A 57,671-nucleotide genomic window follows, 5' to 3' on the forward strand; every position below is an offset into this window, starting at 1 on the left:
AAAGACAATCGCCATACATCAACCTAATTTCCTTCCATGGCTTGGCTACTTCCATAAGATGAACAATTGCGACATATTCGTCTTTCATGATGATGTAGAACTCAATTGGAATGGCCATACCAGAAGGATACAAGTGAGGTCAAGCCCAACTTCAAATGAGCTGGACTGGATCAATATTCCAATCCCCAATGCCGACAAATATGCTTACATCAATGAAATAGAAATCCCCTCAGACCCTAAGGCATTCGATGGAATTATGGACAAAATCAAAGGTTGTTATACCGGAACGCCACATTACAAACAAGTTTTTCCCGTGATAAAGCGTTGTATTATACAGAAGGAAACGAATCTTGCTGTGTACAATCAAAAAGCTATCACTATACTCGCAAAATTACTTGATATTAAACCCACTTTGGTGGTGAGCAGTAAACTTGAGACCGAGGGGCGTGGCCAGGAAAAAGTCATAAATATTGTCAAGGCCATTGGTGCCAACAATTACTTAAGTGGTATGGGGGCTATCTCTTATCAACTTGCTGATGTCTTTGAGAAAAATAAGATTGATCTCACCTACCTTGAAAGTGCGAAAGACCTCAATTTGGTTGGGAAGAAGGTGCCACATTTATTATTAAACGCTTCTATTGTCGATTGTTTATTTTATATGGGAGTGGATTGGGTTAAAGAAACGCTGGATTCCCTAAAACCTAAAATTGAAATATGATCTTTTTTCAGAGATATTTTTTTACCATTTTATTTATTACAATAGTTCAAAATCTTGTTTTTAGTCAGGGTTACGTCGGTGTGAAGGAAGTTGATGCCAAGACTAAGAAGTTCTATGATGAAGGGCAAAAGAGTGCGATGGCTCAAGCTTTCGGTAAAGCAAAATCCAGTTACAGAAAAGCACTGGAGATCACTCCCAATTTTCAAGATGCAATGATAGAATTGGCAGGAATTTATTTCTCCCAAAAAAACGAAGATTCTTGTGTGTATTTCCTTAACGCTATTAAGGATATAAATCCTAAACCCAGCGCCAGAGTCTATTATACGCTTGCTACACTATATTATAATAGGGGAGATTATGAATTAGCACAGGTAGAACTCCAAAAATACCTTGGCACCGATATCAAAAGTGCAAAATCAGCTGAAGATGCTAAGTTAAAGCTCGCCAATTGTGTGTTCGCCATAGAAGCAAAGAAGAAGCCACGATTATTCTCGCCGATAAGATTATCAGACAGCATCAATACCTACCGTCCCGAATACTTACCTTCCATTAGTGCTGACGAAGAATTGCTGGTTTTTTCCAGAATGATTGATCGACAGGAAGATTTGTATTATTCTCAATGGAACAAGGATCACTGGAGTCGTGCCCAACCCTTGGAAGGAGTAAATACAGAAAAATATAATGAAGCTGGGCATTGTGTATCTGCGGATGGAAAGACGATCGTTTTCACCGGTTGCAACATGCCGGGAGGTTTAGGTAGTTGCGACCTATATATATCCTACTTTAAGAATGGCAGGTGGACACAACCTGCTAATCTTGATAGCCCAATCAACACCCCTGGATGGGAAAGCCAACCCAGCTTGAGCGCCGATGGCAATGTTCTTTATTTTTCCTCAGAAAGGCCGGGTGGATATGGATTAAGAGATATTTGGCACACTGAAAAAAGCGCTTCAGGTAGATGGTCCACACCAAAGAATATTGGTGCACCTATTAACACGACGCGCAATGATAGTTCACCTTTTATTCATGCCGACAACCAGACCTTATATTTCATGTCTGATGGATTGCCGGGCATGGGAGGTACAGATCTTTTTTTCTCAAAAAGAATAGATACTGAACATTGGGATGTCCCAATAAATCTTGGATACCCTATCAATACCATCGGCAATGAAGGGGCCTTGGTCGTGAATATTGACGGTGATAAAGCATATTATACTTCTACCGGGGCCAAATCGCTTCAGGACAAAGATGGTTTGGAAAATACAGACATTTATAGTTTTGAATTGGACAAGGAGATCCGCCCGCAATCAGTTTCATTTTTTAAAGCATTAGTTTTAGATGCAACATCTTCTAAACCCATAGTCAGTGGTGTTAAGATCACTGATATTCAGAAAAATTTATCTTTTTATAATGGTAATACCTCTGACGATGGAACAGCATTGGTCATCATGCCCAAAGGTGATCAATATGGAATACAGATTTCTGCCCAAGGGTACATCTTTATTTCTGAATCCGTGAAGATCCCTGATTCTGCAAATGTCAAAATGCCTTACATAAGCACCTACAAAATGGAAAAGATAGGTAATTCTATTGGCAAGACATTTCCAATGAGGAATATTTTCTTTGAAAGTGGCTCAGATCAGCTATCTTCTGCATCGAATGCTGAATTGGGATCCATCTTTCATATGATGAAGGAGAATCCTGATATTGTGGTGCAGATAGATGGTCATACAGATAATATTGGTGGGGAAAAAGATAATTTGCTTTTGTCTCAAAACCGTGCGAAGTCGGTCATGAATGAATTAATAAAAAGGGGTATTCCAGCCAAAAAGATTCAATATAAGGGCTTCGGAGAGTCCAAACCTTTGACTAATAATGCAACAGAAAATGGAAGACAAGTAAATCGGCGAACGGAGTTCACAATTATTAGTTTGTAAGAAAATCACCACTTTTATTCAAGTACTGCTTTAAAAAGTTATTACTTCTGAACTATTCAATCTCACTATTTGGAGGAACCTCAGTACCCTCATCCGATCCTTCATCATAGTATGATCTCACAAGATTGGCAGCACGTTTGCCCGCTATACTTGCTACCTCTTCGTTACTTGCTGCTACAATTCTCTTGACACTTTTAAAATGTTTTAAAAGTTTTTCAGCTGTGGCCTTGCCAATGCCGTCGATCTTAGTCAACTCAGAAACGGTAAAATTCATTGAACGCTTATGCCTATGGAAAGTAATTGCAAATCGATGCGCTTCATTCCGCAGTTGTTGGATGAGTTTTAAAGATTCTGATTTTTTATTGATGTAAAGCGGAATGGAATCTTCAGGAAAGAAAATCTCCTCTAATCTTTTAGCGATTCCTATCAGTGTAACTTTGTCCAGAATCCCCAATTTTCTAAGGACTTCGGTTGCCATTCCAAGTTGACCCTTACCACCATCGATGATGATGAGGTCGGGTAGGGGTTTTTCTTCTTCGATCAATCGGGTATAACGGCGGGTCACGACTTCTACCATTGTCGCAAAGTCATCGGGACCTACCACCGTTTTTACATTGAATTTACGGTATTCATTTTTGGCTGGTTTAGCATTTTTGAATACCACACAACTCGAGACCGGATTGGTGCCTTGTATATTACTATTGTCAAAACATTCAATATGAACAGGCAATTTTTCCATGCCAAGATCTTTCTGTAATGTCTCCATTATGCGCTGTGCCGGAGCGATACGAGGCGCATTGACAGATTCTTTTCTTTTTTGAATAAGATAGAAATTGATATTTTTCTCAGCCATTTCCATGAGTTTTCTCTTATCACCAATGGAAGGAATATTAACTTTCACTTCTTTCTCCTCAAGTATGACGCCTGGTATATTGACCAGAACTTCAGGCGCAATACTGTTGAATTTTTCACGTATCTGTTGTATCGTATAGGACATGATAAAGGCATCCTCATCAAGGTTGCGCGTCGCCTCCTGCAGAAAGGTATTGATCATAGCACCATTAACCACTTTAATATAATTGATATAAACTTCGTCACCCTCTGAAAATAATGCAAATACATCAACATCTTGAACAGTAGTGCTTACCACAGTAGATTTTGAGTGGTAGTCTTCGAAAAGTGTAAGTTTTTCTTTCATTTCTGAGGCTCTTTCAAACTCCAGATTTTCAGCATACATGGCCATTTTTTCGCGTAAATGTGTTTTGACCGATGCGAAATTTCCCCGCATGATGTTTTTTATTTGATTGATCTTTTCATCATAAGCTTCCTTTGATTCAAGACCTTCACAAGGGCCGAGACAGTTCTTGATATGGTATTCCAGGCAAACTTTGAACTTACCTTTTTGGATATTTTCAGGACTTAAATTGAGGTTGCATGTGCGCAATTGAAAGAGTTTTCTGATCAATTCAAGTATTTGTTCAACTCTGAATTTTGAAGTAAATGGGCCAAAGTAAGTAGAGCCATCCTTAAATACCCTTCTGGTGAAAAATACTCTTGGAAAAGCCTCCTTCTTAATACATATGTACGCATAAGTCTTGCCGTCCTTAAGCATTACATTGTATCTGGGTTGAAATTTTTTAATAAAAGTGGCTTCCAAAAGAAGGGCATCATGTTCAGTTTCTACCACAGTATATTCAAACCTTACAGCATGATCTACCATTACTTTGGTCTTTCCTGACATGCCCTTACTGTTGTTAAAATAGGAGGAAAGTCTGTTTTTAAGGGACTTTGCTTTACCTACATAAAGTATGATATCGTCTTTATCAATAAACCTATATATACCCGGCTCTTTAGGAATAGAAGCCGATAATTCCCTGAATGTTTCCTTCTTCATCTTTTTAAATCAGTGGAAAAATAGTTGATTTTCCATTGATCGATAACAAATTATTGAGCAAATGGATCTGATTTCTTGAACGGTGATAATTATGTCCTGAATATTTAGCGCCGTAATAGACATCATTCAAGAGGTGATCTGTCATGAATCTAAGCGCCTGCATATAGATGATGATCAAGCCGCTGTCAATCAGAGAGGTGGATTCAGCCTGGGAAAGATTATCTTTCCTAGCATGCAGATATCCTTCGTGTATTGCATCAATAAATGCTGGTCTTACGATGATTTGCTCGAGATCCAACACTTCTTCGCTGGCAGGAGAAATATAAGTACGCATCATATCTCCCCAATCGCTGAAAATATGACCAGGCATCACAGTATCCAGGTCGATCACATGAAGCCCGATATCATTTGGACCGAATAGAACATTGCTGATTTTTGCATCATGGTGCATTATTCTGATTTTAAAGTCATCAGATTTGATCATTGAATTGTACAAATTAACTATGAATTTATAATTCAATAGTATATTAATTTCTTTTTCAGATTGATTAATTCTATTTGAATCACCTGTAAGTATTGAATTTTTAAATTGATCAAATCGTAATGATAAATTGTGAAAATCTGGAATTGAAGGCACCATGCCATTCAAATCAAAATCTTTAAATTGTGCAGTGAAAGAGCCAAACTGATTTGCTGCTTCATATGCCTGTTCAGGGGTTTCAACGACACTAATGGTTTTTGAATCTTCAATGAATTCAAAGATTCGATAGCAATTTCCATTTGAGTCGATTGTTAGTTTTTCACCTAATTTATTAGGCAATGGAGTAATTAATTTATAATTTGAATTGTGATTATTTAAATAAGAATCAAGCAGATCTAAATTGTTTTGTATCAATTCAGGATTGGCAAAAACATCTATATTTAATCTTTGTAGAATATAGTTTTTAATACCAACTTTGACGCGATATGTTGCATTTATTAGCCCTGATTTTATTTCTTCACATTCAGTAACAGCCTCTTTGTCGAAGAAAGAGGACATGATATGTTTTATTCTTTCTATCATGCCGGAAAGTTAGTATTATTCGCTCAACTAAAAAAGCGACATCTTCTTTCGAAGATGCCGCTTTGCGGTGAGATGGAGATTCATGGGTGAGATGAATGTTCCATAATTACTTGGGTAAAAGTCTGTTCTCAAAATCTTTTGAGCATTGAGGTGGTTTTGAGTTTTCTATAATTTCAACACACTTTCTTAATATTGGGCGAAATGTGTATTCTCATAAAGATTATTGAAGTTCACAATATTGATTTTTATGCTTGGATATTTTTTGATACAGTCTAACATTGAAAATGGACTTGTAATTTCTCTGATAAATTAATTTAGTTTTACTTTTCATGTTTGATCTATTTAATAAGTTCTAAAATAAATGATAAAATTTGGTGGATCGAAGTGGACTTCATTAGGCCCTACTTTTTGTTATTATTTTTTACAATTTTCTTTTCTCTGTATTTATAATTCAAATGTCCAACTATTTACTTGCGCCGCCAAATTGGTCATTCTACGAAACTTTACAGAATTGCAGTTTTTATCGATTTTTGCCATTTTCTTCTACATATGTTAACTTTTGTAATCTATGATTCTTTACAAATTAGTTGAATTCTTTTTGAATATATGTATAAATAAATGATTATCAACAAAATATGAATTTTGAGAATTTTTTATTATTTTGGGTTTATTTTATTTACTTTTAGGCTACTAACTCTTATAACCTCACTAAAATCTATTGGATTTTAACGGACATCATATAATACATTGACCCATGGCTTCAAAAACGCAATCTGAAATCGTAGAATTATTGAATACCAATTTCACAAAGCAAGAGCTTGTGCAGACTCTTCAGGATATTTTAAAAATTTCTAAACCTACAGCCTACAAATATCTTTCCCAAGATGTTCCGATTTCATACGATCAGATGAGTAAGATTCTTGATTGTGAAAAGTTTCAGACAGTTTTATTGAGATCTGGAAGTACAAGTCAATCGAATATAACATGGAATTACCCTGTATTTGACCGGCCTGTGACTGATGCATTATCCTATGTTCAATCAATTAATAACTTCATAAAATTATTCAGCGGGAATGATGTGGAGATCAAATACACGAGTTATGAAGTGCCGCTCTTTTATTACATGTATTATCCAAGATTATTTGCTTTTAAATTGTTCTGCTGGTCCAAGACCATTTGGAAGACACCAGGTTTTGAAAATGCTCACTTTGATGAAAATAAGGTACTGACGCCTGAAGTACTTGAAATAATGGAGGATACATTGAACAGGTTTTCCCAGTTAAAATCTACAGAATATTGGACAGATCAATTATTTGACAATACCATTCGACAAATCCATTATTTCCGTCAAATGGAATATTTTGACAATATTAAAGTATGCAAACAGCTCGCCCAGGACATTCTCAATCTCATCCGTCTAATGAGAGTTATGGCGACCACTGGAAAGAAAATGTCAAAAGATAAGTCTACTCATGCATCCGATATTACAATTTATAGAAATGATATTTACTTTACAAATAATATTGTATCAGTTCATTCGCCCGAACAGATCATTACATTCTGTGCCTTCGACAATCCGAATTATATCATTACAATGGATCCAAAACTTGGGGAACGAACTTCAGAATGGTTGGAAAATATGCAATCAGGCTGTACCAGATTAACACAAAATTCAGAGTTGGTAAGATTAGGATTTTTTAGAACAATGGAAGAAGCCTTAGACCTTCTTGGCTTCGATTTGAGTACTTAAATTGTTGGAAATCTATTATTTAACAGCAAAAAAATCTATTCGAAAAACCAAAACAAGGTAGTACCGTATTTTTTTAATTGCTTAAATCGAGCATGATTTTCAAATTTATAATCCGCATTCGTCTCCAAGACAAACAATCCATCAGTGGCCAATAGTTGCTTTTCAAAGATCAGATCAGGTATTTCGGGTATATTGGGCAAAGGGTATGGAGGTCCTGCAAAAATATAATCGTATTTTTCCTTAGTGCTTGCTATGAATCTAAAGACATCTGACCGAACAATGCGTAATTCATTTTCAATGTTCAATTTTTCACTAACCTCCTGAACAAATTTTATACAACCCATGAATTGATCTACGTAGGTAGCATCAATGCACCCTCTGGAAATAAACTCATAACAATGGTTGCCTGTGCCACCAAATAAATCGAGCATCTTTACCTCTTCCCAATCAAGTCTGTTGTTCAATACATTAAACAACCCTTCTTTAGAAATATCAGTCGTAGGTCGTGTCGGCCATTTATCTGCTGGAGGATAGAATTTTCGGCCACCAAATTTTCCTGATATTATTCTCATGATCTTAATGAAAATAAGTCGAAATACAAATGAGCGGGAATACCTGGTATGTTGAGATTATCGGTTGATAAGGTATTTATGAATTCAAGTTGACGTATATATCTCATTAACAGGTCGTGTATAATAGAATCCTTATCTAATTTTCCAGATATATAAGTCGGTGTAGTGTCCTGATCTAATTGAAATTCTTTGAAAATCAGCATCACATAATATAAAAAATCCTCAGCAGTGGAAAATTCATACACATTGGCGAATATCAATTCTTCATTCCTGTACAAGACTACATACATGGTGTCATAAAGCGCATTGATGAACAGGTGATGTTCAGATGTAGTTTTATTCAGCAATTTATTCAATCCCTTGATATATTGAGTCAATGCATTCTGCGCATGTGCATTGGCAAAGTGATGTTTATATCGTGACAATATAGAATGTCGAAAAGCATATACAACCTTTATTTCTGATTGTTCTATCGTATCCACCATGATTTGATCAGAAGACCAGATTGGAGCAGAATTCTCAAGATAATGCTGGGAATCACCTTCATTGAATATCTTTCCAGGCACCAAGGCCAATCTCTTATTAGAAATACCGATCTCTACTCTTCTGAAATTTTTCTTGAGATTGGGATCAATTTCCAAAACTTTTTCATGGAATTCAGCAAAATTTTCTTCATCACTCTGTTTGTATTCCCTTAGAAGTTCAAACTGATCATGCTCAGAAATAATTGCAAAAGTAAAGTATCTATTTTCACTTAATAATAGTAATTCACAATCTTCAGATTGAAAATCGCGTGACTTATCATTTTTATATTCAGTAATTAATTGTGGCAAAATTTCAGAAATTGAGTTGAAACATATGTCCACAATATTAATACATTTTACAATTATTCAGCAAAAACTATTGCATTCTATGTAATTTTGCAGCACAAATTTTTCTATGACAGTCAAACTACTTGCTATTGAAAGTTCTTGTGATGATACATCTGCTTCGGTAATTATTGATGGAAAGGTATGTTCCAATATTGTTTCAAGTCAGGATGAACATGCGCTGTGGGGAGGGGTAGTGCCCGAGGTAGCTTCCAGAGCACATATTCGTTTGATCGTACCTGTGGTCAATAAAGCATTGGACAAGGCGGGTATAAATATTCAAGATATTGATGCTATAGCTATCACAAGAGCTCCCGGACTGCTGGGGTCACTTCATGTAGGTGTTTCATATGCCAAAGCTCTTGCCCTGGCTAGAAATATCCCACTTATCGAGGTCAATCACATGGATGCGCACATCATGGCCAATTTCATAGATGAGCCGCAACCAAATTTTCCATTTTTATGTCTTACGGTGAGTGGTGGTCATACTCAGATCAGTATTGTAAGGTCGCATCTCGATGTAGAAGTATTGGGAAGGACGATCGATGATGCTGCTGGTGAGGCTTTTGACAAAACTGGAAAAGTACTTGGTTTGGATTACCCGGCTGGTCCTCTCATTGACAAAAAAGCACAGTTGGGTCAGGCTATTTATAAATTTACAGAGCCAAATATTCCCGGTCTGGACTTCAGTTTCAGCGGATTAAAAACATCAATACTCTATTTTCTTCAAAAACAAGTCAAGCTGGATCCTGATTTTATTTCAAATAACTTAAATGATCTATGTGCTTCAGTGCAAAGTAGAATAGTCAGCATTTTGATGAATAAATTGGTAAGGGCAGCTGAAATGACAGGTATTAAGGAAATAGCCTTAACAGGAGGTGTCGCAGCCAATAGTGCATTAAGAGATGCAATGAAGGCTCGTCAGGAAAACCTTGGTTGGAACATTTATATTCCTTCTATCTCCTATTGCACGGACAATGCCGCTATGATTGGAAAGTATGGATATTACAAATATCTGGCCGGGCAATTTGCAGATCAAAGTATGGAAGCTTCGGCGAGGGTAGATGAATGAAATTAGAAGTCAGAAGTCAGAAATTAGAAGTCAGAAGTCAGTTCACCTGTAATGCTTTACTTCCAAAATCAAAAATATAACTTGAGAAAAAGGCAACAGTACCGCTGATATTTATGATAAAAAAAGTCGTTTAGTACAATATCCCCTTCTGCAAGAGGGTGAACGACGAAGAAAAGGTGCAAAAGCGACCTTTTAAGAAGGAAGTTATAGGCAGCCAAGGGGAGTTATTGATATGTATAATTTTTATTATTTGCATGTTGTTGATTAACAATATTTTGCAATGAGTTATATAGGCGAAGTCAGAAATTAGAAGTGTGTTTAAATGTAATGCGTTGCTTCTAGGAGAAATAAAAAGTTTACCTAATAAGGTGAAATGTAAAAGATGAAATGTAAAATGCTTTTGAGAAGATTTCCACCTTTTTGGGCTAGGGTTTAATCACAAGTATTTTTCGAAAAATGGTTTTAACTTCGTCATGGTGTCCCCAAAGTTTCACTTTGAATTTTACAAAAAAGATCTGTATAAACTTTAGCTCTGCCAGAGGGGATGTCCTAACCTTATTTGCTCTTCAAGTATATGTATTGTTTATTAAATATATACATATATAAATTAAATATAACTTAATAGCACAGGGTGCAGCCCTGGAAAAAAGAAAAGTTCCTCAATCAATCCTGAATTGGGTTGGACCATCCACACCGTCGCAGTTTAAACTACGACAAACCTCACCATCACTGAACAAATTTTTCACTACAAAAATCATACAATCTAGGATACTGACCACTGACTACTGACAACTGACAACTGACCACTTCATACTGACCACTGACTTCTGACATCTTTTCACCGACACAAAATTTCATTTAACCATCTCGATTCATCTTGATTTAACCGATATTTGCGTTATCATTCTGTTACGGTCCTGATATACTAGATTTGTTGAGTCGATATTCATTCATTTGTTGTTGTGTTTTCTTGCTGCTTAGTGCCGTCGGAATCGCTGATCTATCTGCTCAAGTAATGGCACCTTTTAATAATTTGAAAAGGTCCTCTTTTACTAAATTGAATCTGCCTATGAAGATTGAGGTGGATGCAGTTCCCAGCACGCTCACTGTTAAGTCAATGGAAGTGGAGGATCAGGATTTTACTTCCTATTTTAGGATATTTGATAACGCTTTGGTTGGTTCTGACATACTTTCAACTCTTCCGGATTCTGTGTTGAATGGTGAATTTATATTTACTTACCGTGTATTTCAAGGCAATTGGAAAGATAATTACAGGCTTTTAGATACCTCTATTATTTTAGCAAAATGGGATCCAACCCTAGCCGATTTTACTTCCAACTATAATGCAAACCCTATTATTGTTGAAAGGAATAATATGACCTATCGGGGAGCATTTACCAGAGGTATTTCCCTGGGTAATAATCAGGATCTAACGTTAAACTCTGCATTCAACCTTCAACTATCTGGTGAACTTGGAGATGGAATTAAGATAACAGGAGCATTATCAGACAATTCTATTCCAATCCAACCGGAAGGTAATTCTCAACAACTGCAGGAATTCGACAAGATATTTATCGTGCTTTCCAATAAGAACTCTTCTTTGACTATTGGGGATTTTGAGATAAATAAACCTCCTGGTTATTTTTTAAATTATTTCAAGAAACTGCAAGGAGTTCAGGTCGCAAATACTACAGTCCTTAAAAAGAATAATATTCTATCTACTTCGGGAGGTGTTGCTATAACGAAAGGGAAATTTAATAGATTTACAGTACAGGTCATCGAAGGAAATCAAGGCCCATACAGACTTCCAGGAGCAGAGGGTGAGTTGTTTGTGATAGTTCTGGCAGGAACAGAAAGAGTCTATCTAGATGGAGTTATACTTAGCAGAGGCTATGACAGGGACTACATCATTGACTATAATAGTGGTGAAGTGACCTTTATGCCATCGAGAATTATTACTAAAGATTCACGGATTGTAGTCGAATATGAATATTCCAATCAGCAATATCTCAGGTCTTTCTATAATCTCAATGTCAACTATAATACAAAAAAATGGAATTTTAATTTCAATTCTTACAGTGAGCAAGATGGAAAAAATTCTGCCAGAGGACGAGACCTGACCGCAGAAGACAAGTTGGCACTTGGTGCTTCTGGCGATAGTATTAATAACACTCTGGTTAATTCAATCAGAGAGATAGAACCATCCAATAATAGTATTGTGGTCTCTTATTCGTTGATAGATACGACTGTAAATGGTAAATTATTTTCAATACTCAAATTTCCATGGCAAGAGGGTAGTACAAGATATATTGCTGACTTTACGGATGTAGGAGCAGGAAATGGTTATTATAATCGGGTAAATGAAGGGGTCAATGGCAGAGTTTACCGATTTGTAGGTGAAGATGCTGCAGGAAGACCCTTAGGACAGTATAATCCACTTTCAAAACTAACAGCTCCCAATCGCAAACAAATGTTCACCTTCGGAACTACCTGGAAAGTGGATAGCAATACTATTGTTACCGCTGAAGGAGCCCTTTCGGGCTTGGATAACAATAGATTTTCTGCAAAAGATGATGCTGATAATCAAGGGATAGGTCTAAATATCAACATTGTAAAAAACAATATGATCTTCAGAAAGAAAGGAAATTGGAAGGGAGATGTAGGAATAATGTATGAAAGAGTTGACAAGGATTTTAACATAATAAATCCTTATAGAAATCAGGAATTTACGCGTGATTGGAATATCACCAACATTGTAAAAGAAACACAACATTTAGGACGTGCTTTTTTGAACCAACGATTTGGGAAAAAACTTTACCTCAATTATGGAGTATCGGGACTTTTTCAGGATATTTACTTCCAAGGAATAAAGCAAGAAGCTTCAATAGGATTGACATTGAAAAAGACCACAATAACCACAAATATCAGCTATCTCAATTCACAATCTCCAACGGAAAGATCTCAGTTTTCTAGACCATCTGCTACAATCACACAGCAGCTTCCAAAGCTTGGTAATATGATTATTTCACTTAGTTATCAAAGTGAATTTAATAAAAGAGCGTCTGTCGTAGTTGATACTTTACTTGCTTCCTCTTTTGCATTCCAGATTCTAAGATTGTCTATTGTAAATAATTTTACAAAAAACATTGTCACAGAAGTATATACGCAGCGCAGAAACGATTACCAGCCTTTTACCACGGAACTCGATCTCGCCAATCACGCCCAAGAGTATGGACTAAAGACAAGTATTAAGCAGGGTCAAGGTTCGGTGCTTAATTTATCCGGAACTGTCAGGACATTTGAGATCGACAGATATAAAAGCACTTTGAATTTGACCTCAAAAAATACTTATCTCGGGCAACTGGATTATTTATTTTCTACTTTTAAGAACAGGCTTTCAGGAAACACTTTATTCGAAGTAAGCTCAGGCCAGGAGCAAAAAACTGAATTTAATTATATTGCTGTTCAACCAGGAACAGGCCAATATATCTGGAATGATTACAATAATGATTCTATTCAGCAAATAAATGAATTTACAACTGAAGGTTTTGCTGAAATGCGCAATTTTACAAGAGTAAATATACTTTCTAATCAATTTATTCCGACATTAAATACTTCCTTCAATCAGAGTTTAAGATGGAATGGAAAGTCGGCATCAGGGCGGGGTAAGGTAAAGTTTATCAATAAATTTTCAACTCAATCCAGTTTTAGATTTGACAGAAAGATCCGGGACAATGCGAGGGTAGGATTCTGGAATCCGTTTTATACCAATATTCCTGATTCTTCTTTGGTCACTTTTATCCGAAATTTTAGGCATACTTTTTTCTTTAACAGAGGAGATTCAAAGTATGAATTGCAGGCTTCTATGAATAATAACAATTCCAAGAATGTTTTGACTACAGGCTTTGAAAAGCGTAGAAATGACCAGTTCAACTTTACTTCCAGATTTAACATTGGAGTGCCAGTGAGTCTATTCTTCTTTTATACGCGCCAATATAAATTCAGTGAATCGGAAGCTACTGCATTTCAGATCAATAATTATTCTATCAAAAGTGATGAATTCAGACCCGAAGTCAACTGGCTTATTGGAGAAAAATTCAGATTTTCTTCTACATATAGACTACTCCTTCAAAAAAACAGGCTTGCACCTCTCTTTGAAAAAGCTACCAGTAATGATATTTCTCTAAAATTGGACTTCAATGAAAGTGCGAAATCGAGTTTTAAATTCAGCACTACGATGGCCATTATTAAATACAACGGTTTGCGCAATTCAGCTGTAGAGTTTGCCATGTTGGAAGGGCTCAAGAATGGACGCAACTACCTTTGGTCTATCTCTTATGATCATAATTTAAAGAATAATGTCCAGCTCAATTTCGGTTATGATGGCCGTAAATCGGAGGGTATTAATGCCGTACATACGGGTAGGGCGAGTGTGAAAGCATATTTTTAATCCACCTCAGATTATAAATTATACGAAAACGCAAAAATAAATGAGACCGAGTTTTTCTCGTATAATACCGAGCTAAAATTCGTTTAGATCATTAAAAATGGTTTAAACGAATTTTCATTATATTTTATCTACAAGATATTTATTAACATTGTCTTCCATTAAATATTGTAAATAATATGAGCACATCCTTACGTAAAAGAGTTTTCTGCCTCTACCCAAATGCGCAGGTACAAAAACCAATAGAACATGACGAAGAGACATGGTATATCAATGTGAAATCCCTACATGATATAAGAGATAAAGATGCTTTTTACATTACAAACTTACTCTCTGGATGGAAGCTGACGGATCAGGATTTTGATGAAGCCATTATGTATAAAGGTAATATCACTGAAATATTTTGGAATATCAAGGCCGAAATCACTGAAAATATCATCAGTCCTACGGTCCATATTGAAATTGGTGATTATTTGAGAAGCCATAGTTATGCTATGCCAGCCTATGGATTTAGTGTTGAACAATTGATAGAAAGAGGTATAATTGTTTTGGATATAGTTGAAGTTATTTAAAATAATCTTATTTAAAATTTTGAAATTTCTTGACACCATTTGAAAAATTATATTGATCCCTGAAATTGCCTACCATTTCTAAAACTCTTTTTTCTTTAGCCACTAATTCCACTAATTTACACCAATAAATTAGTGATAGATGCAAAGCATCACCAGTGGAATTTTCTTCGATGCTGATTACAAGGTATTGGCCAACAATATTTAATATTGTGCGCATGAACAAAAGAATGTCTTAAATTTAGCATTAAAGCAGAGCTAACATCAAACATCAAACAACTAGTTTTTATTCTACGTAATCCAAATCTTTACTAAATGTTTCTTTCAGCGTCAATAAAGAAACAAAAGCGATTAAAATACATATAATTCCTACAAATAAACCAGAGGATAATAATCCCCATTTTTCAGATAAATAGCCGAACGATAACGTGATTGGAACCACGCTGAATCTTACGAAATTAGGAACGGTATTGGCAACGGTGGATCTGATGTTTGTTCCAAACTGCTCCGCCGCATTGATAGCAAAAAGTGCCCAATACCCGCTACCCATCCCAATTGCGAAACTCATCCAGGTATAATACACCGGATTGGTACTTTTATTCAAATGGTAGAAAATTGTTACTGCCAATAATACAATTAGATAAATACCAATCACTTTTTTTCTACTCTTAAGCAACTGACTAAGATAACCACTCAGGAGATCACCTACGCTCAGGCCTATGTAACAAAACATGACACTTTTGCCCACATTGATCTTATCCGTCATGCCGAAGGATGCTCCATACCTATTGCTGAGATTAATCATGACACCAATAGAATACCATATTGGTAGGCCGATAAGTATACAAGCTATGTATTTCCACGATGATTTTAATGACCGGAAAATCATAAAAAAGTTACCACGCGAAATATTTTCCTTTTGGTTTATTTTCTTAAACATTATAGATTCCATAGTGCCGAAACGAAGTAAAAGCAACGCCAGTCCCATTATTCCACCCAATATATATGCACCTTTCCAGGTTAGATATGTTCCCGCCAGACTGGCACCAACTGCTCCAAGAGCGCCCACTGAAACAATTATAAGTGTACCAATCCCTCTTTCCTCTCTCTTCATAGATTCTGAAACAAGCGTTATTCCTGCCCCCAATTCACCCGCCAATCCAAACCCTGCCACAAATCTCCAAATGCTGTACCACTCTGTAGAATGGACAAAAGCATTGGCAATATTGGCAACGGAATACAAAAGTATAGATCCGAATAGTGCAGAAACGCGCCCTACTTTATCACCCAGAATACCCCACAGCAATCCTCCTAACAGCATCCCCGTCATCTGATAATTAAATATGTCGATCTCAGCTACTTTGATCTGAAGCTCAGTCAGCCCAATATCTTTGAAACTTTCTAACTTAACAACATTGAAAAGCACAAGGTCGAATATGTCCACAAAGTATCCTAAGGAGGCGACTAGAATTAGTAATTTGATTTTTTTGTCTTGACTCATAAAAAGTTGAAATTTGCGAATTGATAAATTCAAAATCTGCCTTTATTGCTTATGAAGATAATTTCTTATTTTATTTACAATAAAGAAAATATTTTAATCAACTTTAATGAAGACTTATCGTTAATAGCTAGGATTTTAAAGTATATAATAAGAAGGAAATATTATTAAAAAAAATATACTTTTGCAGACTCAACTATCTTTTATATTTATTTGATTATCAAAACCCTGTCTTTTTTCATTTTCTATTTTTTCATCTTGCCAATGCATCCAATTTATATTACTAAATAATTTTTGATGAAAATAATTTTTTATTTATTGATCTTCACAACAGCTCCAGCATTATTGTTTAGTCAAGCCGCTGAAATAAATGGCAACCTTTCAGATGCTAAAAGTGATCCCGTGATCTTTGCTAATATTGCTCTATATAATGGATTAGATTCAACGTTGATAAAGGTGGAGCCAAGTAATGAAGACGGTCTTTTTACATTTAATAATATTGATTACGGTCGTTATTTCATGAAGGTATCTTATGTTGGTTTCCATGATTTTATTATTCATGAGGTCAATGTCGATAAGCCTCAGATTAATCTCGGCAGGCTTACACTTGCAGAGTCTGCCAAAGAACTTCAGGAAGTTGTAGTGTCAGCTCAACGCCGCATAGTAGAAGTATATTCTGATCGAATGGTCTTCAATGTACAAGGTACTATAAACAGTGTAGGTGACAATGGTTTGGACTTGTTGCGTAAAGCTCCGGGTGTTTTGCTTGATAATAATGATAATATTTCTGTTCTTGGACGATCAGGAGTACTGGTGTATGTAGATGGAAAAAGATTGCCATTATCCGGAGAGGAGTTGGCAAATTATCTGCAGAATCTTGTTTCCGAGCAAATCGATCGTATAGATATAATTAGTAATCCAGGATCTAAATATGAAGCACAGGGTAATGCAGGAATTATTGATATTAAATTGAAAAAGGATAAGAATTTAGGAGGCAATGGCAATTTAGCGCTCACAGCAAGTAAAGGAATTCAGCCTCGGGCAAATATTAGTGCAAATGGCAACTTTCGTAATAAAATATTTAATTCCTTTGGGTCACTTGGCTATAATTATACCCGAAGTTTTATGAATATGGATTATGATAGTTACCAGAATGATTACTTTATTACAGAGCGAAATAGAATAACCACAAAACTAAATTCTGTCAATTACCGTGCAGGAATTGATTTTTTTGTAAGTAAATATGCAACTCTTGGTGTTTTGGTCACCGGCAATAATGGTAACTCTTCACGTGATGAAAAAAGCTTAATGTCCTTATACACACGCACCAATCCCGACAAACTAGACAGCACACTTATTGCTACAAATATCTCAGATAGAAATTTTGATCAGCATACTTACAACATAAATTATGCGCTTAGTAAAAATCAGGCAACATTAAATATCGATGCTGATTTTGGCCGATATCTCAATAAACAGAAATATTATCAGCCAAATAATTATTTCGATCCATCAGGTGAAGTGCTACTTAATTCTGTGATTAATGAGATGAATACTCCTTCTGATATCAAAATCATTTCATTTAAGACGGACTATGAAAAGCCAATGTTGTTTGGGCAGTTGGGATTGGGTGTGAAAGTTTCGAAAGTTATTTCCGATAATACTTTCTTATATTATGATGTCGTGGACGGAGTATCTAATCAAAATAACTCTAGGTCAAATAAATTCAAGTATGATGAAAATGTCTATGCCGGTTATCTTAATTATAACGCCAAGTTGGGAGAAAAATGGGGTATAACCACAGGTGTGCGCCTTGAGCAAACTGAAACCAAAGGAGATCTTACTGCATTTGATCCATCACTTCAACAGCCGGCTGTCAATTCAAATTATCTGAGTGTATTCCCGTCTTTGGGATTTAGTTATCAGATGAGTCCAATTAATAACTTCAATTTCAATGCAGGACGGAGGATCAATCGTCCTGATTATAATGTATTGAACCCATTCAAGATGCAGGTCAGCGAATTGTCATTCCGAAAGGGCAATCCTTTTTTAAAACCTGAGATCGTCAACAATGCTGAGCTTGGTTACACTTTAATGAATAAGTATAACTTTAAAGTATCCTATTCCAGGACAAAAGATCAAATCACCAGACTCATAGGTCCAGATGATTTCAATCCAAAAGCTTCATATATTAGTTGGGATAATTTGGCACACCAGGATGTGTGGTCTGCCAATGCCTCTCTTCCAATAGATATAAATAAATGGTGGAATCTCTTTGCTAATCTGAGTTGTAACTATCTGGACAATCAGGCCGATTATGGCAACGGAGCAATAGTGGATGTTCAGGCATTTTCATACAATTTCTATGGGCAGAATACTTTTCAATTGGGCAAGGGTTTCAAAGGTGAAATATCAGGCAACTATTCAGGTCCTGGTGTGTGGGGTGGCGTTTTTAAGTATGATGCTAGTTATGGAATTACTGTTGGGATTCAAAAGAAATTTTTTGACAATTTAAATGTCAAATTAAATATGTCAGACATCACAAACCAATTATACTGGAGTGGAATTTCTAACTTCAACGGATTAGTATCTTCCGGTTCTGGCAGGTGGGATAGCCGTCGAGTGGCCCTCAGCATCAATTATGATTTTGGCAATAGCCAGATTAAATCCCGTAAGAGAAACACAGGCTTGGAGAGTGAGGCTAGACGAGTCGGAGGGGGAGATAATTAGGAAAGAATAATGAACAATGAACAATGAACAATGCTGAAGCGAAGCGAAAGTCCCGCGACATGCGGGAAATAATAGACGAGCTGGCATTTAATCCAGATACTGATTTTAAGCTATTTCTGAACAATTTATTTCAATCCCTCAATAAGCAAAATTATGATGAGGAGCAGCTGTCCCTCTTTGGAGAGGGCCAAGGGAGTGGGCCCGTTGTAATGAATAATGAATAGTGAGTAATGAATAATAGACGAGCTGGCAGTTAATCCAGATACTGATTTTAAGCTATTTCTGAACAATTTACTTCAATCCCTCAATAAACAAAATTATGATGAGGAGCAGCTGTCCCTCTTTGGAGAGGGCCAAGGGAGTGGGCCCGTTGCAATGAATAATGAATAGTGAGAAATGAATAATGGACGAGCTGCAGTTAATCCAGATCTTGATTTTAAGCTATTTCTGAAAATTTTTACTTCAATCCCTAATAAACAACATTATAATGAAGATCAGCTGTCCTCCTATACAGCTCTACAAGGGGTTGGACAATCGTCAAGGATTATGAATGGAGTATAATTTTGAAGCATAAAAGAGTAAGCATATTGTCTTATTATTTATTGCAAGTGATAGTAATTTCACTAATGCTTCACTTTGAAATTAATAAAAAGATTATTGTCTAGATATGAAACTGTTTCTCCTCTTATCGACTTGAATTACTGATTACTGATTACTGATTACTGATTACTGATTACCTATTACTGATTACTGATCACTACTGACCGACCATATTCACCTTCACAAAGTCGAGCAGCAACTGCAGCCCATAGCCTGTAGCATTTCTCATAGTCCCATATTCATTATCTGAAAAGGAAACACCTGCGATGTCGATGTGTGCCCATGAAGAATGATCACCAATGAATTCTTTCAGGAAAAGTGCCGCAGTGATTGCTCCGGCGATTGGTTTACCGCTGAAATTTTTGACATCAGCTATATCTGATTTCAGATCATCCTGATAATTTTCCCAGATTGGAAGTCTCCAACATTTATCACCGGATCTTTTACCTGAATTATATATTTGATCTGCTAAGTCATCATTGTTAGAAAATAATCCTGCTACCTGATATCCAAGTGTCTGAATAACGGACCCCGTCAATGTAGCAAAGTCAAGTAATACATCTGTTTTGAAGTTTTTGGTCAGATAACCTAGTCCATCCGCCAGTATTAACCTACCTTCAGCATCTGTGTCTATTACTTCAATACTCTTACCTATGTAGCTGCCGATGACATCACCAGGTTTGGTAGAAGATCCGTCAGTGACATTTTCTGTGAGCGGAATTGTGGTATAAACTTCGATAGGTAATGCAAGTCTTGCACACAATTCTGTAAAACCAAGCACCAGCGCAGCTCCCGACATATCACTTTTCATAAAATGCATGTTGGTTGATGACTTCATGGATACACCACCGGTATCGAATGTCACACCTTTACCGACAAGGCCGAGTGTTTTAACTTCTTTATTTTTTGGCTTATAGTGTAATATGAGGAATCGCGGTGGATTTGCACTTCCATCACTCACTGATTGAAGGGCAGCAAGTTTATTCTTTTTGATTTCCTTTTCAGTAAAAATATCCACTTTAAAGCCATGTTTTTTGCCACTTTGCCCAGCAAGATCTGCTATATATTCAGGCGTTTTGATATTGGATGGAGTATTGATAAGATCCATCATCGCCAACTGCACCTTTGTCAATGAGACTTCCTCATTAATGGCGTCTTCAAGATTGCTATTTAATGACCTTGTAACAAGAGTCAACTCCTCCAACTTGGGCAAGCCGTTGGGCTTATATTTATACTTTCCCAGATTGTTTGTGGAAAGATAAGCCGCATTGACTATAGAACGGCCACTATTTACTATATCTTGATCAGAAAGATCAGGTAAAACAACAGTGATGTTGCCACCTAGCAACGAACGATTTTTAATGATTAATTGTCTAAGTGTTTTGCATTGATCTGCATGACATTTAGTGTCGTCCATGCGCATGAAGACTATCTTCCCTTTTTTGTCAAGCGTCGATATCACATCACCATGTTCTTTTAGATGATTCTTTAATGCGGTAAGGTTAGTTTCAATGTCCAGATGTTCAACGTCAGTTTTTAATTTTTTTATATTAAAAACTAATACCAGGATTGAGTCGGATTGCTTGGGTAATGTTGTTTGTAAGTTTATTTTCATCTCTACAGTTTTTATTTTTCATTTTCGTGCCATTCACTTTTATCATGACACAATTGAAAAAATGCTTTCCAAATTAAGTAGTGTGCTCCTTTATTATTTGATGTAATTTCAGTAATTAATTTTCATTAAAGTATTGTTTAACAATTATCATAATGTAGTTTAAATGCGAAAATATGAATAATATTGGTTAGAATAGGATGGTATGGCGGTTTCTAATTAAAGCTGCAAATTAAGGAAAAATATCTCAGTATGAAATAAGAATCATTAATCTTTTTAAAAGATCAGTTGGCAGCCTTTAACTCAAGCTTTCTAAGAGAAGGTGCATAATATGTTACAAGTCCTACTACCAGCAAGGTCATAGTGCCGCCAAAGAGCACAGATGGCGACGTTCCAAGTAATCGTGCAGCGGTCCCGGATTCAAATGCACCGATTTCATTACTAGATCCGATAAACATTGTGTTGACTGCAGATACTCTTCCTCGCATGTGGTCGGGGGTATACATCTGTAGGATTGTCCCCCTTATTACTACGCTTACAGCATCGAATGCACCACTGGCACATAAGAGCACAAGTGAAAGATACAAGTTTTCAGACAGAGAGAAGCCGATCATGCACAAGCCGAAAGCAGCTACAGATAATAGCAATTTAAGTCCGGTTTTTGTTTCAGGAGGTTTTATAGACAATGCAAATAGAAAGGTTGCAGCACCTAACGATGGCGCTGCTCTCAGCCAACCCAATTCCAGACTTCCAACATGCAGGATCTCACTTGCGAATACCGGCAATAACGCCACAGCCCCTCCAAATAATACTGCAAAAAGGTCGAGGCACATAGCAGATAAAATGATCTTATTCTGAAAAACATATCGCAGGCCTTCCCTGATGCGTTCACCAGTACTTTGAGTATCAGGAGTAGCACTAACATAGGGTGGTTTTGGCTTAAGAAAACTACTGAAAATGACACTACAAAGCATGAAAAAACAAACTACAAGAGAGGAGGTGGCTGCATCTGTCATAGCGTAAACAAATCCCCCGATAGCCGGGCCCATGATAGCTCCCACCTGCCAGGCAGTGCTGCTAAGTGGCGAAACTCGAGGCATCATTTCTTTTGGGAAAATATAAGAGATGATAGAAAATGAAGCTGGTGCTGCAAATGATCTGGCAAGCCCCAGAATCATCGAAACCCCATAGAATCCATATACTATTCCATTATGAGACAAGGATTGAGAGGCAAATCGACTCGACAGATAAGCAAAACCGAAACCGCATATTAAATAGACACAAAAAGATAATAAAAGCACCTTCTTTTTATCATACTTGTCTACAAGATTTCCTGCGAACAAAGCTGAAGATAGCGCGGGAAGTGCTTCCGCAAGACCCACCATACCAAGTATAAATGGGTTTTTGGTCATGCTGTATAAAAACCAACCGGTGATGACATTCTGCATCTGTATAGCGAATGTCATAAGAAACCTTGTAATCAGGTAAATATTAAATTCCCGATTTTTGTAGATTGATTGCTTTGGTTGGATATTTTCCACCTTCTATTTATACAAATCTGAAGAAATGTCTACTGGAACAATGCGCCCCTTTTCATTTTTAACTACCCGAGCTACAGCGTTGACCGGATCATGTTGAAAGAAAAGCACATGATTTTCTTTAACGGCAAGTTCTAATGTTTCTGTTTTTTCTTCTAAAGTATCCCAAGGCCACAAGTCGTAGGCCATTATATAAGGTAGAGGTATATGATGGAGAGAAGGAATGAGGTCTGTGAGAAATATCATTCTACTTTCCTTGTAGGGAATGTCCAACATCATAAGCCCTTTGGTATGGCCATTGCATTCTATTAGGTTAATGCCTTCTATCCACGGAGTCGATCTTTCTGAGGACGGTTCTATTAATTTCAGCGCCCCAGCTTCCATTAAAGGCATAAAGTTTTCAGGCAAGAAAGATGCTTTTTCCCTAGGATTAGATTCTAAAGCCCAATCCCAATGCCTTTTGTTTAACCAGTATGTTGCATTTGGGAAAGTTGGGACATATTTGCCATTTTCATCAGTTTTGACAGCGTCTCCACAATGATCAAAATGCAAATGGGTCAGGAAGACATCTGTAATATCGGAATCCTTAATACCAATTTCATCCAGACTTTCAATTATATCATTACCAGAGGGATGAAAATGAGATCTGAATTTTTCTCCTTGCTTGTTACCTATACCTGTATCCACAAGGATCTTTCGGGTTTCAGTCTCTATGAGTAGACTCCTCATGGTCCAGGTGCACATATTATTCTCGTCGGCAGGGTTCATTTTATTCCACATGACTTTTGGTACAACGCCAAACATGGCACCACCGTCCAATTTAAAATTTCCTGCTGAAACTATGGTTAACTTCATAGTGCTTGTTTATTTGGTAGATTTACAAGGTGCATTATATGATTCATCATAACTTCTTAAGAACTCTTTGCCTTTTGAGCTGTTCGTACCTACCTTGCTAAGGTATTGTAATTTCAGCATCTCTACAGAATCAATTTTAAAACTGATAGCGGCCATAATGTTTACCAAACTTTTGTCTTTCATTTCCACTTCGTCGATGAATACTTTAAGTGAGTCAGACAGCTTATTATAAATTTGAAAAGACTTTAACATAGGCGCGCTGTGCATAGAAAGCATTTTTCTGAGCATCACGGTGTCGTTCGTATCACGGATTTCGCTTTCCAAACCTTTTGAAACTTTAGTCCATAAAGAATCAGCAGTTTTGGCTAATTGATTGCGCTCGCAATAATATTGACGGGTCAATTCAATAATTGTATCCCCTCTTTGGCTACTGCATGATATAAATATAGTAATGATAAAAATAAAAATGCTCAAGAAAATAGGAAACCTCTTAGCAGTATGTTGCAAAGGCATTTTTAAGATTATTAGCGATCATTTCTGCACTTCTTCCTTCTATATTATGTCTTTCGATAAAGTGAACAAGTTTGCCATCCTTAAACAAGGCAATAGATGGTGAAGATGGAGGATAAGGCGCAAGATAAGTGCGGGCAGTTCTAACAGCATCTACATCTACTCCTGCGAAAACCGTAACCAGATTGTCAGGTCTTTTATCATCAGAAAGTGCGATTTTCACACCCGGACGGGCATAGGCAGCAGCACAGCCGCAAACAGAGTTAACAACAAGCAGGGTAGTGCCTTCCTGGTTTTCAAGCGCAGAGGCAACGGTTTCTGGAGTATGAAGGGAGGTAAAGCCAACTTCATTCAATTCATTAGCCATTGGCTGAGTCAATTGTATAGGATACATATTCTTTGATTTTTTAAATTATGAAAGTGGAACAGAAGCACGTGAAATTAGTTCAAGAACTTCCTTTAAAAGTCAAAAGTATGCATAAGTTATTAATTATGTCTGAAAGAAAGTCAAATGTCCTTTATGTTAATAAAAAGTTAATGATTAGTGGTTAGTTTATTTTTCGATAAACTCGGATTTGCCTTAAAATAGTATTATAGTTGGGTTTGAGTGATTGTGAAATTGGAAGTGGCACTACAATGGAAAGAATTTATCTAAATAAATAAAAAAAATACAGCCCTATATCTTTGGACAAATAGACCTAAAGTTTCACAAAAAATTCAAATTATTCATAGTTAAATAACATAAAAAACTATTAATCAGTATGATACAATATACTAAAATAAAACATATAATAAATATATATATGACAAACACTTAAAAATGTATTTGCGGGGGGGTGAAAAAGGGTTGATATTTGTATCGAATATTTACCTAAGGAAGATAAATAACATATCTCCTAAAGTAATGAAGAATGTAAACCAGTGATAAAAGAATCATTCGAGTTTAGATTTGGATATGTTCATGGGATTATAATTGTTGAGAGAGGGTCGTAAATCGGCCGATTTACGACCCTATTCTTTTTCGATCCCATATAAAGAAAGACATTTATAAGATATACATATTTTGAGCATTTAGTTTAAATAAAATTTGGATTTCGTTTTGGTTATAAGTCGTAGTGCCGCAATACTACGACTTATTTTTTTGCCCAAAAGTGATGTGCTTCAGTTACAAGATCCTTAATTTTGAGTATTGTGTGATAGCGGAGTGTTTGGCGTAGTTTAAACTATCCCGAATACTCTCGGGACTTTAAGCGTCATGGTGTCACAAGGATTTATCCTGTTTTATTAGCGGAAACTGACAATACATCAATTATCCTAACATTCTCACCCAATCATCTGCGCAAAAAGCGCCTGATTGTCATTCAAATACTGAAATTGAAAATGTTTTTCCGCCATTTTGCTTTTGATTTCTATGACGGCTGATGGATCTTTCGATTCGATGCCAACCACCACAGGTCCGAATTCACGACTATTTTTCTTCGCAAATTGAAAATAAGTGATATCATCCTCCAAGCCTAAAACATCATTCACAAATTCCTTCAATGCCCCCGGTCGCTGCGGAAACTGGATCATAAAATAATGCATCAGCCCTTCGTACAACAAGGACCTTTCCTTGATTTCAGCTGTTCGCTCTATATCATTATTACTGCCACTGACGATACACACCACCGTTTTTCCCCGGATCTGCTCTTTGTAAAAATCCAATGCGCCGATTGTTAATGCACCTGCCGGCTCGACTACCATTGCTTCTTCATTGTACAATCTCAAAATTATCGTACAGATCTTGCCTTCCGGCACCAGGACGATGTCATCCAGGTTTTTCTTACAAATTTCGAAGGTCAGATCGCCTACTTGTTTGACTGCAGCACCATCTACAAACTTATCAATAGTGTCAAGCGGTGTATTGTATCCGAAAGAGATGGAGTTTTTCATTGCAGCTGCTCCTGACGGTTCGACTCCGATGATCTTTGTCTGCGGACTTAATTGCTTGAATACGGTGGATAATCCGGAAGCCAGACCTCCTCCGCCGATTGGAATGAAAACATAATCAATTGGTATAGTTAATGTATTCAAGATTTCTAACCCAACAGTACCTTGCCCGGCGATTACCTTCATGTCGTCAAAAGGATGCACAAAGATTTTTTCTTTATCTTCAGCATATTGCCTGGCACTGCGGTATGTATCATCGAATGTATCACCCGTCAGCACTATCTCTACGAATTCCTTTCCAAAAAGTTGAACTTGCTTGATCTTTTGTTTCGGAGTAGTCTTCGGCATATAGATCCTACCATTTATCCCTAATAGTTGGCATGAATAAGCGACTCCCTGTGCATGATTTCCCGCGCTGGCACAGACTATTTCCTTTGCTTTATCCTCCTCAGAGAGCGTGCTGATCTTATTATAAGCACCCCTGATCTTATAGGATCTGACCAATTGCAGATCCTCCCTTTTAAGGAAAACCCTAGCTTGGTAGGCAGTTGAAAGGTTGAGATTTTCAGCAAGAGGAGTAGTTTGTACTACTCCTTCAAGCTGCTTTTGAGCCTTTTGAATTTCTTTAAATAGATCCATTTTTATCCTTTTGGTCGCAATTTTCTTACTTCTGACCCAGTCTGCCATAATTCAGAATCTCTGATTTCTTTTAACTCTGAATTCAATGTAGCACGGTAATCTTCTTTACTTCCTTCCGCAATTACTCTTGCTGCTTCTCTTCCTGAAGAAACTTCGTCATACAATTGCTCGAATACCGGGGCTGTTGCATCTCTAAACTTTCCTTTCCAATCCAATGCACCGCGTTGAGCAGTGACTGAAGTATTCGCAAACATCCAGTCCATACCGTTTTCGGCGACCAATGGCATGAGACTTTGAGTTAATTCTTCCACAGTTTCATTGAAAGCTTCGGACGGCGAATGTCCATTTTTTCTCAACACATTATATTGTGCTTCAAATAGACCTGCTAATGCTCCCATGAGAATACCCCTTTCACCTGTCAAATCTGAATAAACTTCTTTTCTGAAATCTGTTTCAAATAAATAGCCACTTCCCACGCCAATCCCCAGGGAAACTACTTTGTCTTTTGCCTTGCCGGTTGCATCCTGATAGATGGCATAACTTGAATTCAAGCCTTCTCCTTTCAGAAATAATCTTCTCAATGAAGTACCCGATCCCTTAGGTGCCACCAATATTACATCCACATCAGCTGGAGGGACAATGCCTGTCTGTTCATGATAAGTAATACCGAATCCATGAGAAAAATAAAGTGTTTTTCCTGGTGTAAGATGGCTCTTGATCAAAGGCCATGAAGCAATCTGACCGGCATCAGACAATAAATATTGAATGATAGTAGCTTTTGAGCATGCCTCATCTATCTCAAATAAAGTTTCACCAGGAATCCAGCCATCAGATACTGCCTTGTCCCAACTTTTTCCTCCTTTTCTTTGACCTACGATCACATTGAAGCCATTGTCTTTTAAATTAAGTGACTGGCCGGGACCTTGGACGCCGTAACCGATTACTGCTATCGTTTCATTTTTTAATGTTTCTAATGCTTTTGATAAAGGAAATTCTTCACGAGTTATCACTGTTTCTTCTATTCCTCCGAAATTAATTGTTGCCATGTTTTAAGTATTATATTTTTATTTATTTAATTTGTAAAATTCTTTATATCAAGATTACATCTGAAATATCTTGCTTTTGAGGTTCAAATATTCATTGTTAATAGGTAGTTTGGTCGGATCATTTCTTTCCATATCTAGGACATCCTGATGGACTCCTATACTTGATTTAATAATGGCTATTCTTGAACTTCTTACGAATTCAATTAGGCCATATTTGTGTAGTTCTTTCAATAAATTATTGATTTCTTCATTCTGTCCAGTCGTTTCGAAAACAGTAAAATCTTCTCTGATTACCACTGCCTTTGCACCATATTCCCTAAGTAACCTTTCGACTTTCACGTCTTTCATAATGGTAGATGTTGCAACTTTGTATAGCGCCATCTGCTGCCAGATGATTTCCTCATTGGTATTATAATATACCTTAAGTACGTCGATCAGTTTTTCCAGTTGACGGACGAGATTGCGGATCACCGTCTCTGCTTCACATAACACGAGTGTAAATCTGTAAATGTTTTCGATTTCACTTGGAGAAGTATTCAGGCTTTCCAAACTGATCTTTCTTCTGGAAAACATGATGGCTATTTTATTGATCAGACCTACCTGATTTTCGGTATAAATGGTCAGTGTATATTCTTTTTTCATTTATATATCTTCTTTGCGTAAAACGATTTCAGCAACTCCTCTCCCTTGCGGTACCATAGGGAATACATTGTCTTCGTGCAAGACCATGACTTCAAGAAGGTATGAGGTTGGATGGTCCAACATCGTTTTCAAGCCATTTTTCAAATCTTCACGACGATCTATTTTTTTACCGGCGATATGATATGCTTCAGCTACTTTTACGAAATCTGGACTTTGTATATCCGTAAATGAATACCTCTTTTCATGGAAGAGCTCCTGCCATTGTCGCACCATTCCCAGAAAGCAATTGTTGAGGATTATGATCTTGACATTGGGTTTGAATTGCATAATTGTACCTAATTCCTGGATATTCATTTGTGCGCCACCGTCACCCATGATTGCGATAACTTGTCTGTCAGGTGCTCCAAATTTAGCGCCGATGGCTGCAGGCAATGCAAAACCCATGGTACCCAATCCACCACTGGTAATGTTGCTACGAGGATGATTTTGTTTGGAATATCTACTGGCTACCATCTGGTGCTGTCCGACGTCAGTGACGATCACGGCTTCTCCTTGCGTAATTTCATTCAATAAATGAATTACTTCACCCATAGTCAGACCTCCTGCCTCAGGATTTAATTCTTTGCGAATAACTGCATCAAATTCTGCTTCTTTCTTTAATTCAAATTCATTATACCATGCGCTATGGTCATTTTTTGCGATCAATGAAGTGAGCATCGGCAAGGTATCTTTACAATCTCCCCAAACAGCGACTGTCGTTTGAACATTTTTATCTATCTCTGCAGGATCTATATCGAGATGGATAATTTTTGCTTGTTTGGCATATTTATCAAGCCTACCGGTAACTCTATCATCAAATCTCATGCCCACAGCGATCAGGACATCACATTCATTAGTGAGAAAATTTGGGCCATAATTTCCGTGCATACCGAGCATTCCGACGCCCAACGGATGATCAGTTGGAATTGCGCTCATGCCCATGATCGTCCAAGCCGCCGGGAAACCTCCTTTTTCAATAAATTCTTTGAATTCCTTTTCAGCTTTCCCTAGCAAGACACCTTGTCCGAAGATTACAAATGGTTTTTTAGCACTATTGATCAATGACGCAGCCCGTTCTATAAATTCAATTCTTGGAGTTGGCTTGGTTCTGTAGCTTCTCACATGAATACATGGGCGATAACCTTTGTAGTCAAACATTTGAAGTTGAGCATTTTTCGTGATGTCAATCAATACAGGACCGGGTCTCCCGCTTTTAGCGATATAAAATGCCTTGGCCAAGATCTCAGGGATTTCAATGGCATCTGTGATTTGGTAATTCCACTTAGTTATTGGGGTAGTAATGTTAATAATATCGGTCTCTTGAAAAGCATCTGTGCCAAGAAGATGGGCGAATACCTGTCCTGTAATGCAAACTACCGGTGTGGAATCGATCAAAGCATCTGCCAATCCTGTCACAAGATTGGTAGCTCCCGGGCCGCTAGTAGCGAATACAACACCAGTCTTTCCGCTTACTCTTGCATAACCTTGAGCTGCATGAATGGCGCCTTGTTCATGCCTTACAAGAATGTGATTGACCGAATTTATATGATCATAGAGCGCGTCATAAATGGGCATGATAGCGCCTCCCGGGTAACCAAAAATAGTATCAACTTGCTCCGATAATAGCGCATCAATGACAGCCAAACTTCCTGAGGCTTTGATATAAGTCGAAACGTTATCCTGATTCGGCATGATTTGAGTCGCTAGATTCTTAGAATTATCCATGATTAAATTGATTTATTATTGAGGTTAGCTTTGTTTTTTAAATTCATTTTTTATAATTTGTATTGCAATAAAAATGTTAGATGTTACCTGTATGAGCGAGCTACATAGAAAAATTTTAACTTTAATATCCAAGTTTAGAAATTTTATTAACCTATTGACTAACAGCCATCTATCATCTAACATTTTTCATAGTCTTAAGCTTCATCGGTGACACAACCTTCTGAAGCATCTTTGACTAATCGGGCATATTTGAAGAGCACACCATTGGTTGTTTTTAATGGAATAGGAATATAATTTTTTCGTCTAGTCTCCAATATTACCTCATTGACAGCCATATTTATAGTATTGTTGATTCCATCTATTTCTATAATATCTCCATCCACAACCAGGGCGATATTGCCACCTTCAAATGCTTCAGGAGTGATGTGACCTACGACAAATCCGTGTGTGCCACCACTGAATCTGCCGTCAGTGATCAATGCAATACTTTTGCCCAAGCCAGCTCCGATAATTGCTGAAGTAGGTTTCAACATTTCAGGCATGCCTGGCCCACCCTTTGGACCGACGTATCGGATCACTACTACATCACCAGCTTTTATCTTCTTTTCTTCTATGCCGGCGATAAGTTCTTTCTCGCCATCAAATACTTTTGCAGGTCCTGTAAATTTTTCTCCTTCCTTACCGGTTATCTTTGCCACAGAGCCTTTCAGTGCGAGATTACCATAGAGAATTTGGAGATGTCCTGTGGCTTTAATTGGATTTTCGATAGGGACTATGATTTTCTGCTTATCGAAATCAAGGTCCCTTACATCTGCAAGATTTTCGGCAATTGTCTTTCCTGTTACGGTTATGCAATCACCATGCAACATACCTTTTGACAATAAATATTTCATGACCATGGGCAATCCGCCTGCTTCATGAAGATTTTGCATGAGATACGTTCCACCCGGCTTAAAGTCTGATATTAATGGTGTTTTATCACTGATTCTTTGAAAATCTTCCTGCGTGATAGAAAGACCAACGCTTCTGGACATGGCGATGATGTGCAAAACCGAGTTTGTACTTCCTCCAAGGGCGATCAAAGTGGTGATGGCATTCTCAAATGCTTTTGAAGTCATGATATCTTTTGGGCAAATATCTCTTTCAAGTAAGATTTTCATTGCCCTGGCAGCTTCCTTGCATTCTTGACTTTTTTCTATGCTTAGTGCAGGATTGGAGCTTGAAAATGGAAGGCTCATGCCGAGTGCCTCTATTGCAATAGCCATGGTATTGGCTGTATACATTCCCCCACAGGCACCTGCTCCCGGACATGAATTTTTGATAATGCCTTTAAAATCTTCAGCTGAAAGATTACCGGCTATTTTTTCTCCAAGAGCTTCGAAGGCTGAAACAATATTAAGGTCTCTACCTTGATACCTGCCAGGAGCGATCGTTCCGCCATAGACCATGATGGATGGTCGGTTTAGCCTACCCATAGCCATGAGTGAACCCGGCATATTCTTGTCGCAACCCGGCACTGCTATTAGTCCATCATAATAATGTCCTGCAACAACGCTTTCGATACTATCCGCTATTATCTCTCTGCTTGCTAGTGAATATCTCATGCCATCAGTACCATTGGTGATACCATCACTAATTCCTATGGTGTTGAATATCAATCCAGTAAGATCTAGTTCATTCACGGCAGACTTGATTTCTGCTGCTAATTCATTGAGGTGCATATTGCAGGTATTACCGTCATAACCCATAGAGGCAATGCCAACAAAGGGTTGCGCCAATTCCTTGTCTCCAAGTCCGATACCGTAGAGCATGGCTTGAGCTGCCGGTTGTGTTGGATCCTGTGTTACGGTTCTACTGTATTTGTTTAAAATCATTTCTTACTTCCTGTTTAAACTATTGAGAAACTATTGGGGATTTTTTTAATAAAAAAAACCTTCCTCGTCAGACGAGAAAGGTTTATATGTTTATCCTATTTAAACTCGCTGAGGTTTCGAATCTAAATAATAATAATATTTACGTTAAAAAAGCAATGCATCATTGTAGATGTTTTAATATTTATTTGACAAAGTTATAGTATTGGTAATTATAAAACAAATTTTTGCAAAAAAATAAAATAAATATCAATTTTTGCAAATTATTGTATGTCGGGTTAATTAAATCCTAAAAAAGTATAATTATTTTTTAAAATTTTGGAGTTTTGGTACTTATTAACAAAAAAACACTAACTATTTTTTAAAAAAATAATGTAACTATTTTTTTAAAAAAGTACCTCTCCGATAGCTTTATAACCAGAATTCTATGAAAATATTTATAATTTTTTGTTAAGCAGATTTAGGATTGAGCCTTCCTATAATTTATAAATAATCTTTTACTCACCATTTTTAATACACCCATAATACCTTCTTTTACAATGCCTCTGGTGATTTTTGATGAACCAAGAACCCTGTCCTTAAAAGTAATTGGGACTTCTTTGATCTTAAATCCTAGACTCAATACCGCATATTTCATCTCGATCTGAAAAGCATAACCTATGAATTTGATCTTATCAAGATCGATGGCATTTAATACTTCATGTTTGTAGCAGACGAATCCCGCTGTCGGATCCTTTATATTCATCCACGTTATGATTCGGACGTATAAAGAAGCGCCATATGATAGTGCAATTCTGTCTTTAGGCCAATTTTCAACTCTTCCTCCAGTGACATATCTGGAGCCAACGGCCATATCAAAACCTCCTTTATGACAAGCATGATAGAGCCTTATTAAATCTTCCGGATCATGAGAAAAATCACAATCTATCTCGAATATATAGTCATAATTTTTACTAAGACCATATTTAAAACCGGCTATGTATGCAGTTCCAAGACCAAGTTTACCTTTACGCTCCAATAGAAATAGGCTTTCAGGATATGTTGGTTGGAGTGACTTCACTATGTTAGCTGTACCATCAGGAGAGTTATCATCGACAACTAGGATATGGAAATGCTTTTGTAGTGAAAAAATTTTGTGGATCATAGCTTCCACATTCTCCTTTTCATTAAAAGTGGGAATAATTACAAGGCTATCTGACAAAGGATGTTGTTTTTGCTTTATTTATATTGATCCTAGGACTGAACGAATGTAGCAAGGTTATTCTTGCATTAAGGTAATAATTTTTTCTGCGACATCTTCTGCACTTGGTTTTGAGAAATAATCTCCATCAGATCCGAATGGCGTACGATGTTCCACTGCACTGATGCACAATGGTTTAGCATCTAAATATCTGTAGCCATTCTGTACTTCCAATATTTGTTGCATCATATAAGATGTACTTCCTCCTGGAACATCTTCATCCAAAAGTATAAGCCTATTGGTTTTTTCTAATGACTTTACGATGCTATGGCGAATGTCAAACGGCAGCAAAGTTTGAACATCAATCAATTCAATAGAAATATCATGATCAGATAATAACTTAATAGCTTCCTGCGCGATTCTTACACAAGTACCATAAGTGACTAAAGTTATGTCCTTTCCACTATTTAATATTTCAGGAATACCAAGTGGAACTCTGAATGATTCAAGATTGGTCGGACATTGTTCTTTAAGTCTATATCCATTCAAACATTCAATCACGAGAGCAGGGTCCATTCCTTGTAACAAGGTATTGTAAAACCCTACTGCCTGTGTCATATTTCTTGGAACACATATGTGCATACCTCTTAGACTGTGGATCAACATACCAAGTGGTGCACCGGCGTGCCAAATACCCTCAAGTCTATATCCTCTGGATCTGATGATGACCGGAGCAGCCTGCTTTCCTGCCGTTCTGTATCTTAGTGTCGCCAGATCGTCAGATAATGGAGACATCGCATACAATATATAGTCTAGATATTGGATCTCAGCTATAGGCCTGAAACCTCTCATGGCCAGACCAACTGCTTGTGCCACGATAGTCCATTCTCTGATACTGGTATCAAAGATCCTATTATCTCCGTACTTAATCTGAAGACCGGACATTCCTTGATTAACATCCCCGATCTGACCAACATCTTCCCCGAAGGCAAGTACACTAGTGTTTTTTTCAAATAATTGGTCAAAGTAATGATTAAGAACCTGAAAGCCATTGATTTTCTCTTCATTACCGAACGTAGGAGCCACTCCGGCAAGACCTACAGAGGAAGTAGCGCCTTCTGCATACAGATGATCATGCAATGATGCATTGTATTTATTATTGATCTTTTTTAACCAAATCTCCAGTTCTTCATTCGAAATCCTGTTGAGGGCCAAATGTATAATAGCTTGTCTTGAGATTTTAGCCAATTCAGATACTACAGGGTCAGAGATCGTGTTAAGCTCGTTAAGTAAATGTGGTATTTTATCGTGATCGCCTATATTTTTACTAAGAATTGATACCAATTCAGACTTCAGCTCTTTTATTGGGTTGGAAAAATTTTGCCATGCTTTTTGCCTTGCTGCTTTCACATATTCTTTTGCCTTAATTTTTATTGCATCCAGCTGCTCCGAAGTTGCAAATCCGGATTCCATCATCCATTCACCCATGCAGAGTATCCCATCAAATTCTTTTTCCCAAGCCAACCTTTCGGCACTTTTGTACCTTTCATGACTTCCTGAAGTTGAATGACCCTGAGGTTGAGTCAACTCCTGAATATGAAATACTGCAGGTATATGCGTCTTTCTCATCTTTGCGATGCCAGATTCGAATGTCTCAACAAGGGCAGGGTAGTCCCAACCTTTGATAGCATAGATTCTGATACCATTATTATTTTCATCCAAATAAAACCCTTCCAGTGCTTTCGAAATACTACCTTTCACAGTTTGCATTTCGACTGGAACAGAAATTCCATATCCGTCATCCCATATGCATGTGGCAAGCGGAACTTTCATTACTGCTGCCGCATTAATTGTTTCCCAGAATGGCCCTTCGGAAGTACTTGCATCACCTATGGTTACCATAGTGACACCGTCTCCTTGGTCATTAAATTTGTCCATAGCTACCAAATCGGAATTTTTTCTAAATAATTTTGTAGCTAAGGCATGGCCAAGTGCTCGACCCATTTGGCCTCCGGTGCAAGATATATCTGAACTGAGGTTATAAGTGTCGGTCTGATCTAACCAATTTCCATGGTCATCAAGCGCATCGGAAGCGAAATGACAATTCATTTGTCGACCAGCTGAAAAGGGGTCATTGTCTTGATCTGCATAAAGTTGAGCAAAGAAATCTTCTATTGAACATTCTCCAATTGCCATCATGAATGTTTGATCTCTGTAATAACCTGCTTTGAAGTCGCCTTTTTTGTAGGCTCTGGCAAGTGCTACCTGAGGCAATTCCTTCCCATCACCTACTATACCGAACTTTGCTTTGCCGGTTAGCACCTCTTTTCTAGCTAGAAGACTGGCTTCTCTGCTTATATTACAAATCCAGTAATCTTTCCATATTTCCTTAATATAGTCACTAGTTTCTGAATCGTGAAGAGCTGCTAAATCCTCAATTAAGTCAGGAAATTCAATCATATTGTTATATTTAAGCTGTAATTAGGTGATGCAAATGTACAAAAAAACCAAAAGACGGAATCAAATAAGATCCAGCAGAATGGAATTTATGTTTTTTAATGACTGGAACCCAATGGGCAGATTGATAATGATTGATCTCAAGTTTCGGCAGTTAAGAAACAAAAATAGATGGCTGATGTTAGATGTTAGATGGAGCTTAGTCAATTGATTTTTAATAAGTTTAGTAGAAAAAGTAAGCATGTGATTGATGGAAAGCCATCTAAAATCTACCCCGCCTTGTTCGGCGGACAAGCTTCTAACATCTAACATTTTATAATAATTTAAATTTTTTCTTCAAAAAGGAAAATTTGACTACCGAAACTTGAGTGATTGATCTTAATATAAGTAATAGGAGTGAATAGGAATTTTTGAAATTTTTTTACCCATGAGCTACATAAAGAATTATAAATATGATAAAGTGTTTCATTGAGTTTAAGTTGAAGTTAAAAATATTGACCATTATTTAGTTAATGATTAACATAACATGCTAATATTGAAACAAATACAATAAATATTTAAAATACACATTATATTTATTTTAATATGTAAATTACTATAAAATAAATACCTGCATAAATGGAAAAGTTTTTAACCTATCGTTAACAGCATAAAAATTGGTAAAACTTAACTGTGCATAACTTTTGACGTTACATTTGTGAAGTAATCAAATTAAATACTAAGAATAAAATTATAACTCTGATGAAAAAAATTGTATTATTTATTTTTGCCATTGCACTTCTAACGACAGGTGCGTTTGCTCAAAGCACAAAAAAAGCTACGAAAAAAGCACCAGCTAAAACTACTGCACCAGTAGTTACTGCTCCAAAAGTAACCGGTCCTGACATGACTTTCGAATCAATGAATGTTGATTTTGGAAACATTGAGCAAGATTCTGATCCTTTTAGATTTGCAAAATTCACGAACAATGGAACAGAACCACTTTTGATCAAATCTGCGAATGGTAGCTGCGGATGTACTGTGCCTACATGGCCTCAGACTCCAATCTTACCTGGTGAGTCAGGAGAGATCAAAGTAAGATACGATACACACAGAACAGGTGCAATCAATAAGACTGTGACTGTTAACACAAATATTGAAGGTAAGTCTTTCGTTTTATCAGTTAAAGGTGAAATTAAGCCTAAAGCTGCTGACGCAAGCGTTCCGGCAGGAACTAAAAATATGTTAAACAAGGGGTGATTTGAAGTTTTCATAATTGGGCCCTGTATCCATCTCTGGATGCAGGGTTTTTTTATGCCTGAAAATTTAAAATTTTGTTAAAAAGGTTCTAAAACTTTTGTTTATTTGTGTCAGAATATTATCTTTGTGTAACATTTACAATTAGTTCGCAGTGATAGAAATTGATTATCTAATGAGATATGAAATGGTTCGGAGCGGATTGCAAATATTTTTACAAATTTCTTTCAGAAAAAATATAATTTTTCTGATTTTGTTTTAAACTTTATTTATATTTGCAATGTTAAAGAAATGTAGCTTAAATAAATAAGCACATGGCTCCATTCAAAAAGCTTGATGGAGATTCCGGCAGGAAGTAAAATATGCCACAAATACGGGGTGATTTGAAGTTTTCATAATTGGGCCCTGTATCCATCTCTGGATGCAGGGTTTTTTTAAAAATCATTAAAGAATTCAAGATTTGTGTTCCGGCAGGAAGTAAAACATGCCATTAAAACGGGGTGATTTGAAGTTTTCATAATTGGGCCCTGTATCCATCTCTGGATGCAGGGTTTTTTTTATGCCTTAAAATTCGGATTTGCGTCTTAATTAGCTTCCTCTTTCATGGATTGTGCATACTCAAAATTCATATTATCAATTCATTATCTAAAGATTAATCTAAAAAATAACCTGAGGTGCAACAAAACATTAACTTTGGCCCTTTAAATCGAAAATACTTACTAGTATGGCTTTAGACCAAGTTGATGTGGATGAAATAGTAGAGGTGAAGGTAGAAAAAGAGATGTCTTTTTTTGAGCACCTTGAAGCCTTAAGATGGCATATTATCAGGGCGCTTATAGCAGTAGCATCTATTGCTACTTTTGTTTTTTTTCAGAAAGATTTTGTATTCAAGACTATTGTATTTGGTCCGAGAAATCCGGATTTTTATACTTACAGGCTATTTTGCTCTTTTGGTGAAATGATGTGTATACAGCCAACTCGTTTTGAAGTAATAACCAGGGACCTAGCAGAAAAATTTACAACTCACATCTCTGTATCGATTATTCTGGGGCTAATAGTTGCTTTTCCATATGTTTTTTGGGAGTTTTGGAGATTTATAAAGCCGGGCCTTTATCCAAATGAACGTAAATCTGCGCGTGGCGTAGTTCTTATCTGTTCACTACTATTCATAATGGGGGTTTTGTTTGGTTACTATTTTATCGCTCCATTTGCACTTTCTTTCTTAGCAGGTTATGAACTGGCGGATACCTTAGCCACGCCTACATTGAATAGCTATATTAACTACATGGTCATGTTTACACTGCCTGTAGGGCTGATATTTGAAATGCCTGTGGTGTCATTTTTTTTAACAAAAGCCGGAGTTCTAGCGCCACAAATGTTACGCTCGGGTAGGAGATATGCTATCGTCATCATATTGATCGTAGCTGCAGTACTTACACCTTCTCCGGATGTCGTATCTCAGATGATCCTGGCTACACCGCTTTATATATTGTTCGAATTAAGTATTGCGGTATCGGCAAGAGTTTGGAACGCAAAACAAAAAATTATTTTGGCGGAAGAAGCTGAATTATTAATGCGTGAAAAGGCATTGCTTGAGAGAAACATTGAAGACATTACTTAGTGACCTTTTAATAATTGACAAATAATACTGAATTGATTTAAAATGGAGAGATATTCATCCAACCTTACTTTATTCTATGTGATTTTCCTTCCGGTATTTGCATGGGTATTTTTATTAGCCTGTACCTTGGGAGCGTTTCTTGGGCCTTATATGAGTGATGAAGTTTATATGTCTGATTATGTAAAGTACTTTTTTCTTACTTTACTGATACTTGCATCCTTGTTTATCATTTTTTTCTCCATGAAATTAAAAAGGCTTGAGGCTGATGCGGAGAAAATATATTTGTCCAATTATTTTACTACGACCATGATGCCTATAGCCAATATTAAAAATGTGAAGATCACAGATCTGTTTATGGCTAGAATAGCAACCCTGCATTTTGTAAATAAAAGCAGATGGGGTAATAAAGTAATCGTGCTTGAAAGAGAAAATATGTTACAGTCTTTTTGTGAAGCCAACCAAATACCATTGAAGAAGACTTTTGGTAAATAAAGTTTGGGAGTTACTTATTGAATTGATAATCATTAATATAAATATATGATGATTTGTATATATAATAACCTAATTTTCTGTATACCAAATAGTTAGTTTCATTCTAACTTCTAACTTCTGACTTCTGACTTCTAACTTCTAACTTCTTACTTCGATCTAGTAATTTCAATACTTTTAGATGTTATCCAACATTCCCTTCAAAATGCCACCACCTTCGGGGTTCTGATCGTCCCGTCATGCCTATTTTCTATAAAAATGCCAACCCTTCAGGTTTTACTCAGTAAGCATTTTAATATTTTACTTAAATTTCGGAGTTGCTTATCTTATTGATAACCAATATATAAATAAAAATTATTAGTAAATAAATTACCTAAAGTGCCAAATAGTTAGTTTAATTCTAACTTCTCCTATATAACTAAATATAATCTATTGTAAATGAATAGTTTAAATTTGCAGAAATGAATGAACTGTGCGCGAAAGGCCTTATAAAATTTAGTGAATGAATGGAGAAAATACCATAAAATAGCTAAGCCCTATACAGCGGAGGCACGGAGCCTTATAGGGTTTAGCGTAATTTTATGAGTATTTTCGAAGTGATTGAGCGTTAAGAATTTTGCTTCCCCTCTGGCAGAGGGGTGCCGAAGGCGGGGTGTCTAACCTTGACTTTTTTGTTTCTTTTTGTGTCAAGACAAAAAGAAAGTAAAGTATGCATTGCCGTCTCATGTTATTCTGGTGATTTTGGAATAAAATGAATTACATCAGAACTAACTTCCAATTTCTAATTTCTAATTTCTAATTTCTGACTTCTGACTTCTGACTTCTGACTTCTGACTTCTGACTTCTGACTTCTGACTTCTGATCTCTACCTTAGATTGAGTAATACTAGGGGTCTTTTCTGACTATCCAAACTTGAATTTGTAACTAAAGTTAACCTCTTTTTGAATACGTTAAAATAGCATCCAAATCAACATTATTACTGATCAACTCAATGGCTCTTTGAACTTTCCATGGGGTATTAAGATTGATTTTGACTTCGATCCTACTGATTTTAATCACGGATCCATAGGTGTCCAAGGTGGTTGAGATCAAAGGGATACGATTACTTTCTATATAATTGATACTCTCTCTGTTGATCGTGCCCTCTCCGGTAGCTACAATCCCTGTTAAGGGAGAATCTGTAATTCCTGCAGACTTTGTGATTCTTTGCATTTTGCTGATGGCCTCATTGACACGACCTGTACTTACTACCAACAAGAGGCCTTTTTCTGATCTTAATCGCTCTACGTCCATCAAAGATCCTGCCAATATATCCTCCACTTTGTTATTCAACATGTCATTATTATATAGTACTTCACCGTTGATGGCTTCCATGACGGATTTCATAACAGGGTAACCCAACGTTTTATCATAAGGCATCAGCCCTAATAAAGGCAGATCCATTTTTTTAAGTGCCTTGCCAAGATAGTGTTTGATTTTTTCTATTTTATCTTCCTCCACCTTGTTCACTATAACCCCAATTATCGGAAGCTTTTGCTCTCTGAACAATGAGATTGACATATTGAGTCTGTCTATAGTCTTGCCTATTCCTCCATCTACAACCATTATTACCCCTGCATTTACGAGTTTTGCGACGTCTGCATTCGACAGGTCTACGATACTACCTACACCTGGATGTCCGGTACCTTCATAAATGACGAGTTCATGAGATTTCTGCAATTCTTCTTGAGCAAATAGGATCTTATCTTTATAATTGAAATCATTTGGATTGTCCAGAAATTGTGTGGTTGCGCCTGGCCCTAAAATGACCGGGCTATGGATCTCAGGACGGATAGAAAATCTGATCAGGTCAGCAAACAAAACAGTGTCCTTATCTACTTTAAAGTCCTGAAAGTCGAGATATCTTTGCCCAACAGGTTTGCAGTAGCCAACATTTAAACCTCTGTTCATGAAGGCTGCTACCATGCCAAGTGTTGAGGTGGTCTTGCCAATGTGTTGATTGGTGGCAGCGACGTATATGTTTTTATAGGTTGTTTTTGACATGATTTATATTTGATAAAATTTAATTATCAAATATAGTCATCTGGGTTAAAAGATTAGTATTTATTGTCCCGAAACTAGAAACCATGGATCATTTCGTCAAAATGTCATTCCCTATTATAAAATACAGTCATGAGCAGCAACCTTGGATAAATTACGTTAATTGGGATATCAGAATTAATTAAATAATTTTTAAGTGTGGATAGCAAATTACAAAAAGCCGAAAAAGAAAAGACTTAGCGAATAAAGATTCCTCGCTTCGCTCGGAATGACGTTATGTCGGTGGGATGAGGGGGTATAAAATGGGGTGGCACAGCCACCCCATTTTATACCCCCTCAGAACAAAGATTCTGTCATTCCGACTGAAGGGAGGAATCTGCCTAATAAAAATCAACTTCTATATTACTATCCATCTTTTTATAAATTATTTATTAGAATATATAAGTTGTTGAGCAATTAGTTATACACACGATTTTTAAAAATATACACATGATATAAAAATGTTTTATATATTTAAATGATTAATAGTATTTAATAAGGTTTATTTAAAACCCAATCCGTATGATTATATTTACCAATCCTGATCTGCTTTCCTTAGGGAATAAAACAACTCTCAGATCATACACTACTACCTATAGTGCCGCCGGGGCCATCGCCAGAGGTCTGCTATCCCTTAGTGATGAATTTTTCCCACTCGACTTTGTCCTGCCTAATGATAGTTTAGAAGTAAGAAGTGAAACAAACGAAACAGAAACATCGTCTTCTATAGTCGTGTATCCCAATCCTAGCAATGGTCTACTAAAAGTAAACTTACCATCAGAAGTTACGACAGAAGCATGCAGCATCGTGTTCTATGACATCATCGGCAAAGAACTTTTAAACAAGTCATTATCGCAGGGTCTCAATCAGATCGACCTAGACAGTAAGGTGTCGAGTGGTGTCCTGATCTACACCATCATTACGGAAAAAGGGACGCTGATTAAATCAGGCAAGCTGATCATTACAAAATAGATATCATGAACTGCAGGTCTTTGTTTTTTATCATATTAACATTACTTAGTTCAAATAAAAGTTGGGGGCAGTTTACTGCCCTCAATTCTTATTTTAACCTTGCAACAAATGGATATACCTATTTCCTGGATGTTAAGCTTGTTGATGATTCTTTAACAATTTTTGGTGATATTGCTGAGGATACCATTTCAAAAAGACAAAACGTTTTTCTAGCACGTATGGACACACTGGGAAATATTTCTAAAATTAAGTTTTTTTATGACCCTTTAGGTCAATCTGAAAATTTAATCAATCGTAATGCGCAAATTTCAACTACTCTGGATGGTGGTTATATTTATACTACAGTACCCTTTGAAAGGAACAACAATGTTGATTTCTATAAAACAAATAAAAATTTCGAATTAGAATTCGCAAAAGAATTTGAACTAGACAATTGTACTGTTTATAGTATTAATTCCATTGAAGTTGAAAATTCATATTTCATAGGCTTAGATGTATGCACTCAAAATGGAAACGACCATGATTATTGCATTGTGAAGACAGACCTTCATGGCAATAAGTTATGGCATAAATTCTATGGTACTGAAGATAATTACGAATGGTTAAGAAATATAAAATCTTTTAAATACGGTGAAGTTACCTTATTGGGAAACCAAAGCATTAACAATCAAGGAAGGGTAGCAATAACTACAATAGATACATCGGGTATGGTTGTCAAAGAGATATTCAACATGGGAGATGGTGAAGGAAATATATATGATATTGATACTTTAGATAATGGTGATTATATCTATATATGCTCTCAATTAAAGGATATTGTTGATTATAATTCGTCCTTGAGAATATACAGAATAGATTCGCAAGGTGAAGTCATTTGGAAAAAAGTAATCAATGACGATGTATTCAATGCATACCTCTACCGCATGCACCGCAATGCCAACGGCACTTATACCATAATCGGCAAGGAAGAGGGCAAGGGTAGATCTTTGTGCATCACTCAGGACGGAGAAGTGCTATGGCAGCATATATATAAGCTCCCTTTTAGCCCTATGCCTATCCAATATTACAGCGGTCTGCTGGGTATGACAGCTCTACCAAGTGGCAATATAATAGCCTGCGGCTATTTCAGAGACTTGACAGATTTAAAAGATGAAGAACAGGGATGGCTAGTAAAATTGGATGCAGACGGGTGCATAGATAAAAACTGTAAGACGCTGCTGGGTGACCAGGAAGTAATCGAGATAGATGAGCTAAAGGTAGGAGTGTATCCCAACCCAAGCAATGGTCTTTTAAAGGTAAATATTCCTTATGGCCAAAATATGGATGATTGTATGATAAAAATCTATGACATTGTAGGAAATGTGATATTGAATAAAAAATTATTCGAAGGTGTCAACGACATAGATTTGGGAAAAGATGTAACCAGTGGAGTCTTGATATATAATGTATCTTCGGATTCCGGTAAATCACTAAAGTCCGGAAAACTGATTATCACGAAATAATACATCCTCCTTCTATAATAGCTTCATCCACCACTACTTAACGTACATTTAACCCAAAGTTTTTAGCCATTATGATAGAGGGTAAAGTTTTTTTACTACCTTTGTGCCGTATTTCAAGGCAGTGAGGATAGTTAAGTATTTATTTATAGTTTCATTCTACTTTTTCATTGGGACAAGTGGCGCACAAAATACTGCCAATCCTTTTGAATTAAGAGCTTCCGGGTCGGAAACAGTTGCGAATAAGAATCAACCAAAGCCTATTGCAGAGCAGGAAATAGATCATTCAAACCCATTTGAGATTATCCATGTACCTGCTAATTACGCTTTAAGAGATACCCTCCTCGTCAAAAAGCCGATTCCGATTACCTCCAAAAAAGTCAAGAACCAAAATTTTCTTTTTGTATCAATATCCCTACTTTTATTGTTTCTGACCATTCTGGTAGTGATGAACAGGGGCTTACTGGCCAATATTTACCGGGCTATATTTAGTGATACATACCTTAAGGTGGTATATCGCTTTCAGAATAGTGGACATACGCTTTCATATGGTTTATTCTATCTGTTCTTCTTTCTGAATGCAGGTCTGTTTCTCACCTTACTTTTAAAACAATTCAAGTTCAATTACTTTGCATCAGACATCACGCTGTTTTTCGTGTGTGTCGGTGGAATTGCGCTTACTTACTTTATAAAACACTCAGTCTTAAGGATCATTGGATTAATTTTTCCCGTCCAGAAAGAAATAAGTTACTACAGCTTTACTATTATTGCTTTCAATATTTTCCTTGGAATAGCATTGCTCCCGATTAATAGCTTGATCTCCTTTTCTAGTGATCAGGTGGCCAATTTATGCCTTTATCTGGGAGTAATTTTCTTCTTATTATTATATTGTATAAGGCAATTAAGAGGTATGTTTCTTGCTGCAAATTACTTAACATTTCAAAAGTTCCATTTTTTTATCTACCTTTGCACCATCGAAATAGCACCTATTTTAATATTAACTAAAATAATCTACTCTAACTCAGGGAATTCATTATAAACTTAATGATAAGTAAAATTCTATGACAACAAAGCTATCAACTTCAGCAAACTTAAGTAAATTGAAACGTGTAAATAGTATTTTGGTCTCTCAGCCACCCCCCCCAGTTAATACCAAAACTGCCTTTAATGAACTTGAAACAAAATATGGTCTGAAAGTGGATTACAGAGCTTTCAACCATGTCGAAGGTGTGGCGGAAAAGGACTTTCGTAAATCAAGAATACGACCTGAAGAGTTTAGTTGTATCATTTTTAACAGCAAACATGGAATTGAAAATTTCTTCAGAATCGCTGAAGAAATGCGGGTTAAAATCTCTCCAGATACCAAATATTTTTGCCTTACAGAATCTGTTGCCAATTACCTTCAGAAATTCATACATTATAGAAAGAGAAAAGTCTTTATTGGTAACAAGAAGATGGTAGATATGTCTTCTTCGTTGACTAAGCACAAAAATGAGACGTTTTTGGTTCCTATGTCTAATCTTGGAAATAAACCAGTCACAGAATGGCTCACTGGAGCTAAAATGAAATTTATTGAGGCGGAAATGTATCATACAGTTAGCAGTGATCTGTCTGACTTAAGTGATATAAAATATGATATGCTTGCATTTTTTAGCCCTCAGAGTTTGACGAGTTTATTCGAAAATTTCCCTGACTTTGTCCAGGAAGAAACAAGAATAGCTGCTTTCGGCAAGAGTACTTGTGAGATGGTAGATCATTTCAATCTAAAATTGGATGTTGCTGCACCTCAACCGGATGCCCCATCAATGCCGGGCGCTATTGAAAAATATTTGTTGTTAAGCAATAAGTAAGCGATCTTGTTTGATTTATTTGAAGTGAGTAAGCTCAAGAACTATCTTGATCTGCTTCCTGAGATGAAAGCATGGGCGCAGTTTGCCCCTCCAGGTAGATTTCCACTCGACCTTAATAATATTACTTTGACAAGTTCAGCAGTAGCTGTATTGCTATTCCCTTATGAAAGTAGGCTAAGTACGTTATTAATCGTTAGAACCTCCCATGATAAAGATAAACATAGCGGGCAGATAAGTTTTCCCGGTGGTAAGGCAGATGATTCTGACAAAGACCTTGTGCAAACTGCTCTAAGAGAATTGTGGGAAGAGACAGGGATTACATTAGATGAAAGTAACTTAATTGGCACATTGTCAAGTCTTGCTATCCCTGTTAGTGGATTCGAAGTAACACCAATAGTTTTATATTTGGACCAATTGCCGGAAATAACACTTTCTGAGCAAGAAGCAGAATCATATCATATTTTATCACTTCAACAACTTTCAGACATCTCTCACCGCAAGGTGATGGATATGAAACGTAATGAAAATATAATTCTTAAAGACATACCTTATATAGATCTCATAGAAGGGACACCACTTTGGGGCGCGACTGCCATGATCTTAGCAGAATTGTTGGAATGGATTAAAGCGGTGGAGCCGCTGGAGGTGAAGAAGTCAGAAGTTAGAAATCAGAAGTCAGAGTAACTCTTACGAAGATGTCAAAAATCACCCTATCACCCTATCACTCTATCACCCTATTGCCCTATCGTTTAATAATTTATCACTCATATAAAAATCATAAATCAGGGGCAAACTGACTACTGACTACTGATTATCTTAATCTATCTTCGTTCTCTCCCTATCCCATACCTTATTATCGGACAGCTTTCGCAATCCGTTGGCGGGAAACGACCTTTCAGGCCTCTCTCTGCCTATAAAAATTTTGCACAGAAGGAACTCTATTTATAATGTTGGACTTTTTTGATTACTGATTACTGATTACTGATTACTGATTACTGATTACTGATTACTGATTACTGATTACTGATTACTGATTACTGATTACTGATTACTGATTACTGATTACTGATTACTGATTACTGATTACTGATTGAAATATTTGACTACCAAATTTAATCAAATCATTTACTTTTACCAAATAAATAGAATATACTGTGGAAAAGATAATATTGAATAGGTATGCTTCTTTGTTACTCAATTATTGCATGGAGCTTAAAAGTGGAGAAAAATTATTAGTCACCACGACGACCTTAGCAGAGCCTCTTGTATCAGAGCTTTTCGATCAATGTCAAAAGGCTGGTATCATCATGGAAGTAATATTTGAATGGTCGGGCAAGTCCGAATCATTTGCATTGCATGGTCATGAAGCTCAGGCATCTTATGTTTCGCCACTTTATAAACAGGCTGTTGAATCATTTGATGGTTATCTTGTGATCAGAGCTCCATTTATCCCCTATGCATCTACACTTCCACCCAATAATATTTCCGGTGCCCGCAGTGAAGCAATTAAAGATCTCAATAAACTCTATTTCGAACGCACTGCTACCAGAGACCTGAAAAGAAATCTATGTCAATATCCAACGCAACAGGGGGCTGACGCTGCCGGAATGAGCCTTGAGGAATATACCGACTTCATTATCAATGCCTGTTATCTGAATGAAGAAGATCCGGCGTCCCATTGGGTTAAAGTGAGGGAATCACAACAAAAGGTAGTTGACCATCTCAACTCTTGTCTTCATTTCAGATATAAGAGCCCGGTCATGGACATTACTTTCACTACCGAAGGTCGCACTTGGATTAATTCTGATGGAAAAACAAATATGCCATCAGGCGAAGTTTATACAAGTCCCGTAGAAGATAGTGTCAATGGCTTTATCACATTTACATTGCCATCGTTATATCAGGGACATATGATCGAGAATGTGAAACTCGAAGTCAAGGATGGTTATATTGAACGCTGGTCAAGCGACAATAAAACCGAAATATTGGATGATGTATTCAAAATAGATGGCACCAGAAGATTTGGCGAAGCAGCTATAGGAACAAATTACAGGATCAACAGACTAACTAGAAATATCCTATATGATGAAAAAATAGGTGGTACAATACATATGGCCATCGGTCAATCCTACTTGCAGTCGGGTGGTAAAAATGAAAGTACAGTACATTGGGACATGATCAGTGACATGGTGAATGGAGGAAAGATATATGCTGATAGTGAACTCATCTATGAGAATGGAACTTTCATAATATAATTATAATTTCTTAGCATCTTTTTCTCTTTTATGATGCCTCCAATGAAATCCGGCAATTATACCCAACGAAATATAGAAGAAAGAACCTTCTTTATCTGATTCTACTACATCATTTATGGACAAGACGACCATTATGCTAAATAGGCATATTAAAGCCGCCATAATTGCAAGCTTATTATGTTCATCTTTCTCATCATGATATATGCGCTGTCCGATGATAAGCGCATAGCATACCAGAAATATAAATATTATTGCTGAGAAGATTCCTTGTTCTATAGCCAATAAAAGCACATAGGAATGGACGGTACTTCTGTCTGGATTATCACTTACGTAGGTCTGAAATGATCTAAGGGTAAAGGCTTTGTAAGTATCATAAAAATTGTTAGGACCTACTCCTAGTAAAGGCTTATCCTCAATCATATATCTGGCGGCTACCCATCTGTAGACCCTTTCCATCGTTGAAATATCCTCAAGATTATATGTAGCGGATAGAAGTTTGTTGAAATCCTGATGTGAAATAGTCTTGTTATAATCAGGAGCGAATTCAAAAAATCTATTATCCCTGATCACATACGTACCATATGAGATCACCCCGATCAATGTCAATACAATGGCCGGTTTAACTAGTTTGAATTTAATAATATAATAAAATGGAATAGCCAAAATCATAGTGCCTATTGCCGCACGCGTGTAACTAAAGTAAATTGCTACAGCATAAAGCAGTATCAGTGCTATATAAAAATAACTCTGTCCCCATTTCAGCTTATGTATTCTACTCAGAAACCACAAAAAAGGAAATACTACTAAGAGTTGGACTGCATAATTTACATGATTTGAATAAAAAGGGCCAACACAAAAATTTATCTCTGAAAATGAAAACCCTGATGCGCTATGTCTGACCATGACATATATCAGTGTTAAGGTGCAGGTAAATCCAACCAAGATGGATAGTTTTTTTACATCCTTCCAATCTTTTAGGAAAAAGGCCGTAAAGCCAAAATAGCCAACAATATACCATGCTTTGGCCAAGAGGTATTTAATAGATAATACTTGATTTACAGAAAATATGGTGGATATGACGGAAATGATAAAAAGCACAAAAAGTAAAACCACTATTGGGTGGCGCACAAAACTGAAATCTAAATCTTTATAATTATAAAGTATAAATCCGGGTAAAATAAAGAGCAATGCTATATTGAACAATTCGTCCGGTGCATCCAGACTCAGACTCCCAAAATAATATTCAATGGATAAAGGGATGCTCATGATCATTAGAAAATATGCCAGCTTAAGATCTTTTATGATAAATAAAGACAAAAGAGCTACGCTAGGCATAAGCAACAGTATGTATGCATCAAAAAGTATGGCAACAACTGAGATCAAAAGGAATAAAAGAAAAAGTAGGTTTAATAGCTTTTCACTTCCTTTTCCTATTGAAAATAAAGAATTATTCATTCCACATTTTTTTCCAATCAGGATCTTGAAGCGTATTAATGACGAGTATTCCTATTACGTTGAATAGCAAAGCGGCAAGGATCACGGCGAGAACTATCAGACTTCGCTTGGGTCTCGATTTAATAAGGGGCACATCTGCCTTCTCCACTAAGTGCAAAGCATTATTATTGCCATTCAATACACCAATAACCTGATTATATCTTGTATTATAAACGGTTAGATAATCTTTGGCAGATCTGAGCTGCGTGGACATGATCTCTATTGTATTCCGCCCTGCATTGAAGTTTGTAAAATTGATAGCACTGGTGCTATTGGTATCTGTGATTGATTTATATTCTTCTTTAAGACCTGCTACCATTGCCTTAAGCATATAAATAGTATCACGACGGATCCCTGGTACAGTTTCCAAGATTTTTAATCGCTCTTCTTCCCGCTTCAACTTAGATTCAGTGCCTACCATTTTTTTCATCAATTCGATGGCCTGTGATTCCGTATCTATGATCTTGTACTTGTTTCTTAGGAGTTTAACAGAGTCAGAGAGAACATTAACTTCAATTTGTTTTTGTTTGATGTTGTCTTTTATGGTGACAGCGAGTTCATTTAGGTTGGATTTCAGAAGATTAGATACAAGGTTATTTATCCTGTATCTGGTAGCATTTGCCATGGATGCTGCGACCACAGGATCTACATCCTCAATGGAAAGTTCAATAGCATCGAGCTTAGTTTTCTCAATTTTATAATGCTCTCTAAAAGTCATGTGGGCCTTATATCTTGCTTTACTTCCACTTGAATCAATATCGTACCTTTTGTACAAATCAAACGAATCGATCATGAAGTCGTAAAGTTCATTAGATTGCGCTACGGTAAGCATCCTGTCGAGGTCAACCCCTGTGCCATAGTAGTCCATATCCTTGGTGGCAGTACCAAAGATGTGCTCAGGTTTCATGATATCCGGACTCGCAGGGTAAAATATAGTCGTCGCCTGATAGTAATTAGGAAGAAAAAGGGATACAACAATGGCGACTACTGCTGCAATAGCAATATTTCTAAGTATGGCCTTTCTTCTTCTAAGAATAAGCTTGGTGATGTCTATTAATGTTTCTCTTGCTTGCATGAATTAATTTTTCAAGGCTGCAAAAGTACTACATTTAATGGTGAATGATAAATGAAAATTGAAAATGGAAAATGGAAAATTGAAAATGACGCGAAGAATGAGCAGTATTGTGTTTAGTTGGGCTCCATTTCCAATTATCAATTACCAATTAACCATATGTATGTTTAAATCATACAAGAATCTTGATTATCTTAAAAAATCTGCGTTCCCTTCTCTTAATGATAACTTTTGATCGAACAGCTTTCGCAATTCGCCAGGAGCAAACGACCATACATGCCTCACAATGTTTGCAAAATCTTGGTCCAATAGGAACTCTACTTGCAAAGGTGGACTTTTTGATTACTGATTACTGATTACTGATTACTGATTACTGATTACTGATTACTGATTACTGATTACTGATTACTGACCACTGATGACTGACCTCTAATAACAATTAACAATTCACAACTAACAATTAAAACGGTATATCAATAAATCCTTCATCGTTATTGGCTCTCGATTCCTTTCTGATCATACCACTTTCCGCAGGTGCACCGAATGGAGCTCCACCGCCACGCATGGCATTTCCAAAAAAGTCAACATCGCCGATGTCTTGATATTTTGCAAATTCTTTGACAAACTTCATCTTGATATTTCCCAAAGCACCATTTCTGTGTTTTTGGATAAGCAATTCTGCTTCAGGTTCGGCGATATTCATGCCAGGTTCTTCACCAAGATTGTGATAATCAGGACGATAAATAAATCCTACAATATCTGCATCCTGCTCTATGGAACCTGATTCTCGAAGGTCAGAAAGTTGTGGACGCTTATCAGTTCTGGTTTCGACAGCACGACTCAACTGAGATAATGCAATGACAGGCACATTCAATTCTTTCGCCAAACCTTTTAAAGCCCTTGATATCACGCTGACTTCCTGAGTTCTGTTCCCACCATTTTTGGATTCTGAACCGGAGGACATCAATTGAAGGTAATCGATGATGATCAGACCTATATTATGTTGCGTTTTTAACCTTCTACATTTTGCCCTTAGTTCAAAAGTGTTGATGGCAGGAGTATCATCCACGAATATCTTGAGGTCTGATTGGGTTTGAAGGGTGTGATGAAATCTTTTTAGTTCGTCATCCGAAAGCTTGCCGTCTCTGAGGCTCGAACTGGAAACTTCTGCCTCCATAGAAACGATACGTTGAGCCATTTGAAGTGTGGACATCTCCAGTGAAAATATTGCTACAGGAAAATCTTTTTTTGCTGCGTTAACCGCCATTGAAAGTACCAGGGCTGTCTTACCTACACTGGGACGTGCCGCTATAATAATAAGGTCCGAGGGCTGCCATCCTGAAGTTATCTTATCTAAAGATTTAAATCCTGAAGGCACTCCTGTCAACCCATCAGGTTTACCGGCCATTTCCTCCAGCCTCATTCTCACCTGATTGGCCATAGCAGTAAATGACTGCGGACCATTATTAAGATTTGAGTCGGTAATTCTGTATAGATTTTGCTCGGCTTCATCCAAAATGTCAAAAACATCTTTGGTATCTTCAAAACTATCATTAATGATCGTGGTAGATACACTGATCAGCTCTCTTTGAATGTATTTTTGAACAATGATTCTGGCATGATGCTCTACATTGGCAGCTGTTCCGACCTTAGATGTTAGTTCCGCAAGATATGCCGGGCCACCGACCTCTTCTATCTCCCCAGCTTTTTTTAACTCCTCATGAACTGTTAATAAATCTATTGGCTGCGTTTTGTTGAAAATACGCATCATTGCTGAGAATATCTTCGAATGCGCTTGTAGGTAAAATACGTCCGGAGAAAGCATATCAAGCACTGCCGACATCGCATTGATGTCGATCATGATAGCACCAAGTACGACCTCTTCGACCTGAACAGCCTGAGGAACTATTCTTCCGATCTGCCCTGAATTATAGTCGCTTGACCGTTTAATAGATCTCAAATTGGAACTACCTGAAGTAATTGATTGCTTAATATCTGCCATTGATAACGGATCGATTCATTTAGAGTGCAAGGTTAAGAAAAATTTACAAAGGCTTCAGGTTGCTGTTTACCTTATTCAAAACAGCAGTGTTGGTAATTAGGTTCATATGTTTGTAACTATGTGGAAAATTACGAAAATTATGTGGATAACGCGAGTAAGTCTGTCAGATATTTATTATTTATATATAAGTTTTAATTTTAATGTATCTTAATTATTTTCATAAATAGCTGATTTCGAATAGATTTATATTATATATAATTCAGATCTAATGTGTAAAGGAAGATTTATTGAAATTCTAATCTTCCAATTTGGTTTGTTAGCATATTTTTTAAAATAATTTTAGCTGCCAACCTTTAGATGTAAAGTTTATAAACATTCTAAATTACTCAAATGTTATACTTCTTTTTTTTGCTAAAATTTCGAATTCCTGTGCTGTAGCGGTATAATATTTTGTGTTTTATTAAATATTTTATCGGAACTTCTAAATGTCTTAACTTTGTCTTTTTAAATTTAAATATCTACATTGAAACAAACGCCGCAATATCAGGAGTTGAAAGATATTCTTTCCAAACGTATCATGGTCATCGATGGTGCGATGGGTACAATGATCCAGCGATATAAACTCTCGGAAGAGGATTTTAGAGGAGAAAGATTTAAAGATTTTCACGCCGACATAAAAGGTAATAATGAAATACTGAGCCTTACGAGGCCCGATATCATTGCATCCATTCATAAAGAATACCTCGACGCCGGAGCCGACATCATTGAAACTAATACTTTTTCTGCCAATACTGTCTCCCAAGCGGATTACGACCTGGAAGATATTTGTTATGAACTCAACTTTGAATCAGCAAAACTAGCGGCAAAAGCTGTAGCCGAAAAAAACCTTGAAACACCGGATAAGCGTCGTTTCGTAGCAGGAGCTTTAGGCCCAACTACCAAACTTGCCTCCATGTCTCCGGATGTTAATAATCCCGGGTTTAGAGCACTTGGATTCGATGATCTGGTAAAAGCCTATGGGGAACAAACCCGAGGTCTTATCGATGGTGGAGCAGATATTCTTTTGATCGAAACGATCACTGATACCCTCAATTGTAAAGCTGCTCTATTCGCCATTGACCAGATCTTTGAAGAAAGAGGAGAGAGCCTTCCCATCATGATTTCCGGCACGATCACGGATCAGAGTGGCAGAACACTTTCCGGTCAAACGGTAGAGGCTTTTTGGATCTCTGTCAGTCACATGCCTTTACTATCGGTTGGTTTGAATTGTGCTTTGGGAGCGGAAGAAATGCGCCCACACATCGAAGAGCTTTCGCGAATCTCAGATTGTTTTATTTCGGCTTATCCCAATGCCGGCTTACCCAACGAAATGGGTGAATATGATCAAGACCCTCATGAAATGGGCGATCACATGCACGACTTTGCTCTTAGCGGTTTTGTGAATATTGTAGGTGGTTGTTGCGGTACCACACCTGAACACATCAAAGAAATGGTGGAAACGGTTAGTAAAATTGCACCAAGACCTTTGGTGGAACAACCAAATTACACCATGTTAAGTGGTATGGAAGCACTTGTCTTCCGTCCCGAATTAAATTTTGTGAATGTCGGCGAGCGGACAAATGTCACCGGTTCGAAGAAATTCGAAAAACTCATCAAAAAGAAAGATTACAATACGGCACTAGAAGTGGCGCTTCAACAGGTTGAAGGTGGCGCCCAAATACTGGATGTTAACATGGACGAAGGATTGTTGGACAGTCATGCGGCCATGATTGAATTTCTAAATTTGGTCATGTCAGAACCTGACATCGCCAAGTTGCCCATCATGATCGACTCGTCCAAATGGTCAGTTATAGAAGCCGGTTTGAAATGTGTCCAAGGCAGATGTGTGGTCAATTCCATTTCTATGAAAGAAGGTGTGGAACAATTCAAAGAGCAAGCAAAGCTCGTTCGCAGATATGGCGCAGCTGCTGTAGTCATGGCATTTGACGAAGATGGTCAGGCCGACACAATAGAAAGAAAAGTAAGTATTTGTCAGCGAGCATATAAGATATTGACGGAAGAAATCGGCTTCAGACCTCAGGATATTATTTTTGATCCAAACATATTTGCGATAGCGACGGGGATTGAAGAGCACAATAATTACGCTGTTTATTTCATAGAGGCATGTCGTCAGATCAAGGCAACTTGCCCGGGAGCTAAGATCAGCGGTGGTGTCAGTAATATTTCCTTTTCATTCCGAGGAAATGACAGAGTGCGAGAAGCCATCCACTCATCCTTTCTGTATCACGCCATCCAGGCAGGTATGGACATGGGAATCGTCAATGCCGGAATGATGGAGATCTATGAAGAATTGCCCAAGGATCTTTTGGTGCTGGTGGAAGATGTCATTTTTAACAGAAATGAAGGAGCCACTGAAGCGATGACGACTTATGCGGAACAAGTCAAGGGTGGAGGAAAGGTCATAGAAAAAGATCTTGAATGGAGAAATAAACCGGTCAAAGAGCGATTGGCTCACAGCCTTGTCAAAGGAATCACGGAATTTATTATTGAAGATACGGAAGAAGCAAGACTGCTCAGTGCAATGCCGCTCGATGTGATTGAAGGGCCTTTGATGGACGGCATGAACATCGTCGGTGACTTATTTGGATCCGGAAAAATGTTTTTGCCTCAAGTTGTAAAAAGTGCCAGGGTAATGAAACAATCCGTGAATTATCTCTTTCCGTTTATCGAAGCTTCCAAAGCTGCGGGTGGTGGTTCATCCAAAGGAAAAGTGTTGATGGCGACTGTAAAGGGTGATGTCCATGACATTGGTAAAAATATAGTGGGCGTGGTTTTGGGTTGTAATAATTTCGATATAGTAGATCTTGGGGTGATGGTTTCGGCGGACAGAATCTTAAATGCCGCCATAGAGCACAATGTCGATATGATCGGCTTAAGTGGTTTGATCACACCTTCTCTTGATGAAATGGTACATGTGGCAAAGGAAATGCAGCGTCGTAATTTCACCATGCCATTATTAATAGGTGGTGCGACAACTTCAAAAACGCATACAGCAGTGAAGATCGAGGAACATTACAAAGGTCCTGTCATCCATGTCTTGGATGCTTCCAGGAGTGTGGCAGTGGCGACGACACTGATGTCAAGTGATAGCGAAGCAACTTCTAAATTTATATCTCAAACCAGAGAAGACTATGAAAAAATAAGAGTTCAGCGTGCTGGAAAGCGGACAGAAAAACGCATGTTGTCCTATGAGGTTGCCAGACAAAACAAGTTGAAGATCGATTGGGCTTCCTACACACCACCCACACCTGCATATCCGGGTGTGACAGTTTTAGAGGACTTTCCTTTGGAGGAAATAAAGAAATACATAGACTGGACGCCATTCTTCCAGGCATGGGAATTGGCCGGGAAATATCCGGCTATTCTTACTGACGAGGTGGTGGGTGAAGCAGCAACTGATCTATTCAAAGACGTCAACAAGCTAATGGATGACACGATCAAAGGAAAATGGTTGCAGGCTAATGGTGTCATAGGGTTATGGCCCGCCAATACAGTTGAGGATGACCTCATCGAAATATATGAAGATGACACCAGAACCAACGTCCTAAAAACATTGATCACTCGTCGTCAGCAGCAGCAGAAAGCTGCCGGACTGCCCAATATTTCACTTTCGGACTTCATTGCACCCAAAGAATCCGGTGTCAAGGACTACATCGGCGGATTTGCTGTGACGGGCGGCATGAACATCGAGAATAAGTTGGAAGAATTCGAAGCCAATCACGACGTCTATAATGCCATCATGTTCAAAGCGCTTGCTGACCGTTTCGCCGAAGCCTTTGCTGAATGTTTGCACCACAAAGTCAGAACCCATTATTGGGGTTACGCCTCCGATGAAAACCTCAACAACGAAGACCTCATCAAAGAAACCTATCGCGGTATACGTCCTGCACCCGGTTATCCTGCCTGTCCAGAACACTCGGAGAAAGGAAAACTATTCGAACTGATGGATGCCACGCGTAACACAGGTATTACTTTGACAGAATCATACGCCATGACGCCGACAGCGGCTGTTTCTGGTTGGTATTTTAGTCATCCGGATAGTAAGTATTTTGGAGTTGGGGAGATCTTGGAGGATCAGGTGGGGGCTTGGAAAGAGTATGAGTTTGAGATGGAGGAGAAGGTGTGAGGAGGTCTTCCTAGTTTAAAGATCATTTCTTTTTTTGAATTCTAAGGCTTTATTCAATTCCTTGTGTGAAAAACTTTCTTCAATGTTGCTGTAAATAGATTTTTATTGTGAATTTCATTCCTTAAGAAATGTAATATATTTGAGAAAAATAAACTTCATGGTTATTGCGCATATATGTCCATATTGGCGATATATGCGCCACAAAGTGAGGGATATAAATAAGTTATAAGCAAGCCTAAAAGACGACAGTGCAACTATAAACAGACGACTAAAAATTAAACGAATTTACTACGACAAACCATTTTGACAGGTGAACAACATACAGACCATATTTCAAACGGACAACGAGTAAGCCGACACTCATTGCCTACCCTTCTGTATTTTTTATTTTCCCCACCGCACATTTTTTTAATTCAATTTTATTGCCAACCCACAAATGGCACATTTGGTTTTGCCAGACACACAAGCCAACCCTTCCCAAAACCAAAAGAGCCATTTTTTGCCCACGCACCGACAAACAGACTGACAGTAATTCAAACAGTTTTTATATTGAAAAACGAGATAGTCAAAATATTAAATCTATCTTTGCGAACTCATCTCAAAATGGCATGAACAGAATTAAAGAAGTGTTGGAAGAAAAGGGAGTAAAACAGACTTGGTTGGCTGAAAAACTAGGCAAAAGTTACAACATGGTCAACGGCTATGTGCAAAACAGACAACAGCCAAGACTTGAAGTGCTTTTTGAAATTGCCAAAATACTAGGTGTTAAACCACAAGACTTAATAAAAGAGAAAAAATGACAAGCATAGCACAACGACAAGAATTACAAGCCAAGATTTGGAGAATTGCCAACGATGTTCGTGGCTCTGTGGATGGATGGGACTTTAAACAGTTTGTCTTAGGTACGCTGTTCTATCGCTTTATTAGTGAAAACTTCACCAATTACATTGAAGGTGGTGATGAAAGTGTAAACTATGCAAACTACCCTGATAAAGACATTACACCTGAAATAAAAGACGATGCAATTAAAACAAAAGGTTATTTCATTTATCCCAGTCAACTATTTGTCAATGTTGCCAAAACAGCTAATACCAACCCAAATCTAAACACAGACTTAAAAGCGATTTATGACGCTATTGAAAGTTCTGCAAACG

General features: G+C 37.2%; 43 protein-coding genes and 1 pseudogene (1 of these 44 running past the window's edge). 21 read left to right on the forward strand and 23 right to left on the reverse strand.

Annotated elements, in window-relative coordinates; all coding sequences use genetic code 11:
* Positions 1 to 718 (forward strand): WbqC family protein (locus IPI15_RS00005; RefSeq protein ID WP_287418716.1); only part of this gene is annotated, 718 nt, incomplete at its 5' end.
* On the forward strand, positions 715 to 2,655 hold the full coding sequence (locus tag IPI15_RS00010; protein ID WP_287418718.1) for an OmpA family protein: 1,941 nt from the start codon (positions 715 to 717) through the stop codon (positions 2,653 to 2,655). The genes IPI15_RS00005 and IPI15_RS00010, both read left to right, overlap by 4 nt.
* 52 nt (positions 2,656 to 2,707) lie before the next feature.
* Here the strand turns inward: IPI15_RS00010 and uvrC are convergent, their stop codons facing one another.
* Positions 2,708 to 4,549 (reverse strand): excinuclease ABC subunit UvrC, encoded by a 1,842-nt coding sequence (gene uvrC / locus IPI15_RS00015; RefSeq protein WP_287418720.1) that lies wholly within the window; start codon positions 4,547 to 4,549, stop codon positions 2,708 to 2,710.
* Positions 4,550 to 4,553: 4 nt separating this feature from the next.
* Positions 4,554 to 5,612, reverse strand: coding sequence for a phosphotransferase enzyme family protein (locus IPI15_RS00020; RefSeq protein ID WP_287418721.1), 1,059 nt, complete (start codon positions 5,610 to 5,612; stop codon positions 4,554 to 4,556).
* A gap of 754 nt (positions 5,613 to 6,366) precedes the next feature.
* Between IPI15_RS00020 and IPI15_RS00025 the strand changes: the two genes are divergently transcribed.
* Positions 6,367 to 7,362: a hypothetical protein gene (locus tag IPI15_RS00025; protein WP_287402250.1), complete on the forward strand. Its 996-nt coding sequence runs from the start codon at positions 6,367 to 6,369 to the stop codon at positions 7,360 to 7,362.
* A 35-nt stretch (positions 7,363 to 7,397) separates the two neighbouring features.
* Here the strand turns inward: IPI15_RS00025 and IPI15_RS00030 are convergent, their stop codons facing one another.
* Together IPI15_RS00030 and IPI15_RS00035 are read right to left on the reverse strand one after the other, a co-directional pair.
* Entirely contained in the window at positions 7,398 to 7,934 is a 537-nt protein-coding gene (locus IPI15_RS00030; RefSeq protein ID WP_287402251.1) for an RsmD family RNA methyltransferase, read from the reverse strand.
* Positions 7,931 to 8,767 (reverse strand): DUF3822 family protein, encoded by an 837-nt coding sequence (locus tag IPI15_RS00035; RefSeq protein ID WP_287418722.1) that lies wholly within the window; start codon positions 8,765 to 8,767, stop codon positions 7,931 to 7,933. The genes IPI15_RS00030 and IPI15_RS00035 overlap by 4 nt, the downstream gene beginning before the upstream one ends.
* 106 nt (positions 8,768 to 8,873) lie before the next feature.
* Here IPI15_RS00035 and tsaD point away from each other — a divergent pair, with 106 nt between their 5' ends.
* The gene (gene tsaD, locus IPI15_RS00040) at positions 8,874 to 9,875 is read left to right on the forward strand and encodes a tRNA (adenosine(37)-N6)-threonylcarbamoyltransferase complex transferase subunit TsaD (RefSeq protein WP_287418724.1); all 1,002 of its coding nucleotides are present in this window, start codon (positions 8,874 to 8,876) and stop codon (positions 9,873 to 9,875) included.
* A gap of 726 nt (positions 9,876 to 10,601) precedes the next feature.
* On the opposite strand, the gene IPI15_RS00045 is transcribed toward tsaD, so the two are convergent.
* A complete protein-coding gene (locus IPI15_RS00045) occupies positions 10,602 to 10,733 on the reverse strand; it encodes a hypothetical protein (RefSeq protein WP_287418725.1) in 132 nt (43 codons plus the stop codon).
* 211 nt (positions 10,734 to 10,944) lie between these two features.
* Between IPI15_RS00045 and IPI15_RS00050 the strand changes: the two genes are divergently transcribed.
* Entirely contained in the window at positions 10,945 to 14,325 is a 3,381-nt protein-coding gene (locus IPI15_RS00050) for a DUF8818 domain-containing protein (RefSeq protein WP_287418726.1), read from the forward strand.
* 176 nt (positions 14,326 to 14,501) lie between these two features.
* Positions 14,502 to 14,894 (forward strand): hypothetical protein, encoded by a 393-nt coding sequence (locus IPI15_RS00055; RefSeq protein WP_287402259.1) that lies wholly within the window; start codon positions 14,502 to 14,504, stop codon positions 14,892 to 14,894.
* Positions 14,895 to 14,901: 7 nt separating this feature from the next.
* On the opposite strand, the gene IPI15_RS00060 is transcribed toward IPI15_RS00055, so the two are convergent.
* Together IPI15_RS00060 and IPI15_RS00065 are read right to left on the reverse strand one after the other, a co-directional pair.
* Positions 14,902 to 15,111: a hypothetical protein gene (locus tag IPI15_RS00060; protein ID WP_287418728.1), complete on the reverse strand. Its 210-nt coding sequence runs from the start codon at positions 15,109 to 15,111 to the stop codon at positions 14,902 to 14,904.
* A gap of 66 nt (positions 15,112 to 15,177) precedes the next feature.
* Entirely contained in the window at positions 15,178 to 16,392 is a 1,215-nt protein-coding gene (locus IPI15_RS00065; RefSeq protein ID WP_287402262.1) for an MFS transporter, read from the reverse strand.
* 294 nt (positions 16,393 to 16,686) lie between these two features.
* Here IPI15_RS00065 and IPI15_RS00070 point away from each other — a divergent pair, with 294 nt between their 5' ends.
* From IPI15_RS00070 to IPI15_RS00080, 3 genes are all read left to right on the forward strand, one after another.
* Positions 16,687 to 19,119: a TonB-dependent receptor domain-containing protein gene (locus IPI15_RS00070; RefSeq protein WP_287418729.1), complete on the forward strand. Its 2,433-nt coding sequence runs from the start codon at positions 16,687 to 16,689 to the stop codon at positions 19,117 to 19,119.
* Between the two features lie 23 nt (positions 19,120 to 19,142).
* The gene (locus IPI15_RS00075) at positions 19,143 to 19,343 is read left to right on the forward strand and encodes a hypothetical protein (protein ID WP_287402266.1); all 201 of its coding nucleotides are present in this window, start codon (positions 19,143 to 19,145) and stop codon (positions 19,341 to 19,343) included.
* Positions 19,344 to 19,515: 172 nt separating this feature from the next.
* Positions 19,516 to 19,680, forward strand: coding sequence for a hypothetical protein (locus IPI15_RS00080; RefSeq protein ID WP_287418730.1), 165 nt, complete (start codon positions 19,516 to 19,518; stop codon positions 19,678 to 19,680).
* Positions 19,681 to 19,876: 196 nt separating this feature from the next.
* Here IPI15_RS00080 and IPI15_RS00085 read toward each other — a convergent pair whose 3' ends face one another.
* From IPI15_RS00085 to IPI15_RS00140, 12 genes are all read right to left on the reverse strand, one after another.
* Positions 19,877 to 21,334 (reverse strand): leucyl aminopeptidase family protein, encoded by a 1,458-nt coding sequence (locus IPI15_RS00085; protein ID WP_287402268.1) that lies wholly within the window; start codon positions 21,332 to 21,334, stop codon positions 19,877 to 19,879.
* 281 nt (positions 21,335 to 21,615) lie between these two features.
* Entirely contained in the window at positions 21,616 to 22,872 is a 1,257-nt protein-coding gene (locus IPI15_RS00090) for an MFS transporter (RefSeq protein WP_287402270.1), read from the reverse strand.
* Positions 22,873 to 22,875: 3 nt separating this feature from the next.
* Positions 22,876 to 23,724 carry an MBL fold metallo-hydrolase gene (locus tag IPI15_RS00095; RefSeq protein WP_287402271.1) on the reverse strand — a complete coding sequence of 283 codons (849 nt, stop codon included), beginning with the start codon at positions 23,722 to 23,724 and terminating at the stop codon, positions 22,876 to 22,878.
* 9 nt (positions 23,725 to 23,733) lie between these two features.
* Positions 23,734 to 24,237: a hypothetical protein gene (locus tag IPI15_RS00100; protein ID WP_287418731.1), complete on the reverse strand. Its 504-nt coding sequence runs from the start codon at positions 24,235 to 24,237 to the stop codon at positions 23,734 to 23,736.
* On the reverse strand, positions 24,215 to 24,628 hold the full coding sequence (locus tag IPI15_RS00105) for a BrxA/BrxB family bacilliredoxin (RefSeq protein WP_287402275.1): 414 nt from the start codon (positions 24,626 to 24,628) through the stop codon (positions 24,215 to 24,217). Before IPI15_RS00105 ends, IPI15_RS00100 begins: the two co-directional genes overlap by 23 nt.
* Before the next feature lie 929 nt (positions 24,629 to 25,557).
* On the reverse strand, positions 25,558 to 26,802 hold the full coding sequence (gene ilvA / locus IPI15_RS00110) for a threonine ammonia-lyase IlvA (protein ID WP_287402276.1): 1,245 nt from the start codon (positions 26,800 to 26,802) through the stop codon (positions 25,558 to 25,560).
* A 2-nt stretch (positions 26,803 to 26,804) separates the two neighbouring features.
* Positions 26,805 to 27,848: a ketol-acid reductoisomerase gene (gene ilvC / locus IPI15_RS00115; protein WP_287402277.1), complete on the reverse strand. Its 1,044-nt coding sequence runs from the start codon at positions 27,846 to 27,848 to the stop codon at positions 26,805 to 26,807.
* Positions 27,849 to 27,902: 54 nt separating this feature from the next.
* Entirely contained in the window at positions 27,903 to 28,490 is a 588-nt protein-coding gene (ilvN, locus tag IPI15_RS00120) for an acetolactate synthase small subunit (protein WP_287402279.1), read from the reverse strand.
* Positions 28,491 to 30,221 (reverse strand): biosynthetic-type acetolactate synthase large subunit, encoded by a 1,731-nt coding sequence (ilvB, locus tag IPI15_RS00125; protein WP_353738755.1) that lies wholly within the window; start codon positions 30,219 to 30,221, stop codon positions 28,491 to 28,493.
* Between the two features lie 227 nt (positions 30,222 to 30,448).
* Positions 30,449 to 32,128, reverse strand: a complete 1,680-nt coding sequence (gene ilvD / locus IPI15_RS00130; protein WP_287402282.1) for a dihydroxy-acid dehydratase — start codon at positions 32,126 to 32,128, stop codon at positions 30,449 to 30,451.
* Positions 32,129 to 32,585: 457 nt separating this feature from the next.
* Positions 32,586 to 33,326, reverse strand: a complete 741-nt coding sequence (locus IPI15_RS00135; RefSeq protein WP_287402284.1) for a polyprenol monophosphomannose synthase — start codon at positions 33,324 to 33,326, stop codon at positions 32,586 to 32,588.
* A gap of 57 nt (positions 33,327 to 33,383) precedes the next feature.
* A complete protein-coding gene (locus IPI15_RS00140; protein WP_287402285.1) occupies positions 33,384 to 35,765 on the reverse strand; it encodes an alpha-ketoacid dehydrogenase subunit alpha/beta in 2,382 nt (793 codons plus the stop codon).
* A 738-nt stretch (positions 35,766 to 36,503) separates the two neighbouring features.
* Between IPI15_RS00140 and IPI15_RS00145 the strand changes: the two genes are divergently transcribed.
* The 3 genes from IPI15_RS00145 to IPI15_RS00155 all read left to right on the forward strand — a co-directional run bounded on the left by IPI15_RS00145 (position 36,504) and on the right by IPI15_RS00155 (position 39,111).
* Positions 36,504 to 37,001, forward strand: coding sequence for a DUF1573 domain-containing protein (locus IPI15_RS00145; RefSeq protein ID WP_287402287.1), 498 nt, complete (start codon positions 36,504 to 36,506; stop codon positions 36,999 to 37,001).
* 721 nt (positions 37,002 to 37,722) lie between these two features.
* Positions 37,723 to 38,619: a twin-arginine translocase subunit TatC gene (tatC, locus tag IPI15_RS00150; protein WP_287402288.1), complete on the forward strand. Its 897-nt coding sequence runs from the start codon at positions 37,723 to 37,725 to the stop codon at positions 38,617 to 38,619.
* 42 nt (positions 38,620 to 38,661) lie between these two features.
* Entirely contained in the window at positions 38,662 to 39,111 is a 450-nt protein-coding gene (locus IPI15_RS00155) for a hypothetical protein (protein WP_287402289.1), read from the forward strand.
* Between the two features lie 927 nt (positions 39,112 to 40,038).
* Here IPI15_RS00155 and IPI15_RS00160 read toward each other — a convergent pair.
* Entirely contained in the window at positions 40,039 to 41,151 is a 1,113-nt protein-coding gene (locus IPI15_RS00160) for an AAA family ATPase (RefSeq protein ID WP_287402290.1), read from the reverse strand.
* Positions 41,152 to 41,709: 558 nt separating this feature from the next.
* Here IPI15_RS00160 and IPI15_RS00165 point away from each other — a divergent pair.
* From IPI15_RS00165 to IPI15_RS00190, 6 genes are all read left to right on the forward strand, one after another.
* Positions 41,710 to 42,159 (forward strand): T9SS type A sorting domain-containing protein, encoded by a 450-nt coding sequence (locus IPI15_RS00165; RefSeq protein WP_287402292.1) that lies wholly within the window; start codon positions 41,710 to 41,712, stop codon positions 42,157 to 42,159.
* 5 nt (positions 42,160 to 42,164) lie between these two features.
* Positions 42,165 to 43,661, forward strand: a complete 1,497-nt coding sequence (locus IPI15_RS00170) for a T9SS type A sorting domain-containing protein (RefSeq protein ID WP_287402294.1) — start codon at positions 42,165 to 42,167, stop codon at positions 43,659 to 43,661.
* Positions 43,662 to 43,782: 121 nt separating this feature from the next.
* Positions 43,783 to 44,697: a DUF4271 domain-containing protein gene (locus tag IPI15_RS00175; RefSeq protein WP_287418732.1), complete on the forward strand. Its 915-nt coding sequence runs from the start codon at positions 43,783 to 43,785 to the stop codon at positions 44,695 to 44,697.
* 22 nt (positions 44,698 to 44,719) lie between these two features.
* Positions 44,720 to 45,508, forward strand: a complete 789-nt coding sequence (locus tag IPI15_RS00180) for a uroporphyrinogen-III synthase (protein ID WP_287402298.1) — start codon at positions 44,720 to 44,722, stop codon at positions 45,506 to 45,508.
* A gap of 6 nt (positions 45,509 to 45,514) precedes the next feature.
* Complete coding sequence (locus tag IPI15_RS00185) at positions 45,515 to 46,192, forward strand: NUDIX hydrolase (protein ID WP_287402300.1); 678 nt, start codon at positions 45,515 to 45,517, stop codon at positions 46,190 to 46,192.
* Positions 46,193 to 46,662: 470 nt separating this feature from the next.
* Positions 46,663 to 47,763 carry an aminopeptidase gene (locus tag IPI15_RS00190; RefSeq protein WP_287402302.1) on the forward strand — a complete coding sequence of 367 codons (1,101 nt, stop codon included), beginning with the start codon at positions 46,663 to 46,665 and terminating at the stop codon, positions 47,761 to 47,763.
* Here the strand turns inward: IPI15_RS00190 and IPI15_RS00195 are convergent, their stop codons facing one another.
* From IPI15_RS00195 to dnaB, 3 genes are all read right to left on the reverse strand, one after another.
* Positions 47,764 to 49,218, reverse strand: a complete 1,455-nt coding sequence (locus IPI15_RS00195; RefSeq protein ID WP_287418734.1) for an O-antigen ligase family protein — start codon at positions 49,216 to 49,218, stop codon at positions 47,764 to 47,766.
* Positions 49,211 to 50,332: a GumC domain-containing protein gene (locus IPI15_RS00200; RefSeq protein ID WP_287418735.1), complete on the reverse strand. Its 1,122-nt coding sequence runs from the start codon at positions 50,330 to 50,332 to the stop codon at positions 49,211 to 49,213. Before IPI15_RS00200 ends, IPI15_RS00195 begins: the two co-directional genes overlap by 8 nt.
* 457 nt (positions 50,333 to 50,789) lie before the next feature.
* A complete protein-coding gene (gene dnaB, locus IPI15_RS00205; protein WP_287402309.1) occupies positions 50,790 to 52,331 on the reverse strand; it encodes a replicative DNA helicase in 1,542 nt (513 codons plus the stop codon).
* 523 nt (positions 52,332 to 52,854) lie between these two features.
* On the opposite strand from dnaB, the gene metH reads away from it, so the two are divergent.
* The 3 genes and pseudogenes from metH to IPI15_RS00220 all read left to right on the forward strand — a co-directional run.
* Positions 52,855 to 56,517: a methionine synthase gene (gene metH, locus IPI15_RS00210; RefSeq protein ID WP_287418737.1), complete on the forward strand. Its 3,663-nt coding sequence runs from the start codon at positions 52,855 to 52,857 to the stop codon at positions 56,515 to 56,517.
* Positions 56,518 to 57,125: 608 nt separating this feature from the next.
* Positions 57,126 to 57,317 carry a helix-turn-helix domain-containing protein gene (locus tag IPI15_RS00215; protein WP_287418739.1) on the forward strand — a complete coding sequence of 64 codons (192 nt, stop codon included), beginning with the start codon at positions 57,126 to 57,128 and terminating at the stop codon, positions 57,315 to 57,317.
* A pseudogene (locus IPI15_RS00220) lies at positions 57,314 to 57,671 on the forward strand (type I restriction-modification system subunit M); it runs 1,189 nt beyond the window's last position. Before IPI15_RS00215 ends, IPI15_RS00220 begins: the two are co-directional and overlap by 4 nt.

Origin of the sequence: Candidatus Brachybacter algidus, assembly GCF_016707225.1 — a bacterium.
Lineage (GTDB): Bacteria > Bacteroidota > Bacteroidia > Chitinophagales > Saprospiraceae > Parvibacillus > Parvibacillus algidus.

What these genes read in the sequence shown, in the direction of transcription:
- IPI15_RS00010 (WP_287418718.1), top strand. Translation starts at nt 715, where the DNA reads ATGATCTTTTTTCAGAGATATTTTTTTACCATTTTATTTATTACAATA.
- uvrC (WP_287418720.1), bottom strand. Translation starts at nt 4,549, where the DNA reads ATGAAGAAGGAAACATTCAGGGAATTATCGGCTTCTATTCCTAAAGAG.
- IPI15_RS00020 (WP_287418721.1), bottom strand. Translation starts at nt 5,612, where the DNA reads ATGATAGAAAGAATAAAACATATCATGTCCTCTTTCTTCGACAAAGAG.
- IPI15_RS00025 (WP_287402250.1), top strand. Translation starts at nt 6,367, where the DNA reads ATGGCTTCAAAAACGCAATCTGAAATCGTAGAATTATTGAATACCAAT.
- IPI15_RS00030 (WP_287402251.1), bottom strand. Translation starts at nt 7,934, where the DNA reads ATGAGAATAATATCAGGAAAATTTGGTGGCCGAAAATTCTATCCTCCA.
- tsaD (WP_287418724.1), top strand. Translation starts at nt 8,874, where the DNA reads ATGACAGTCAAACTACTTGCTATTGAAAGTTCTTGTGATGATACATCT.
- IPI15_RS00045 (WP_287418725.1), bottom strand. Translation starts at nt 10,733, where the DNA reads ATGAAATTTTGTGTCGGTGAAAAGATGTCAGAAGTCAGTGGTCAGTAT.
- IPI15_RS00050 (WP_287418726.1), top strand. Translation starts at nt 10,945, where the DNA reads ATGAAGATTGAGGTGGATGCAGTTCCCAGCACGCTCACTGTTAAGTCA.
- IPI15_RS00055 (WP_287402259.1), top strand. Translation starts at nt 14,502, where the DNA reads ATGAGCACATCCTTACGTAAAAGAGTTTTCTGCCTCTACCCAAATGCG.
- IPI15_RS00060 (WP_287418728.1), bottom strand. Translation starts at nt 15,111, where the DNA reads ATGCGCACAATATTAAATATTGTTGGCCAATACCTTGTAATCAGCATC.
- IPI15_RS00065 (WP_287402262.1), bottom strand. Translation starts at nt 16,392, where the DNA reads ATGAGTCAAGACAAAAAAATCAAATTACTAATTCTAGTCGCCTCCTTA.
- IPI15_RS00070 (WP_287418729.1), top strand. Translation starts at nt 16,687, where the DNA reads ATGAAAATAATTTTTTATTTATTGATCTTCACAACAGCTCCAGCATTA.
- IPI15_RS00075 (WP_287402266.1), top strand. Translation starts at nt 19,143, where the DNA reads ATGAACAATGCTGAAGCGAAGCGAAAGTCCCGCGACATGCGGGAAATA.
- IPI15_RS00080 (WP_287418730.1), top strand. Translation starts at nt 19,516, where the DNA reads ATGAATAATGGACGAGCTGCAGTTAATCCAGATCTTGATTTTAAGCTA.
- IPI15_RS00085 (WP_287402268.1), bottom strand. Translation starts at nt 21,334, where the DNA reads ATGAAAATAAACTTACAAACAACATTACCCAAGCAATCCGACTCAATC.
- IPI15_RS00095 (WP_287402271.1), bottom strand. Translation starts at nt 23,724, where the DNA reads ATGAAGTTAACCATAGTTTCAGCAGGAAATTTTAAATTGGACGGTGGT.
- IPI15_RS00100 (WP_287418731.1), bottom strand. Translation starts at nt 24,237, where the DNA reads ATGCCTTTGCAACATACTGCTAAGAGGTTTCCTATTTTCTTGAGCATT.
- IPI15_RS00105 (WP_287402275.1), bottom strand. Translation starts at nt 24,628, where the DNA reads ATGTATCCTATACAATTGACTCAGCCAATGGCTAATGAATTGAATGAA.
- ilvA (WP_287402276.1), bottom strand. Translation starts at nt 26,802, where the DNA reads ATGGATCTATTTAAAGAAATTCAAAAGGCTCAAAAGCAGCTTGAAGGA.
- ilvC (WP_287402277.1), bottom strand. Translation starts at nt 27,848, where the DNA reads ATGGCAACAATTAATTTCGGAGGAATAGAAGAAACAGTGATAACTCGT.
- ilvN (WP_287402279.1), bottom strand. Translation starts at nt 28,490, where the DNA reads ATGAAAAAAGAATATACACTGACCATTTATACCGAAAATCAGGTAGGT.
- ilvB (WP_353738755.1), bottom strand. Translation starts at nt 30,221, where the DNA reads ATGCCGAATCAGGATAACGTTTCGACTTATATCAAAGCCTCAGGAAGT.
- ilvD (WP_287402282.1), bottom strand. Translation starts at nt 32,128, where the DNA reads ATGATTTTAAACAAATACAGTAGAACCGTAACACAGGATCCAACACAA.
- IPI15_RS00140 (WP_287402285.1), bottom strand. Translation starts at nt 35,765, where the DNA reads ATGATTGAATTTCCTGACTTAATTGAGGATTTAGCAGCTCTTCACGAT.
- IPI15_RS00145 (WP_287402287.1), top strand. Translation starts at nt 36,504, where the DNA reads ATGAAAAAAATTGTATTATTTATTTTTGCCATTGCACTTCTAACGACA.
- tatC (WP_287402288.1), top strand. Translation starts at nt 37,723, where the DNA reads ATGGCTTTAGACCAAGTTGATGTGGATGAAATAGTAGAGGTGAAGGTA.
- IPI15_RS00155 (WP_287402289.1), top strand. Translation starts at nt 38,662, where the DNA reads ATGGAGAGATATTCATCCAACCTTACTTTATTCTATGTGATTTTCCTT.
- IPI15_RS00160 (WP_287402290.1), bottom strand. Translation starts at nt 41,151, where the DNA reads ATGTCAAAAACAACCTATAAAAACATATACGTCGCTGCCACCAATCAA.
- IPI15_RS00165 (WP_287402292.1), top strand. Translation starts at nt 41,710, where the DNA reads ATGATTATATTTACCAATCCTGATCTGCTTTCCTTAGGGAATAAAACA.
- IPI15_RS00170 (WP_287402294.1), top strand. Translation starts at nt 42,165, where the DNA reads ATGAACTGCAGGTCTTTGTTTTTTATCATATTAACATTACTTAGTTCA.
- IPI15_RS00180 (WP_287402298.1), top strand. Translation starts at nt 44,720, where the DNA reads ATGACAACAAAGCTATCAACTTCAGCAAACTTAAGTAAATTGAAACGT.
- IPI15_RS00195 (WP_287418734.1), bottom strand. Translation starts at nt 49,218, where the DNA reads ATGAATAATTCTTTATTTTCAATAGGAAAAGGAAGTGAAAAGCTATTA.
- IPI15_RS00200 (WP_287418735.1), bottom strand. Translation starts at nt 50,332, where the DNA reads ATGCAAGCAAGAGAAACATTAATAGACATCACCAAGCTTATTCTTAGA.
- dnaB (WP_287402309.1), bottom strand. Translation starts at nt 52,331, where the DNA reads ATGGCAGATATTAAGCAATCAATTACTTCAGGTAGTTCCAATTTGAGA.
- IPI15_RS00215 (WP_287418739.1), top strand. Translation starts at nt 57,126, where the DNA reads ATGAACAGAATTAAAGAAGTGTTGGAAGAAAAGGGAGTAAAACAGACT.